Annotated in this window: 45 protein-coding genes, 1 tRNA gene and 1 pseudogene (1 of these 47 cut by a window edge); 22 read left to right on the top strand and 25 right to left on the bottom strand. The window is 71.5% G+C overall.

Translation table 11 applies throughout. The features are described 5' to 3' along the window. From ACQ5SO_RS03560 to ACQ5SO_RS03535, 6 genes are all read left to right on the top strand, one after another. A tRNA-Met gene (locus ACQ5SO_RS03560) sits at positions 1-77 on the top strand. A gap of 220 nt (positions 78-297) precedes the next feature. After that, positions 298-873, top strand: a complete 576-nt coding sequence (locus ACQ5SO_RS03555) for a hypothetical protein (protein ID WP_430940193.1) — start codon at positions 298-300, stop codon at positions 871-873. Then, a complete protein-coding gene (locus ACQ5SO_RS03550; protein WP_430940192.1) occupies positions 873-1,397 on the top strand; it encodes a hypothetical protein in 525 nt (174 codons plus the stop codon). The genes ACQ5SO_RS03555 and ACQ5SO_RS03550 overlap by 1 nt, the downstream gene beginning before the upstream one ends. An 8-nt stretch (positions 1,398-1,405) precedes the next feature. Next, positions 1,406-1,813, top strand: a complete 408-nt coding sequence (locus ACQ5SO_RS03545; protein ID WP_430940191.1) for a hypothetical protein — start codon at positions 1,406-1,408, stop codon at positions 1,811-1,813. Continuing rightward, positions 1,813-2,274, top strand: a complete 462-nt coding sequence (locus ACQ5SO_RS03540) for a hypothetical protein (protein ID WP_430940190.1) — start codon at positions 1,813-1,815, stop codon at positions 2,272-2,274. Before ACQ5SO_RS03545 ends, ACQ5SO_RS03540 begins: the two co-directional genes overlap by 1 nt. Positions 2,275-2,301: 27 nt before the next feature. Next, positions 2,302-2,715: a hypothetical protein gene (locus tag ACQ5SO_RS03535; RefSeq protein WP_430940189.1), complete on the top strand. Its 414-nt coding sequence runs from the start codon at positions 2,302-2,304 to the stop codon at positions 2,713-2,715. A gap of 199 nt (positions 2,716-2,914) precedes the next feature. Here ACQ5SO_RS03535 and ACQ5SO_RS03530 read toward each other — a convergent pair whose 3' ends face one another. From ACQ5SO_RS03530 to ACQ5SO_RS03505, 6 genes are all read right to left on the bottom strand, one after another. Then, complete coding sequence (locus tag ACQ5SO_RS03530) at positions 2,915-5,704, bottom strand: bifunctional aconitate hydratase 2/2-methylisocitrate dehydratase (RefSeq protein ID WP_430940188.1); 2,790 nt, start codon at positions 5,702-5,704, stop codon at positions 2,915-2,917. A gap of 297 nt (positions 5,705-6,001) precedes the next feature. After that, positions 6,002-6,124 carry a cytochrome bd-I oxidase subunit CydX gene (cydX, locus tag ACQ5SO_RS03525; protein WP_430940187.1) on the bottom strand — a complete coding sequence of 41 codons (123 nt, stop codon included), beginning with the start codon at positions 6,122-6,124 and terminating at the stop codon, positions 6,002-6,004. 29 nt (positions 6,125-6,153) lie between these two features. After that, the gene (cydB, locus tag ACQ5SO_RS03520; RefSeq protein WP_430940186.1) at positions 6,154-7,314 is read right to left on the bottom strand and encodes a cytochrome d ubiquinol oxidase subunit II; all 1,161 of its coding nucleotides are present in this window, start codon (positions 7,312-7,314) and stop codon (positions 6,154-6,156) included. A gap of 5 nt (positions 7,315-7,319) precedes the next feature. Beyond that, positions 7,320-8,915 (bottom strand): cytochrome ubiquinol oxidase subunit I, encoded by a 1,596-nt coding sequence (locus tag ACQ5SO_RS03515; RefSeq protein ID WP_430940185.1) that lies wholly within the window; start codon positions 8,913-8,915, stop codon positions 7,320-7,322. 99 nt (positions 8,916-9,014) lie between these two features. Then, positions 9,015-12,401 carry an ATP-binding cassette domain-containing protein gene (locus tag ACQ5SO_RS03510; RefSeq protein ID WP_430940184.1) on the bottom strand — a complete coding sequence of 1,129 codons (3,387 nt, stop codon included), beginning with the start codon at positions 12,399-12,401 and terminating at the stop codon, positions 9,015-9,017. Between the two features lie 175 nt (positions 12,402-12,576). Next, complete coding sequence (locus ACQ5SO_RS03505) at positions 12,577-13,455, bottom strand: LysR substrate-binding domain-containing protein (protein ID WP_430940183.1); 879 nt, start codon at positions 13,453-13,455, stop codon at positions 12,577-12,579. 202 nt (positions 13,456-13,657) lie between these two features. Between ACQ5SO_RS03505 and ACQ5SO_RS03500 the strand changes: the two genes are divergently transcribed. Next, on the top strand, positions 13,658-14,905 hold the full coding sequence (locus tag ACQ5SO_RS03500) for an aromatic ring-hydroxylating oxygenase subunit alpha (RefSeq protein WP_430940182.1): 1,248 nt from the start codon (positions 13,658-13,660) through the stop codon (positions 14,903-14,905). After that, positions 14,902-15,990: a 2Fe-2S iron-sulfur cluster-binding protein gene (locus ACQ5SO_RS03495; protein ID WP_430940181.1), complete on the top strand. Its 1,089-nt coding sequence runs from the start codon at positions 14,902-14,904 to the stop codon at positions 15,988-15,990. Before ACQ5SO_RS03500 ends, ACQ5SO_RS03495 begins: the two co-directional genes overlap by 4 nt. 219 nt (positions 15,991-16,209) lie before the next feature. Here the strand turns inward: ACQ5SO_RS03495 and ACQ5SO_RS03490 are convergent, their stop codons facing one another. Continuing rightward, positions 16,210-16,983, bottom strand: a complete 774-nt coding sequence (locus ACQ5SO_RS03490; protein WP_430940180.1) for an SDR family oxidoreductase — start codon at positions 16,981-16,983, stop codon at positions 16,210-16,212. Positions 16,984-17,238: 255 nt separating this feature from the next. Here ACQ5SO_RS03490 and ACQ5SO_RS03485 point away from each other — a divergent pair, with 255 nt between their 5' ends. Further along, positions 17,239-18,870, top strand: a complete 1,632-nt coding sequence (locus ACQ5SO_RS03485; protein ID WP_430940179.1) for an acyl-CoA dehydrogenase family protein — start codon at positions 17,239-17,241, stop codon at positions 18,868-18,870. A gap of 227 nt (positions 18,871-19,097) precedes the next feature. On the opposite strand, the gene ACQ5SO_RS03480 is transcribed toward ACQ5SO_RS03485, so the two are convergent. After that, on the bottom strand, positions 19,098-20,048 hold the full coding sequence (locus ACQ5SO_RS03480) for an aldehyde dehydrogenase family protein (RefSeq protein ID WP_430940178.1): 951 nt from the start codon (positions 20,046-20,048) through the stop codon (positions 19,098-19,100). 96 nt (positions 20,049-20,144) lie between these two features. Between ACQ5SO_RS03480 and ACQ5SO_RS03475 the strand changes: the two genes are divergently transcribed. Next, entirely contained in the window at positions 20,145-20,909 is a 765-nt protein-coding gene (locus tag ACQ5SO_RS03475) for an SDR family NAD(P)-dependent oxidoreductase (RefSeq protein ID WP_430940177.1), read from the top strand. 55 nt (positions 20,910-20,964) lie between these two features. Here the strand turns inward: ACQ5SO_RS03475 and ACQ5SO_RS03470 are convergent, their stop codons facing one another. From ACQ5SO_RS03470 to ACQ5SO_RS03430, 9 genes are all read right to left on the bottom strand, one after another. Next, positions 20,965-21,699 carry an ABC transporter ATP-binding protein gene (locus ACQ5SO_RS03470; protein ID WP_430940176.1) on the bottom strand — a complete coding sequence of 245 codons (735 nt, stop codon included), beginning with the start codon at positions 21,697-21,699 and terminating at the stop codon, positions 20,965-20,967. 2 nt (positions 21,700-21,701) lie between these two features. Further along, a complete protein-coding gene (locus tag ACQ5SO_RS03465; RefSeq protein ID WP_430940175.1) occupies positions 21,702-22,409 on the bottom strand; it encodes an ABC transporter ATP-binding protein in 708 nt (235 codons plus the stop codon). Continuing rightward, complete coding sequence (locus tag ACQ5SO_RS03460) at positions 22,406-23,407, bottom strand: branched-chain amino acid ABC transporter permease (RefSeq protein WP_430940174.1); 1,002 nt, start codon at positions 23,405-23,407, stop codon at positions 22,406-22,408. Before ACQ5SO_RS03460 ends, ACQ5SO_RS03465 begins: the two co-directional genes overlap by 4 nt. A 2-nt stretch (positions 23,408-23,409) precedes the next feature. Continuing rightward, entirely contained in the window at positions 23,410-24,216 is an 807-nt protein-coding gene (locus tag ACQ5SO_RS03455; RefSeq protein WP_430940201.1) for a branched-chain amino acid ABC transporter permease, read from the bottom strand. Between the two features lie 12 nt (positions 24,217-24,228). Next, positions 24,229-24,366: a hypothetical protein gene (locus ACQ5SO_RS03450; RefSeq protein ID WP_430940173.1), complete on the bottom strand. Its 138-nt coding sequence runs from the start codon at positions 24,364-24,366 to the stop codon at positions 24,229-24,231. A 73-nt stretch (positions 24,367-24,439) separates the two neighbouring features. Beyond that, the gene (locus ACQ5SO_RS03445) at positions 24,440-25,066 is read right to left on the bottom strand and encodes an ABC transporter substrate-binding protein (protein WP_430940200.1); all 627 of its coding nucleotides are present in this window, start codon (positions 25,064-25,066) and stop codon (positions 24,440-24,442) included. Next, complete coding sequence (locus ACQ5SO_RS03440; RefSeq protein WP_430940172.1) at positions 25,063-25,695, bottom strand: ABC transporter substrate-binding protein; 633 nt, start codon at positions 25,693-25,695, stop codon at positions 25,063-25,065. Before ACQ5SO_RS03440 ends, ACQ5SO_RS03445 begins: the two co-directional genes overlap by 4 nt. Before the next feature lie 136 nt (positions 25,696-25,831). After that, positions 25,832-27,451, bottom strand: coding sequence for a GMC family oxidoreductase (locus ACQ5SO_RS03435; RefSeq protein ID WP_430940171.1), 1,620 nt, complete (start codon positions 27,449-27,451; stop codon positions 25,832-25,834). A gap of 137 nt (positions 27,452-27,588) precedes the next feature. Next, positions 27,589-28,416: a hypothetical protein gene (locus tag ACQ5SO_RS03430; protein ID WP_430940170.1), complete on the bottom strand. Its 828-nt coding sequence runs from the start codon at positions 28,414-28,416 to the stop codon at positions 27,589-27,591. Here ACQ5SO_RS03430 and ACQ5SO_RS03425 point away from each other — a divergent pair. The 9 genes and pseudogenes from ACQ5SO_RS03425 to ACQ5SO_RS03385 all read left to right on the top strand — a co-directional run bounded on the left by ACQ5SO_RS03425 (position 28,415) and on the right by ACQ5SO_RS03385 (position 37,488). Then, a complete protein-coding gene (locus ACQ5SO_RS03425) occupies positions 28,415-29,236 on the top strand; it encodes an AfsR/SARP family transcriptional regulator (protein WP_430940169.1) in 822 nt (273 codons plus the stop codon). The two genes, ACQ5SO_RS03430 and ACQ5SO_RS03425, sit on opposite strands and share 2 nt — an antisense overlap. A gap of 73 nt (positions 29,237-29,309) precedes the next feature. Continuing rightward, positions 29,310-30,560, top strand: a complete 1,251-nt coding sequence (locus ACQ5SO_RS03420; protein ID WP_430940168.1) for a cytochrome P450 — start codon at positions 29,310-29,312, stop codon at positions 30,558-30,560. Continuing rightward, the gene (locus ACQ5SO_RS03415; protein ID WP_430940167.1) at positions 30,557-31,642 is read left to right on the top strand and encodes a PEP/pyruvate-binding domain-containing protein; all 1,086 of its coding nucleotides are present in this window, start codon (positions 30,557-30,559) and stop codon (positions 31,640-31,642) included. The genes ACQ5SO_RS03420 and ACQ5SO_RS03415 overlap by 4 nt, the downstream gene beginning before the upstream one ends. Before the next feature lie 96 nt (positions 31,643-31,738). Beyond that, entirely contained in the window at positions 31,739-33,553 is a 1,815-nt protein-coding gene (locus ACQ5SO_RS03410) for a PEP-utilizing enzyme (protein WP_430940166.1), read from the top strand. Positions 33,554-33,733: 180 nt separating this feature from the next. Then, entirely contained in the window at positions 33,734-34,339 is a 606-nt protein-coding gene (locus ACQ5SO_RS03405) for an HD domain-containing protein (RefSeq protein ID WP_430940165.1), read from the top strand. A gap of 9 nt (positions 34,340-34,348) precedes the next feature. Then, a pseudogene (locus ACQ5SO_RS03400) lies at positions 34,349-35,784 on the top strand (aldehyde dehydrogenase family protein). Further along, on the top strand, positions 35,781-36,401 hold the full coding sequence (locus ACQ5SO_RS03395; RefSeq protein WP_430940164.1) for an HD domain-containing protein: 621 nt from the start codon (positions 35,781-35,783) through the stop codon (positions 36,399-36,401). The pseudogene ACQ5SO_RS03400 and the gene ACQ5SO_RS03395 overlap by 4 nt, the downstream one beginning before the upstream one ends. Then, complete coding sequence (locus ACQ5SO_RS03390; RefSeq protein ID WP_430940163.1) at positions 36,394-37,155, top strand: SDR family NAD(P)-dependent oxidoreductase; 762 nt, start codon at positions 36,394-36,396, stop codon at positions 37,153-37,155. Before ACQ5SO_RS03395 ends, ACQ5SO_RS03390 begins: the two co-directional genes overlap by 8 nt. A gap of 15 nt (positions 37,156-37,170) precedes the next feature. Next, complete coding sequence (locus tag ACQ5SO_RS03385) at positions 37,171-37,488, top strand: 2Fe-2S iron-sulfur cluster-binding protein (protein ID WP_430940162.1); 318 nt, start codon at positions 37,171-37,173, stop codon at positions 37,486-37,488. 319 nt (positions 37,489-37,807) lie between these two features. On the opposite strand, the gene ACQ5SO_RS03380 is transcribed toward ACQ5SO_RS03385, so the two are convergent. The 7 genes from ACQ5SO_RS03380 to ACQ5SO_RS03350 all read right to left on the bottom strand — a co-directional run bounded on the left by ACQ5SO_RS03380 (position 37,808) and on the right by ACQ5SO_RS03350 (position 45,695). Beyond that, on the bottom strand, positions 37,808-38,608 hold the full coding sequence (locus ACQ5SO_RS03380; RefSeq protein WP_430940161.1) for an SDR family NAD(P)-dependent oxidoreductase: 801 nt from the start codon (positions 38,606-38,608) through the stop codon (positions 37,808-37,810). Beyond that, complete coding sequence (locus tag ACQ5SO_RS03375; RefSeq protein WP_430940199.1) at positions 38,605-40,599, bottom strand: acetoacetate--CoA ligase; 1,995 nt, start codon at positions 40,597-40,599, stop codon at positions 38,605-38,607. The genes ACQ5SO_RS03380 and ACQ5SO_RS03375 overlap by 4 nt, the downstream gene beginning before the upstream one ends. Next, positions 40,596-41,417, bottom strand: a complete 822-nt coding sequence (locus ACQ5SO_RS03370) for an HAD-IIA family hydrolase (protein ID WP_430940160.1) — start codon at positions 41,415-41,417, stop codon at positions 40,596-40,598. Before ACQ5SO_RS03370 ends, ACQ5SO_RS03375 begins: the two co-directional genes overlap by 4 nt. Beyond that, positions 41,414-42,880, bottom strand: a complete 1,467-nt coding sequence (locus ACQ5SO_RS03365; protein ID WP_430940159.1) for a hypothetical protein — start codon at positions 42,878-42,880, stop codon at positions 41,414-41,416. The genes ACQ5SO_RS03370 and ACQ5SO_RS03365 overlap by 4 nt, the downstream gene beginning before the upstream one ends. Further along, positions 42,877-44,244 (bottom strand): acetyl-CoA carboxylase biotin carboxylase subunit, encoded by a 1,368-nt coding sequence (locus tag ACQ5SO_RS03360; RefSeq protein ID WP_430940158.1) that lies wholly within the window; start codon positions 44,242-44,244, stop codon positions 42,877-42,879. Before ACQ5SO_RS03360 ends, ACQ5SO_RS03365 begins: the two co-directional genes overlap by 4 nt. A 6-nt stretch (positions 44,245-44,250) precedes the next feature. Beyond that, on the bottom strand, positions 44,251-44,727 hold the full coding sequence (accB, locus tag ACQ5SO_RS03355) for an acetyl-CoA carboxylase biotin carboxyl carrier protein (protein WP_430940157.1): 477 nt from the start codon (positions 44,725-44,727) through the stop codon (positions 44,251-44,253). Between the two features lie 155 nt (positions 44,728-44,882). Next, positions 44,883-45,695, bottom strand: a complete 813-nt coding sequence (locus tag ACQ5SO_RS03350; protein WP_430940156.1) for a helix-turn-helix domain-containing protein — start codon at positions 45,693-45,695, stop codon at positions 44,883-44,885. Positions 45,696-45,824: 129 nt separating this feature from the next. On the opposite strand from ACQ5SO_RS03350, the gene ACQ5SO_RS03345 reads away from it, so the two are divergent. Both ACQ5SO_RS03345 and ACQ5SO_RS03340 read left to right on the top strand, forming a co-directional pair. Beyond that, complete coding sequence (locus tag ACQ5SO_RS03345) at positions 45,825-46,304, top strand: GFA family protein (RefSeq protein WP_430940155.1); 480 nt, start codon at positions 45,825-45,827, stop codon at positions 46,302-46,304. 106 nt (positions 46,305-46,410) lie between these two features. Further along, positions 46,411-47,676, top strand: coding sequence for an Hsp70 family protein (locus ACQ5SO_RS03340; RefSeq protein WP_430940154.1), 1,266 nt, complete (start codon positions 46,411-46,413; stop codon positions 47,674-47,676). Between the two features lie 282 nt (positions 47,677-47,958). Here ACQ5SO_RS03340 and ACQ5SO_RS03335 read toward each other — a convergent pair whose 3' ends face one another. Then, positions 47,959-49,344, bottom strand: a complete 1,386-nt coding sequence (locus ACQ5SO_RS03335) for a M20 family metallopeptidase (RefSeq protein WP_430940153.1) — start codon at positions 49,342-49,344, stop codon at positions 47,959-47,961. A gap of 231 nt (positions 49,345-49,575) precedes the next feature. Here ACQ5SO_RS03335 and dctP point away from each other — a divergent pair, with 231 nt between their 5' ends. Then, positions 49,576-50,072 carry the 5' portion of a TRAP transporter substrate-binding protein DctP gene (dctP, locus tag ACQ5SO_RS03330; RefSeq protein ID WP_430940152.1) on the top strand. It continues 496 nt past the right edge of the window, so only the first 497 of its 993 coding nucleotides appear in the window; it begins with the start codon at positions 49,576-49,578; its stop codon lies off the right edge, out of view.

Below are 50,072 nucleotides of genomic sequence, written 5' to 3'. Positions count from 1 at the left end.
CGCGGGGTGGAGCAGCCCGGTAGCTCGTCAGGCTCATAACCTGAAGGTCGCAGGTTCAAATCCTGCCCCCGCAACCAGTTCTATCGAACGCCCCAGCGCAGCCGCGCTGGGGCGTTCGTCGTTTGCGCATCTTGGACCGCAGCGCGCCCCCGCCCAGGCAAGGCGGCCCGCCATCGCGACAAGCGTCAACGGCGCGGTATTTCCAAACCGGCCGATCCCGCCGGTGTTGACTTGCCCCCGTCCGCTCACGATACAACGTCCTGAACGCCGTATTAAAAGTTGGACCGCGCCCTCTCCATGCTGCAGACCTCACCGCTTCGCGCGCGCCGGGCCGCCTCGGCCCTGCTGTGCGCCACGCTCCTCGCCGCCCCCCTCGCGGGCTGCAAGGACCCCGAATGGGCCAACAAGGCCGCGATGCAGATCGGCGCCCCCCGCGCCAACGCCGTCGAGATGCGCGAGCTGCAGACCGCGACCTTCCACGGCGTCGACGAACGCGCGCTGCTGATCGAAACCACCCAGGCGCTGCAGGATCTCGGCTTCACCATCGAGGAAAGCACCGCGAAATACGGCGTCCTCGCCGGGTCCAAGGATCGCGACGCGGTCGAGACCGGCGAAGTCGCGGGCCAGATCGCGCTGACCGTCGGCCTCGCGCTGCTCGGCGTCCGCTACAACCCCACCTGGGATACCGACCAGGTGATCCGCGCCACCGTGACGACCGCCCCCTATGAAGGCGACTCGACCCGGATGCGCGTGTCCTTCGAGCGGATCGTGACGCGCAACGACGGAAACTCGCGCGCCGAGGAGCTCAACGCGCCCGAATTCACCAGCGGCTTTTTCGACAAGGTCCGCAGCGGCCTGCACCGGAGCGAGTGATGACCCGGATCCATTTCCCCGTTCCCGCGCTCGCCGTCATCGCCCTGGCCGCCGCGGTCAGCGCCTGCGCCCCGGCGCCGGGCAGCTACGTGCCCAGCCAGAAGAGCGCGGTCGAGCTGCGCACCATCCAGACCCGCGTCCTGCCGGTGAACGCCGACGCCGCCATGCGCGGCGTCATCGCCACCATGCACGACCTCGGCTACCGCATCACGAAGGTCTCGCCCGACGCGATGTCGGTCAGCGGCACGCGCCAGTCCGCGCTGCGCCTCGCCGCCGTGGTGCAGCCGCGCGGCGAGAACAGCAGCGCCGTGCGCGCCAACGCCTCGATCGTCTCGCCCCGGCTCGAGGCGCAGGTCGACAGCGCCGAATTCTACGCGCAGAATTTCTTCCGCCCGCTCGAGGCCATGATCGGCCGCCAGGTCGCCGAGGAAAGCCTCGAGGCCGCACCGGTCGAAGCCATGCGCCCGGTCGCGGAACTGAACACCGAGAAGGCGCGCAAGGCCGCCGCCGAGAAGACGGAGTGATCCCCGCCATGACCCGCAGCATCCTGACCCTCGGCCTTCTGTCGGCGCTGGCGCTCGGCGCCTGCGCGCCCGCCGGCCAGCACGCCGCCGAGGTGACCCCGCAGGAAGAAAAGCTCACCGTCGGCACCGTGCAGCGCGAGATCCGCGAGGGCATGACCGGCGGCGAGGTGGCCGCCGTGCTCGGCGCGCCCAACGTCGTCTCCTCGATCCCCGGCGGGGGCGAGACCTGGATCTATGACCGGATCTCCACCCAGCGCGCCTATTCGCAGTCCGCGGGCGGGGTGAACGTGCTGTTCCTCGGCGCGGGCCAGGCCGCCGGCGCCGCCTCGGTCAGCCAGCGCACCCTCACGGTCATCATCAAGTACGACGCGCAGGGCCGGGTCAGCGACTTCAGCTACCGCCAGTCGTCGTTCTGATGCGCGGCCGCCGGATGTTCCTGCTGGGCGCGGCCGCGGCCGCGCTCGGCGCCTGCCGGGCGGCGACGCCCGAACAGCAGGTCGCGGCGCTCAGCCCCTCGGCCGGGGCCGTCGACATGCGCCGCCTCCAGACCCGGCGCTTCGACACCGCCGACCAGGCCCTGATGATGCAGTCGGCCGTCGGCGCGCTGCAGGATCTCGGCTTCACGATCCAGGAAACCGACATGGCGACCGGCGTGCTGGTCGCGAACAAGGCGCGGGGCGGCGAGCTGCGCGCGCAGGTCACCGTGCGCCGCCTGCCCGACGACATGGGCACGGCGATGCGCGCGACCTTCCAGAAGGTGCTGCACCGGCCCGGCGCGATGCTGCCGGTGGGGCGGACGCTGGACGACCCGGCGCTGTACCAGGGTTTTTTCGAGCGGGTCTCGCAATCCGCCTACCTGACCGCCAACGACATCTGATCCATCGACCGAAGGGGAGGAACCCGCGTGATCCGCACGTCCGCTCTCGTCATCCTCGCGGCGCTGGCCGCCGGCTGCCAGGCCGACAGCACCCGGCAGGTGCTGCAGACCGCCAACACCCAGGCGGCGCAGCGCGCCATCTCCACCCGGTATTTCGAGACGGAGGACCGCGCGGCCGTGTTCTCGGCCGTGCTCGCCGCGCTGCAGGACCTGGAATTCGTGATCGACAGCGCCGATTCCGACCTCGGCTCGGTCTCGGCCACCCGGTTCGGCGGGGGCGTGACGCGCTTCACCGTGACCGTGCGGCGGGGCAAGTCGGGGACCACCATCGTGCGCGCCTCGGGGCAGGCCAACCAGTCGGAAATCTCGACCCCCGAGGCGTTCCAGAGGTTCTTCGACGCGCTCGGCCAGTCGCTGTTCCTGCAGCCCCACCAGGTCTGAACCGTCCCGCACGCGGGGGGCATGCCAAAAGGGCGGCGCCGGGGAACCGGCGCCGCCCTTTTCATGTCCGCCCCCCCGGGATGTCCGCCCCCTCCCCCCCCGGGGAACGCGGAGAACGCAAGGAACGGCAAGGGCCGCGCCGGTGTCCCGGCGCGGCCCCTTCCGTCGTCCTGGCGTCGCCGCCTGCGCGGCGGGCCGATCAGTAATGCGCCGAGCGCGCCGTGCCCGGGATCTCCTTCGGCGGGGCGAACTTGGTCAGGTCGATCCCCTCGACCGCCTTCTTGTACTCCTCCGCCGACGGGGTGCGCCCGAGGATGGCCGACAGCACGACCACCGGGGTCGAGGCGAGCAGCGACTCGCCCTTCTTCTCGGCGCTGTCTTCCACCACGCGGCCCTGGAACAGGCGGGTCGAGGTGGCGAGCACGGTGTCGCCCTTCTCCGCCTTCTCCTGGTTGCCCATGCACAGGTTGCAGCCCGGACGCTCGAGATAGAGGATGTTCTCGTACTCGGTCCGCGCCTTCGCCTTCGGGAACATGTCGTCGAACTCGAAGCCCGAGTACTTCTGGAGGATCTCCCAGTCGCCCTCGGCCTTCAGCTCATCGATGATGTTGTAGGTCGGCGCCGCGACCACGAGCGGGGCCTTGAACTTCACCTCGCCCTCGGACTTCTCGATGTTCTTGAGCATCTGGGCGACGATCTTCATGTCGCCCTTGTGCACCATGCACGAGCCGACGAAGCCGAGGTCCACCTTCTTCTCGCCGCCGTAATAGGACACGGGGCGGATGGTGTCGTGGGTGTAGCGGCGCGACGGGTCGGCGTTGTTGACGTCCGGGTCGGCGATCATCGGCTCGACGATCTCGTCGAGATCCACCACCACCTCGGCGAAGTACTTGGCGTTGGCGTCCGGGGTCAGGGCGGGCTTGTCGCCCGACTTGATCTCGGCGATGCGCTTGTCGGCCTTGGCGATCAGGCCCGCCAGGGTCCCGGCCGCGTTGTCCATGCCCTTGTCGATCATCACCTGGATGCGCGACTTCGCCAGCTCCAGCGACCCGATCAGGGTTTCATCGTTGGAGATGCAGATGGAGGCCTTGGCCTTCATCTCGGCGGTCCAGTCGGTGAAGGTGAAGGCCTGGTCGGCGAGCAGGGTGCCGATATGCACCTCGATCACGCGGCCCTGGAAGACGTTGTCGCCATGCTGGCGGAGCATCTGCGCCTGGGTGGCGTGCACCACGTCGCGGAAGTCCATCCAGTCGGCCATCTTGCCCTTGAAGGTGACCTTCACGGACTCGGGGATCGGCATGGTCGCCTCGCCCGTCGCCAGCGCCAGCGCCACGGTGCCCGAGTCGGCGCCGAAGGCGACGCCCTTGGACATGCGGGTGTGGCTGTCGCCGCCGATGATGATGTCCCAGTCGTCCACGGTCAGGTCGTTGAGGACCTTGTGGATGACGTCGGTCATCGCGTGGTACTCGCCCTTCGGATCACGCGCGGTGATCAGGCCGAAATCGTTCATGAACTTCATCAGGCGCGGGATGTTCGCCTGCGCCTTCAGGTCCCACACCGAGGCGGTGTGGCAGCCCGACTGGTAAGCGCCGTCCACGGTCGGGGAGATGACGGTGGCCGCCATCGCCTCGAGCTCCTGCGCGGTCATCAGGCCGGTGGTGTCCTGCGACCCGACGATGTTGACCTTCACGCGCACGTCCGACCCGGCATGGAGGGTCTTGCCGGGGGTGGAGCCCACGGCGTTGCGGTTGAAGATCTTCTCCACCGCCGTCAGGCCCTGGCCTTCATGGCTGACCTCTTTCGAGGGCGCGTAGACCTGCGCCGGCTCGACGCCCAGCGTCTCGGCCGCGAACGTCTGCAGCTTCTTGCCGAACACGACGGCGTAGGAGCCGCCGGCCTTCATGAACTCGACCTTCGGCGCGGTGAAGGCCGAGGAGACGTCGGCGAGCACTTCGCCGCTCTCGTCCTTCAGCACCTTCGCCTTGGTGTCGATCACCAGCACCTTGCCGGTCTCGACCGAGTATTTCTGCTCCAGCACCGGGTTGCCGTCGGCGTCCATCACCGGCTTGCCGTCGGCGTCCAGCTTCTTGACCCAGTTCTTCAGGTCGAGGCCGATGCCGCCGGTCACCCCGACGGTGGTCAGGAAGATCGGCGAGATGCCGTTGGTGCCCGCGACGACCGGGGCGATATTGACGAAGGGCACGTAGGGCGACGCCTTCTTGCCGGTCCACAGCGCCACGTTGTTCACGCCGGACATGCGGGACGACCCGACGCCCATCGTGCCCTTCTCGGCGATCAGCATGACGCGCGCGTCGGGGTGCCTGGCCTTCAGCGCCTCGATCTCCTGCTGCGCTTCGGGGGAGATCATGCACTTGCCGTGCAGCTCGCGGTCCGAGCGCGAATGCGCCTGGTTGCCCGGGGACAGCAGGTCGGTGGAGATGTCGCCCTCGGCCGCGATGTAGGTCACGACCTTCACCTCGTCTTCCACGTCGGGAAGCTTGGTGAAGAACTCGGCCTTCGCGTAGCTCTCGAGGATGCCGGTCGCGACGGCGTTCCCGGCCTCGTGCGCCGCCTTCAGGCGGGCCATGTCGGCGTCATAGAGGAAGACCTGGGTCTTCAGCACCTCGCCCGCCTGCGCGGCGATCGCGGCGTCATCGCCGAGCGCCAGGTCCAGCAGGACCTCGACCGAGGGGCCGCCCTTCATGTGGGACAGCAGCTCGAACGCGAAGTCCGCCGAGATCTCGGGGACGGTGGCTTCGCCCAGGATGATCTTCTTCAGGAACGCCGCCTTCACGCCCGCGGCCGGGGTGGTGCCGGGCAGGGTGTTGTAGATGAAGAAGTCGAGGCTGTCCTTGCGGTGCGCGTTGTCCGCATCCTCGATCTGCGCGATCAGCTCGGCGACCAGCGCGCCGTCGTCGATCGGCTTGGGGTGCAGGCCTTCGCCTTTGCGCGTTTCGATTTCGGCCAGGTAATCGGTGTAGAGGCTCATGGCGTTTCCTGCGGTTTAGTGTTGGACCAAGCGTAGGATCAGGCTGGGCTGCGGCGCGTGAAGCGGCCTGCGGTCTCACGAAGTGTATGCGGATGTATACGAGGCCCCGATCCGAGGCAAGGGCCGCGCGGACGCCATAATGCCTCAGTTCCGCCCGAAAGCGGAGAGGGCGCGCGCGCACGCGGCGCCGAAGCGCAGGGGGGCGCGCAGAAGGGTGCGCGGGGGGGGAACGCAGGGGGGAACGCGAAACGGGGGGCGCAATGGCCCCCCGTTCCAGTCTTCGGCATGGCGGCGGGATCAGTCCGTCCGCTCCGCCTCCCGCTCCAGCGCGCGGTCGCGCTGCATCTCCAGCCACATCGCGTTGACCACGGCGAACATGGCGGCGAGGGGAAGGCCCAGGGCCCAGGCGAAATACCACATCTGTCTTTCCTTTCAGGCTCTGGTCCGGGTCAGTAGGCGTGGCCGCCGCCGGTCACGTCATCCTCGGTCACCTTGCCCCACAGCACCCGGTAGACCCAGGCGGTGTAAAGCAGGATGAGCGGCATGAAGATCACGGTCGCGCCCAGCATCACGAACAGCGTCAGGTGAGAGGAGGAGGCGTCCCACACCGTCAGCGACGCGTCGGGGTTCAGGGTCGAGGGCAGGATGAAGGGGAACATCGTCAGCCCGACCGAGGACACCGCCCCGGCGATGGCGAGCTTCGAGGCGAGCAGCGTCGACACCTCGCGCCCCGCCCGCAGGCCCAGCACCGCCAGCGCCTCGCCCGCGAAGGCGGCGGCGGGGGCGACGGCGATCCAGGGCCGCTCGGCATAGGCCGAGAGCCAGGATCCGCCGCGCACCACCTCGGACAGCAGCGGGTTGGACGGCCCGTCGGTGACCGGGGCCTCGGCGAAGGCGAAGCCCTCGATCCCCACCGCCAGCCACAGGCCCGCCAGCGCATAGCCCGCCATCATCGCGAGGCCCGCCGCGGTCCCGATCTTCCGGGCGCGGTCCTTCACCGGCCCCTCGGTCTTCACCGACAGCCAGGCCGCGCCATGCGCTGTCAGCATCGCCAGCGACACCGCCCCGCAGAGCAGCGAGAACGGGTCGAGCAGCATCACAAGCTTCTCCAGCGCCCCGCCGGGATAGCGCGCCATCAGCTCGGGCGTCAGGGTGAAGGGCGCGCCCTGCAGCACGTTGCCCACCGCCACGCCGAAGATCAGCGCCGGCACCGCGCCCCCGGCGAAGAGCGCCCAGTCCCAGGCCGTGCGCCACCGCGCGCCCTCGCGCTTGGAGCGGTACTTGAACGCGACGGGGCGCACGATCAGCGCCGCCAGGACGATGAACATCGCGAGGTAGAAGCCCGAGAAGCTCACCGCGTAGAGCGGCGGCCAGGCCGCGAAGATCGCCCCGCCGCCGAGGATGAACCAGACCTGGTTCCCCTCCCAGACCGGGCCGACCGTGTTGATGACGACGCGCCGTTCCACGTCCGTGCGGGCCACGAAGGGCAGCAGCGCGCCGACCCCCATGTCGAACCCGTCGGTCAGCGCGAAGCCGGCCAGCAGCACCCCCAGCAGAAGCCACCAGGCGATGCGCAGGGTCTCGTAGTCGATGAATTCATGCAGGATCATGGCTCTCACTCCGCCGGAACGTCGCGCGCGCCCGACAGGCGCCGCTCATGCGCCGCGGTCCAGGCGGCGGTCTCCTCCACGTCCAGGGTCGGGCCGCGGCGGATGTATTTCAGCATCAGGCTCATCTCGATCACGAACAGGACCGAGTAGAAGGCGGCGAAGGCGGCGATGGTCAGCAGCAGGTCGGTCGCCGAGAGGTGCGAGACGGACATCGCCGTCGGCAGCACCCCGTCCACCGTCCAGGGCTGGCGGCCGAATTCCGCGACGAACCAGCCGAGCTCGGCCGCGATCCAGGGCGCGGGGATGATGAGGACGGCGGCGCGCAGGGCCCATCGCGGGTAGGTCCCGCGCCGGAAGCTGGAGCGCCAGAAGAAATACGCCATCACCCCGATGAACATGAACCCGAGCGCGACCATCAGCCGGAACGCCCAGAACAGCGGCGCGACGCCCGGCACGGTGTCTTCCGCCGCCTGTGCGATGTCGGCTTCCGTCGCGTCGCGCGGATCCTCCATGTAGCGTTTCAGAAGGTAGGCGTAGCCGAGATCGCGGCCGTGGTTCTCGAAGCTCAGCCGCGCCTCTTCCGGGGCGTCCCCGCGCAATTCGCGGATGGTCATCAGCGCGTCATAGGCGATGATGCCCGAGCGGATGCGGGTCTCGGCCTGCGCCACCAGCTCCTTGATCCCCTGGATCTCGGTGTCGAGCGACCGGGTGCCGATCAGGCCCATCACGTAGGGCACGTGGACGGCGTAATGCGTCTCCCGCGCCTCCTGGTCGGGCAGGCCGAACAGGGTGAAATCGGCGGGGGCGGGGTGGGTCTCCCACATCCCCTCCATGGCGGCGAGCTTCATCTTCTGGGAATGGGTGGCGGCGTAGCCGCTCTCATCCCCCAGCACCACGACCGAGAGGGCGGAGGCGAGGCCGAAACTGGCCGCCACGGTGATGGACCGGCGCGCCAGCGCGATGTGCCGCCCCTTGAGCATGTACCAGGCCGAGACGCCGAGCACGAAGACGGACGCGGTGACGTATCCCGCCGAGACGGTGTGCACGAATTTCGCCTGCGCGACCTCGTTGAACATCACCTCGAAGAACGAGGTCATCTCCATCCGCATGGTCATCGGGTTGAATTCGGCCCCGACCGGGTTCTGCATCCAGCCGTTGGCGATCAGGATCCACAGGGCCGAGAAGTTCGACCCGATGGCGACCAGCCAGGCGACGGCCAGGTGGGCGACCTTCGACAGCTTGTCCCAGCCGAAGAAGAACAGCCCGACGAAGGTGGCCTCGAGGAAGAAGGCCATCAGCCCCTCGATCGCCAGCGGCGCGCCGAACACGTCGCCCACGTAGTGGCTGTAATAGCTCCAGTTCATGCCGAACTGGAATTCCATGGTGATGCCCGTGGCGACGCCCAGCACGAAGTTGATGCCGAACAGGCTGCCCCAGAATTTCGTCATCTGCCGCCAGATGGGGCGGTCGGTCATGACGTAGACGGTCTCCATGATCGCGACCAGGATCGACAGGCCCAGGGTCAGCGGCACGAAGAGGAAGTGGTACATGGCGGTCAGCGCGAATTGCAGGCGCGACAGCTCGACGACGTCGAGTTCCATGGTGGATCTCCTTGCGCGGGAAGCGGCGCATTGAAAAGGCGACTATGATGCTCGCCTTCCGCTTCTGGGCCGTTCAGGTAGGCCCGGCCTTGATCCATGTCACTGAATAAAAACGTTTCTTCCGGAAAAGATCGGGTTTTGGGAACCGCGGTGAAGGGCGGCGAGGATGGCCGACTCGGGCAGCATCGCGCGGATCCCCGACAGGACCTGGGCGGCTGTGTCGCGGTCGAGCCCCTCGGTCGGCTCATCAAGCAGAAGCACCTGCGTGCGGCGCAGCAGGGCGCGCGCAAGGCAAACCCTGCGCGCCTGTCCGCCCGACAGCCCGGCGCCCCCCTCGCCCAGCCGCAGGTCGAGCCCGCCGCGCGGCGCGACCTCCTCCCAAAGCGCGGCGGCTTCAAGGGCTTGGCGCATCTCGGAGTCGTCTTTTTCCCCGGCCAGGGCGAGGTTCTCGCGCAGCGTTCCGGCGACCAGCGCGCTGCGCTGGGGGACCATGCAAAGGCGCATTCGAAGCGCGTCTTCCGGCCAGGCGGAGAGGGGATGGCCGAGGATCTCGATCCGCGCGTCGCCCGCGTCCAGCGCGGCGATCTGCTGCAGAAGGGTCGTCTTGCCTGCCCCGCTCGGCCCGACCAGCGCCGCGGCGACGCCGGGCGGCAGGTCGAAGGACAGCCGCGGCGACACGACGCGCAGGGCCGGGGCGCCCGGAATCGGGGTCGGCGCCGGCGCCTCGGCGTCCGCCGCATGGCCGGTCTGCGCGCCGCGCCCGGGCGCCGCTGCGGCAAGCGACTCGTCCACCCGCGCGGCGGCGTCCTGCATCCGGGACAACTCCGCCGCGCCCCGGCGCAGCGGGTGCAGCGTCTCGGCCAGCGCCAGCGCCACGAACACGCCGATCGCGGCCTCGGCGGCGCTCGCCTCCCCCGCCGCCACCATCCAGCCCCCCGCCGCCAGCGCCAGCCCGGCGGCGAGCGACGCGGCCAGCGCCATCAGCGCCCCCGCGTCCCGGTCCTCGGCGTCCAGCCGGTCCGCGGCGCGGCGCGCGGCGGCGTCGCAGGCGGCCAGCGCCCCCTCGCGGTCCGCCAGCCGCCCGGCGGCGATCAGCGCGGCGCGGTCGCGGATCATGTCGATCACGCCACGGCGCAGGGCCTGGAGCCCGCCTTCCTCCGCCCGCGCCGCCGCCCGGCTGCGGGCCGTCAGGCGCAGCAGCGCCGCCAGCGCCAGCGGCGCATAGCCCGCCAGCACCGCCGCCGCGACGGGCCATCCCACCAGGACAATCAGCGCCAGCGCCGCCGCGGCATGGGCGACCAGCGCGGCCAGCGAGGGCAGAACCAGCCGCAGCGCCAGCCCGTCCAGCGCCTCCACGTCCGCGACGATCCGGTTGATCGCCTCGGCCCCGCGCAGCTTCGCCAGCGTGCGCGCCCCGCGCCCGGCATAGGCCCGCAGCAAGGCCCCGCGCAGGTCCGCCAGCGCCCGCAGCGTGGCGTCATGGGTCAGCAGCCGCTCGGCATAGCGCGCGCCCGCCCGCCCCAGCGCCAGCCCGCGCACCCCGGCCGAGGGGCGGAACACGTCGAAGCCGATGCCGATCCCGGCGATCCCCGCCGCCGCCGCCGCGGTGATGAACCAGCCCGAGAGGCCGAGCAGCGCGACCCCCATCAGCAGCACCAGCGCCGACAGCGCCGCGCCGCGCGCCATCGCCCCGGGCCGCGCCCCGAGGACCCGGCGCAGCATCCGCCAGAGCGGGCGCAGCGAGGCGTCGGGAACCGGGGGCAGGGGGATCGGCGTCTCCGTCGCCGCGGGGGCGGCGGCGGGGGCTTCGTACCGCACCGGGGCGGGTTCGGGCGCGGCCCCGGAGGACGGCGCGATCTCCACCGCCCGGTCCAGCGCCGCGATCAGCGCCGGGTCGTGGGTGGCCACCAGCAGCGCCGCGCCCCGGTCGCGCAGCGCCAGCAGCGCCGCGATCACCTGCGCCGCGGTCTGCGCATCCAGATCCGCGGTGGGTTCATCGGCCAGCAGCAGGTCGCCCCCTGACAGCGCCGCGCGGGCCAGCATCAGCCGCCGCGCCTCGCCGCCCGAGACGCCGCCGCCGGTCTCCCCGAGCCGCGCGGACAGCCCGCCCGCCAGCCGCTCCACCACGCCATCCGCCCGCGCCAGCCGCAGCGCCGCCCACGGGTCCGCCCCCGTGCGGCGCATGTCCAGCCAGTCGCCAAGCGCCGCCTCGCCGAAATGCGGGGCCTGCGGCGCGACCGAGAGGCGCGCGCGCCAGGCGTCGGCGGTCTCGTGGTCCAGCGCGCGGCCGCACACCTCCGCCCGCCCCTCGGCCAGCGGGATCAGCCCGGCGACGGCGTGGAGCGTGGTGCTTTTCCCCGCGCCGCTGGGGCCCACAAGGGCCACCGCCTCGCCCGCCGTGATCGCAAGATCGGGCAGCGCCACGCGCCGCCCGCCCAGGTGCGCGGCGGCGCCCGACAGGCGCAGGGACAGCGGGCCGGGCAGCGGCGCCTCCGCCCGCCCGGTCCCAAGCATCCCGAGGCGCGGGGCCTCCTCCAGCGCCTCCAGCTCCGCCGCCACCGCGCGGGCCGCGGCCCGGTCATGCCAGGCGGCGGCGAGGTCGCGCAGCGGCTGGAAGAATTCGGGCGCCAGCAGCAGCACGAACACCCCCGCGGCGGGCGAGAGCGGCGCGCCCCAGGCGCCCCAGGACAGCTCGCCCAGCAGCGAAAACCCCACCCAGACCGCCGTCATCGCGACCCCGAGCGCGGCGAACAGCTCCAGCACCGTCGAGGACAGGAACGCCACCCGCAGCACCTTCATGGTCCGGTCCCGCAGCCGGTCCGCCGCACCGTCGAACTGCGCCGCCGCCCGCTCCCGCGCCCCCAGCAGCCGCACGTCCAGCAGCGCGCCGAGCCGGTCCATCAGCATGGCGTTCATGTCGCCGATCTCGACCATCTGGCGGCGCGAGGCGTCCTCGGCGGCCATCCCCACCAGCGCCATGAAGACCGGGATCAGCGGCCCCGCCACCAGCAGCACCAGCGCCGCGGCCCAGGAGAACGGCGCCACCAGCGCGATCATCAGCAAGGGCAGGGCGCGCGAGCGGGCCTCGGCCACGCGGTAGCGGGTGATGAAGGGGCGCAGCAGCGGCAGCTTCTGCGCCGCCAGCGCGGCGATGGCGGCCGAGCCCTCGGGGCCGGGCGCCCGCGCCTCGCGCGCGATCAGCCGGGCGCGGGCCCCGGCGATCACCTCGTCCGCCGCGCCGTGCAGGATCGCCCCCGCCCGCCGGTCGAGCAGGGCGCGCAGGAGGCCGATCAGCACGAACCCGGCGGCGATTGCGGCCTGGGCGGCCGGCGACAGCCCGCCCGACAGCCAGGCCGACACGCTCCACGCCACGCAGAGCGCCTGCAGCGGCCAGAGCGCGCCGGCGAGGGTCGAGAGCCGCGCCGCCCGGGTCAGCCGGGGCGCGACCCCGGCCAGAAGCCGCGTGGTGGGGTCGGGTTTGCGCATGGCCCCGCCTTACACCGCGCGGCGGGGCGGCGGGCGGCGGCGCGTTGTCGCCTGATCCCGACGCCCGATCCCCGCGGCCCGGGAGCGGACGCCCGCGCCGGGCCGCGGCGGCGCCCGCCGCCGGGCGGGCGCGAATGGGGGGCGCGTCCCCCCGGGCGGACGCCCCCCGCCGCCCTCAGCCGCCCTGGCCCAGCAGGAAGTCCCTGAACAGCAGCGCCTCGTCCGAGGCCCGCGGGTGAACCGCGAGGTGAAAGCCCACCGGCGAGTCCACCGCGTCCGGGACCAGCGGCACGAGGTCCCCGGAAGCGATCAGCCCGTCCACCAGCCCCGACCAGCCCAGCACCGCGCCGATCCCGTCCTGCGCCGCGCGCAGCGCGATCATGTAGTTGTTCACCGCGTAGCGCCGCCCCCGCGGCGCCCCGAGCCCCTGCGCCGCGAACCAGTCGGACCAGCGGGTCCAGCCCGTCTCCTCCGATTCCAGGTGCACCAGCGGCGCGCGCAGAAGGTCCGCGGCGGACGCGATCCCGTGCTCGGCCGCATAGCCCGGCGCCCCCAGCGCCAGGATCCGGTCGCGGAACAGAAGATGCGTCTCGCCGCCCCCCGGCAGCACCCCGTAATGCACGCTCAGATCCGCGCGCCCCGACACGCCCCCCTGGTCGCTGACCAGCTGCGAGACGGCGACATGCGGGTGGCGCTTCCAGAACGCCGCGATCTGGGGGGTGAGCCAGAGCGAGCTGACCGCCGTGGTCGCCTGGATCGCCACCTGCGCGTCGCCGCCATGGAAGCGCACCTGGCCGACCGCGTCCGATATCCCCTCGAACCCCCGCTGCAGCGCCAGGAACAGCCAGGCCCCCGGCTCGGTCAGCTCCACCCCCCGGTGATGGCGCAGGAACAGGGGCCGGGCCAGCTCCTGCTCCAGCGCCTTGACCTGGTGCGAGACGGCGGCGGGGGTGACGTTCAGCTCCGCCGCCGCGGCCTTGAAGGATTCGTGCCGCGCCGCCGCCTCGAAGCACAAGAGCGCGGTCATCGACGGAAGATCATAGGGCCGGGACATGGGCGGGAACCTTTTTCGCGGGAATTTTTCGCGCCCCGCCCATGCCCGCGTCGCAGGCGCGACATGGGGCGCCGCAAATTGGCGATGTTCGCCTTCGGATTAGCTGGGCTAACCCTGCATGAAATTTTCACCCGTTGTCAAAGGGAGGGGTGAGAGTATTGGCTTCAAATCCAGTAATGTTGCTATGCGGAAAGATCAGCCGATGACAGCCCCTGTCCCCACCGTGCCCGAGCTCCTCTCCCGCCACCGTGCCGGCTGGTCGCTGGAGCGCCCCTTCTACACCTCGCCCGAGGTCTACGAGGCCGACCTCCAGAACATCTGGTACCGCGAATGGCTGTTCGCGATCCCGGCCGCGCAGCTGCGCAAGACCGGCGCCTTCGCGCGGCTGAAGGTCGGCGCCTATGACATCATCCTGGTGCGCGACGCCAAGGGCGACATCAACGGCTTCCACAACACCTGCCGCCACCGCGGCTCGGTGCTGTGCAAGGTGTCCTCGGGGCAGGTCGCCAACCTGGTGTGCCCGTACCACCAGTGGACCTACGGCCTCGACGGCCGCCTCCTCTGGGCCCGCGACATGGGCGAGGATTTCGACCCCTCGGGCCTTGGCCTGCACAAGGTCCACACCCGCAACCTGTGCGGGCTGATCTATATCTGCCTCGCCGACGAGGCCCCCGATTTCGAACCCTTCGCCGAGATGGCGCGCCCCTACCTGGAGGTCCACGACCTGCACAAGGCCAAGGTCGCGACCTCCTCTTCCATCGTCGAGAACGGCAACTGGAAGCTGGTCTGGGAAAACAACCGCGAGTGCTATCACTGCTCGGGCAACCACCCGGCGCTGTGCAACTCCTTCCCCCTCGACCCCGAGGTCGCGGGCGTGCGCGCCGACGGCACCGTCTCGCCGCGCCTGCAGGCCCATTACGACCGCTGCGAGGCGGCGGGCGCCCCGGCGCAGTTCCGCATCGGCGGCTATGGCGGCCAGTTCCGCTTCGCCCGCCAGCCGCTGCAGGACGGCGCGGTCAGCTACACCATGGACGCGCAGGAGGCGGTCAAACGCCCCCTCGGCCGGGTCAAGCTGCGCGACGCGGGCACGCTGCTCAAGTTCCACTACCCGACCACCTGGAACCACTTCCTGCCCGACCACTCGCTGACCTTCCGCGTGCTGCCGATCTCTCCGACCGAGACCGAGGTCACCACCTTCTGGCTGGTGAACGAGGACGCGCAGGAGGGCGTGGATTACGACATGAAGCGCCTGACCGAGGTCTGGATCGCCACCAATGACGAGGATCGCGAGATCGTCGAGGGCAACCAGCAGGGCATCAACTCGCCCGTCTACACCCCGGGGCCCTATTCCCCCGAGGAAGAGAGCGGCGTGATCCAGTTCGTCGACTGGTACGTGAAGACCCTGTCGCGGGCCGTCGGCGACGCCCCGGCCGCGGAGGCGGCGGAATGAACGCCCCCGCGACCCTGCCGGGCGGCCCCCGCCCCTCGCCCGCGTCCTGGTGGACCGATGCCGAGCCGCTGGAATGCGTGGCCAGCCTGCCCGAGGCGCCGGACGTGGTCACGTTCAGCTTCCAGTCCCCCTCGGGCGCGCTGTTCCACTTCCTGCCCGGCCAGTTCCTGACGCTGGAGCTGCCGGTGCCGGGCGGGCCGCTGCTGCGCACCTTCACCATCTCCTCCTCGCCGTCGCGGCCGACCTCGCTGACCATCACCGTGAAGGCGCAGGACGGGTCCATCGGCGCGCGCTGGATGATCGACAACCTGGTCAAGGGGATGACGCTGAAGGCGCATGGCCCGGCGGGGAACTTCACCTGCGCCGGGCGCCCGTCGCGCAAGCTGCTCTTCATCTCGGCCGGGTCGGGGATCACCCCGATGAACTCGATGATGACCTGGCTCTACGATTCCGGGCGCGAGATGGACATCGTGGCGGTGAACTGCGCCCGGCGCCCGTCCGAGATCATCTTCCGCCAGCGGATGGAGACGATGGCTTCGCGGATGGAGGGGATCGACCTGAAATGGGTCGTCTCCGGCCCCGATCCGTACAAGCCCTGGACCGGCTACCAGGGCCGCTTCAACCAGCTGATGCTGGGCCTGATGGCGCCCGACTACCTCGAGCGCGACGTCTATTGCTGCGGGCCGGACGCCTTCATGCAGGCGGTGCGCGAGGCGCTGACCGGCCTCGGCTTCGACATGGAGCGGTATTTCCAGGAGAGCTTCCACCCCCCCGCGCCGGAGGAGCCCGCCCCGGCCGAGGACGTGGTGCCCGACGAGGAGAGCCGCGCCGAGGTGGTGTTCGCCAGCTCCGGCCTCTCGGCCCGCTGCAACGAGACGGACACGCTGCTCAACGTCGCGCGCGCGGCCGGGGCGCCGATCCCCTCGGGCTGCACCTTCGGCGTCTGCGGCGCGTGCAAGACCAAGAAGGTGGAGGGCCAGGTCCACATGGTCCACAACGGCGGCATCACCGAGGACGACATCGAGGCGGGCTATGTCCTCGCCTGCTGCTCGCATCCCATCGGCAAGGTGGTGCTCGAGGCCTGATCCCGGGCGCCCCGGCGGCGGAACGCCGCCTGCGCGCGTGAGCGGGGGGCCTGTCCCCCCCGAGCGGGCGCACGCTCCCTCGCCGGGCTTCGGCGCATTGGGGGCCGTTTCGCGGGGGCGGCCGGGCTCGGGGGGCGTGAAGCCCCCGCTCGCCCGCCCGCGCCGCATCCCTGCGGGCGCGGCGGCGCCCCGCCCCCGCCCCCGCCCGCGGACCCGCCGTCAGGCCATCATCCCGCCGTCGACGGCGATGCATTCGCCCGTGATATGCCGCCCCGCATCCGAGGCGAGCAGCAGCGCCGGGCCCTTCAGGTCCTCTTCCCCGCCGAAGCGGCGCAGCGGGATCCCGGGCATCATCTTCTCTTCCAGCCGGTCCATCAGCACCTGCGCCAGCTTCGACGGGAAGAACCCCGGCGCCAGCGCGTTGACGTTGATCCCGCGCGGCCCCCATTCCGTCGCCAGCGCCCGGGTGAAGGTGATCATCGCCCCCTTCGAGGTGTTGTAGGCGATGGTGTACATCTCGAGATCCGCGCGGTTGCCGCCCAGCCCCGCGACCGAGGCGATGTTGACGATCCGCCCCGACCCGGCGGGCAGCATGAAGCGTTTGCCCACCTCCTGCGTCAGCACGTAGGGCGCGGTGACGTTCAGCGTCATCACCTTGTTCCAGCCGTCGAGCGGGTGCGCCTCCATCGGCGCGCCCCAGCTGGTCCCGGCGTTGTTCACCAGGATGTCGATCCCCCCGAAGGCCGCCCCCGCCTGCGCCGCCACGTCGGGGATCGTGTCGATCTCGGTCAGGTCGCACGCGACCGTGGCCACCTCGGCCCCCATCGCGCCCAGGTGCGCGGCGGCCTCGTCCAGCTCGTGCCGCTTGCGGGCGGTCAGCACCAGCTTCGCCCCCGCCGCGCCGTACGCCTCGGCGATCTGCAGGCCCAGCCCGCGGGATCCCCCGGTGATCAGCGCGGTGCGCCCGCTCAGGTCGAACAGCTTCAGGCTCATGGCGCGGTTTCCTCCCGTTTCGCAGCGCGGGCGCGGGGCCGTCCCGGCCGCGCGCGTCGCGGGGGATCATCGCAGCCCCGCGCCCCGCGTCTTGCGCCGAGCCGCCGCCCCGCGCCCGGCCTGACGCCACGTCGGTTAAAACCATTGCCTGCCCGCGGGGGCATTGATATGCACGTCAATTGTTATGCGACTTACCTAAATCGCGCCGCTCCCGAGTCGCGCGTTCCCGGAGTCGCCGCAACCGGAGCCGCCGCCATGAACGCCGAACAGCTGATCCCCGCCCTGCTGGCCCAGACCCCCGGCTGGGACGCCCAGGCCGCGCGCGCCGGACTCGACGCCGACGACGTCGCCGGGATCCTGTCCGAGGCGGCGCGGGTGACGCGCGAGGTCCTCGCCCCCGCCGCCGCCACCGCCGACGCGGTCCACGCGCAGCTCGTGGACGGGCGGGTGAAGATGCCCGAGGGCTCGGGCGAGGCGTATCGCTTCATGGGCGAGAACGGCTGGCTGACCACCGACCTGCCCGAGGAGTTCGGCGGCCAGGGCCTGCCCACGGCGCTGCACATCGCCGCCTCGCTGTTCTTCGAGGGCGAGGCGACGCCGCTGATGATGGCCGGCGCCTCGGCCCGCGCGGGGATGCACCTTCTCGCCGCCGTCGCCCCCGACATGGCGGCCGAGTGGGGCCCGAAGATCGCCGCCGCCGAATGGGCGATGACCATCTGCATCTCGGAACCCGACGCCGGGTCCGACGTGGGCCGCATCCGCACGCGGGCCGAGGCGGATGGCGATGCGTGGCGCCTCTACGGCAAGAAATGCTGGATCAGCTCGGGCGATCACGACATGACCGCGCGCATCGGCCATCTCTGCCTCGCGCGCACCGGCGCGCCCGAGGAAGGCACCCGCGGCCTCTCCCTGTTCCTCGTCGCCAACACCACGGATGACGGCGCCGACAACCATATCGTCCTCGAGCGGATCGAGGAGAAGCTGGGCCTCCACGGCTCCCCCACCTGCGTGCTGAACTTCGAAGGCGCGCAGGCGCGGATGATCGGCAAGCCGGGCCGCGGCCTCGCCGTCATGTTCCACATGATCGAGGTGATGCGGCTTCAGTCCGGCGCCCATGGCGTCGCCATGGCGCTGGCCTCGGCCGAGCTCGCCACGCGCTACGCCGCCGAGCGGACCCAGGGCGGGCGCCCCGACCAGCCCGCGGTCGCCATCGACACCCACCCGGACGTGAAGCGGATGCTGGCGCAGCTCGACGCCGACGCGGCGCTGGCGACGGCGATGCTATTCGAATGCGCCGTGGCGCTGGACGAATCCCGCGCAGGCGACGCCTCCGCCGCCGCCCGCGCCGCCTTCCTTCTGCCGCTCGCCAAGACCTTCGGCGGCGAGGCGGGCTTCGACTGCGCCTCGCAGGCGCTGCAGGTCTTCGGCGGCGCCGGCTACACCCGCGAATGGCCGGTGGAACGCCACCTGCGCGACAGCCGCATCATCACCATCTTCGAAGGCGCCACCGGGATGCAGGGCCAGGACTTCCTGATGCGCCGCCTGCTGAAGGACGAGGGCGCGGGCCTCAAGGCCGTGGTCGCCCGCTTCGCCGAGGAACGCGCCGCCCATCCCGACCCGCTGAACGCCGAGGCCGAGCGGATCCTGCGCCGCTTCCTCGGCCTCGCCGAGGGGCTGACGGCCGAGGGCGTCTCGACCCCCGCGCGCCTGCTGGCCGCCGACGGCTGCCTGCGCGCGGGCTGGGCGATGATGCGCGCGCAGCTGGCCCTGCGGCTGGCGCGGGTGGGGGATCGGGAGCGGCGCCTGGCGCGCTTCGCCCTCCATTTCGCCGATGCCGAGATGGCCCGGGCCGAGGCGGCCTGCGCCCTCGATCCCGACATGCTCTGAGCGGGCATGACCTGACGCGGATCGCCCTGGCCCCGAGGGGGGGCCGGGGCGTCGCGGCCCCCACGTCGCCCACCGGGAGGGTCGGCGGCGCGGGGGCTGCTGCGCGCGGACCCGGGGGGGCCGCGCGCGGGCGAGGGGTGGGGAAGCCCTTCGCCACGGATCCGGGCGCGTCCGCGTGTGGCGGACGCGCCCGGGTCGACCGGGGCGCCGCCGCCCGGATCAGCGGCTCAGAGCTTGATCCACGCGGTCTTCGGGTCGAGGTGCTTGTCGAAGGCGTGCAGCGACTTGTCGTGCCCGTTGCCCGACTGTTTCACGCCCCCCAGCGGCGCCGTCCCGTCCGCTCCGCCATAGGTGTTGACGTGCACGACCCCCGCCCGCACCGCCTTCACCATCCGGTGCGCGCGCGACAGGTTCCCGGTCCACACCGCGGCGGCGAGGCCGAATTCCGTGCCGTTGGCGATGCGCACCGCCTCCTCCTCCGTGTCGAAGGGAATGACGGCCAGCACCGGGCCGAACACCTCGCGCTGGGCCACGGCGTCGCCCGGCGCCACCCCCGCCTCCATGGCCAGTTCCGCCAGCCGCAGGAGGCTCAGCGAAGCGGTCTCCGCGGGTTTCAGCACCACCGAACAGCCCGCCGCCAGCGCCGGGCCCAGCTTCCACGCGCCGATCATCAGCGGGAAGTTCCACGGCACGATGGCCGCGACCACCCCCGCCGGTTCGCGATGCACCAGCCCCAGCGTGCCCGGCGCGGTCGGCGCGATCTCGCCATACAGCTTGTCCAGCGCCTCGGCGTAATACCGGATCGTGCCCGCCGCCGACATCGGCTCGGCCTTCAGCGCCATGCCGATCTCGGTGCCGTTGTCGCGCACCCCGAGGACCGCCAGCTCCAGCGCCTCCGCCTCGATCAGGTCGGCCCATTTCAGCATCACCGCCTTGCGCGCCGCGGGGGCGAGGCCGGACCAGCGCCCATCCTCGAACGCCGCGCGGGCCGAGGCGACGGCGGCCTCGGCGTCCTCCTGCGTCGCGTCGGCGATGGTGGTCAGCACCGACCCGTCGATGGGCGAATGCACGTCCAGCGCACCGCGATCGGCGGCGTCCCGCCAGGCGCCCTCGATCAGCAGGCGCCCCTTGGCGACGGGGGCGGCGCGAAGCTCGGAAATGCGGCTCAGGTCAAGCATGGCTGGGTCCTTTCAAAGGGGCGTGGACATCGGGTCCACCTTGCGCGGACACTTCCCCCAACGCCGCGCAAGGACGGCGAGCGGGAGGGACGCGGGATGTTCGGATTGGACGGCAAGACCGCCCTGGTGACGGGCGGGGCGGGCAGCATCGGGCTGGAGAGCGCCCGGCTGTTGCGGGCGCATGGCGCGCGGATCGCGCTGGTGGACCGCGACGCCGCGGGGCTGGCGCGGGCCGAAGCCGCGCTGGGCGGCCCGGCCGGGGACATCCTGACCGTCGAGGCCGACGTGGCGACCCCGGAGGGCGCCGCGCATTACGTCGCCGCCACGGTCGCGCGCTTCGGCGGCATCGACATCCTGTTCTCCAACGCCGGGAATTTCGGCGTCGCGGCCCCGATCGAGGAGTACCCGCTCGAGGCGTTCGACGCCGTCCTCGCCGTGCATGTCCGCGGCGCGTTCCTGGCGGCGCAGCACGCGGTCCCGCACATGAAACGGGGCGGCAGCATCGTGATCACAAGCTCGGTCGCCGGGCTGCGCGGCGATCCCGGGGTCTATGGCTACATCACCGCCAAGCACGCCCAGACCGGCCTGATGCGGGTGCTGGCCAAGGAGCTGGCCCCCCGCGGCATCCGCGTGAACACCGTGAACCCCGGCCCCGTCGACAACGGGTTCCAGAAGGCGGTCGAGGACGACCTTGGGCAGGTCATCGGCCGCGACGGGACGGAATTCTTCAACGACATCATCCCCATGGGCCGCCACGCCCGCCCCGAGGAGGTGGCGCGCTCGGTGCTCTACCTCGCCTCGGACCAGTCCAGCTTCACCACCGGCGCCATCCTCTCGGTCGACGGCGGCATGAGCGTCTGACCCCGCCCTGCCCCCCCCGGGCAGGGGGCAGGCCACAGGCGCGTGCGGGGGGCGCTCAGGCAATATGCCGGGCCTCCCGCGCCGCCTCGAGGCCGAAATACGCCTCGTCCAACAGGGCCTTGTCCTCGATCAGCGCGCTTGCGGGGCCGGAAAACCGCGGCCGCCCGCTGCGCAGCACCATCGCGTTCTCCGAGGCGCCGAGGGCGAGGTCGGTGAACTGCTCGATCAACAGGATGCCGACGCCCGAGGCCTTCAGATCCGCCACGAACCCCATCAGCCGCTTGACGATCAAGGGCGCGAGGCCGAGCGACATCTCGTCGATCAGCAGGTATTTCGGGCGGCACATCATGGCATGCCCGAGGGCCACCATCTGCTGCTGCCCGCCCGACAGGCCCCCGGCCTTCTGCCCCTTGCGCTCGGCCAGCTCGGGGAACACCGCGTAGGTGTCCGCCAGCCGCCCCGAGAGGTCATCGGCCAGCAGGCTTCCGGCGGCGCGCAGGTTGTCGTCCACCGACAGCTCGGTCAGCACCCGGTGCCCCTCGGGCACCGCCGCGACGCCCGCGGCGCGGATGGCGTCGGGGCGGGCGCCGGTCAGGTCCACCCCGTCCACCACGATCCGCCCCGCGCCGGTCGGCAGCATCCCCGCCGGCGCCAGCACCAGCTCGGATTTCCCCGCGCCATTGGCCCCCAGCACCGCCGTCACCTCGCCGGGGTTCAGGACCAGCGAGACGTCCTGCACCACCCTGCGCCCGTCCTTCTCGACCGCCAGGCCCTCGATCTCCAGCGCCATGCTCAGACCTCCTCCGTCCCGAGATACGCGGCCTTCACCTTCGGATCGGCCAGCACGGCGTCCGTCGGCCCGAAGGCGATGCGCTTGCCGAAATCGAGGACCAGGACCTCTTCGCAGACCTCGGCGATCAGCTCCACGTCATGGTCGATCAGCAGCGTCTGCGCCCCGGTCTGCGCATGAATGTCCCGCAAAAGCGCCCCGAGACGCTTGGTTTCCTCCATCGACAGGCCCCCGGCGGGCTCGTCGAACATCACCAGCCGCGGGTTCCCGGCCATGCAGCGGGCCACGTCCACCAGCCGCCGCTCGAACCCCGTCAGCTCGCGCCCCAGCACGTGGGCGCGGTCCGCGAGGCCGACCAGCTCCAGCAGGCGGCCCGCTTCCTCGCCGCGCCCGGCGCCGCGGGCGTGGTCGGTCTGCACCAGCACGTTCTCATGCGCCGTGAGGTCGTCCGCGACCTCCTCCTTCTGGAAGGACCGGCGCAGGCCCCAGCGGGCGCGGCGGTGCGGCGAGAGGCGCAACAGGTCCGTCCCGTCATGCACGATCCGCCCCTCGGCCGCCTGCACGAAGCCCGAGACGACGTTCATCAGCGTCGTCTTGCCCGCCCCGTTCGGCCCGATGATCCCCGCCACGGGGGCGGTGAACTCGGCCGAGACGCCGGACAGCGCCACGACCCCGCCGAAACGGACGGTGATGTTGTCCACGGTGATCATCGCGCGGCCTCCTGCCTGCGGCCGGACACCAGGGCCCGCGCCAGCCCGCCGACCTGCCCGGCGATGCCGTCGGGCGCGGTGATGACGGCATGCAGCAGGCCTGCGCCGAAGATCACGAAGCTCAGGTCCGCGTCCACGCCCCAGTTGTTCAGCAGCGCGGGCAGGATGCGGTAGAGCGTGGCGGCGATGATGACGCCGAGCCAGCTGCGCGCCCCCCCGACCACCGCCAGGGCGAAGAGCAGCACCGATTCCGGCGCCCGGAAGGTCGCGTCATCCAGCAGCCCCAGCGAGCCCGCCAGCAGCCCCCCCGCGCCGCCCGCCAGAAGTCCCGAGATCCCGAAGGCCCAGAGCTTGTAGAGCGTCACGTTCACCCCCGCGGCCATCGCCGCGGCCTTGGACCGGCGGATCATCGCCCAGGCGCGGCCCGGCGACAGCCGCCGATGCGCCTCGATGAACAGGAAGCCCAGCGTCGCGCAGACGGCGACGTAACGCAGGTAATCCTCGGGGCTCTGCGCCGGCGCCGGGCGGCGGAAGGCGGCGGCGGAGCCGGTTTTCACCCCCCAGAACCCCTCGCCCCCGTTGGGGAACTGGAAGGTCGAGAACATGATCTCCAGCCCCCCCGCCGCCATCAGCGTCACCAGGGCGAGGTACAGCCCGCGCATCCGCATCGCCGGAAGCGCCATGATCCAGCCGAACACCATGGTCACCAGCGCGGCTGCCGCGAGGTTCACCTCGAAGGGCCAGTCGAAGGCGTGGTTGAGCCGCAGCATCACCCAGCCCCCCAGTCCCATCAGGCCGACCTGCGCCAGCGACACCATCCCGAGGCGCGCATACATGAAGGCCACCCCCGCGGCGGCCAGCACGAAGCAGCCGGTCGAGGTGAAGACCGAGAGCCACCGGTTCCCCGCGAGCGACGGCAGGGCGATCACCGCGAAGGCGGCGAAACCCAGACCCGCGGCGCCCGAGGGCGTGACATGGAACAGACGAGCGTCGGGCATCCTCAGTCCCTCCCGCGATAGGTCAGGCGCGCGCCCCGCTGCTGCCAGAGCAGCACGGCGGCGGCGATGACGAAGGGCGCGATGGGCCGGGCGCCCTTCAGGGTCGGCGACAGGGTCAGCATCGACTCGATCACCCCCATCGTCAGGCCGCCGATCAGCACCGCGAACAGGCTCTCGAGCCGCCCGCAGATCGCCGCGGCGATGGACGGGATGACCATGAAGGTGATCACCGTCGGCTCCAGCCGGATGAGATCGGCGAACATCAGCCCGGTGAAGCCCGCGATCACCCCCGCAAGGCCCCATGCGATGGTCTCGACCTTCAGGATCGGGATGCCGATCAGGGCCGAGAGGTCGCGGTCATTGGCGAGGCTGCGCATCTGAAGGCCGACGCGGGTGCGCGACAGGAACAGGTGGATGCCGATGACGATGCCGATGGCCGCGCCCAGCACGATCAGCCGGGTGACGGTGACCCGCAGGCCCAGCACCTTCACCCCCATCTTGTCGGTCGGCAGGGTCAGGCTGCGCGGATCGTCGACCCAGAGGAAGCTGACCAGCCCGAGGATGATCAGCGCGAAGCCCAGCGTCGCCACCGCCTTCACCACCGTGTCCCGCCACGCGAGCTTCGGCGCGATGAAGCGCCCGTAGCCCAGGGTGAAGCCCAGCGCCACCAGGATGCAGGCGAGCCACGCGACGGGCGGCCAGGCGCCCCATTGCTGCAGCTGCCAGGCGCTCATCGCCCCCGCGGCGCCGGCGGCGCCCGCGGACAGGTTCAGGACCCCCGTGGCGCGGTACAGCACCACCATCCCGATCCCGCCGAGCGCTTAGAGCGACCCGACCGCGAGGCCGGAGACGAGGAACAGCCCGACGATGCGGAAGGGCTTCTCCCCCCCGAGCCAGTACAGGAACGCCGCGGTCAGCACGACCGCCAGCGCCCAGTTCAGAATGCTTGCGCGATGCATGGATCCCCCCCCGGGAAGCAGGCGCCGCCCGCCCCCGGGAAGGGGGCGGACGGCGCAGGTCAGATCGCCGGGATCACTTGATGCCGAGCTTGGCTTCGAGCGCGTGGTGCGGCTCGAAATAGGGCGCCTCGTACTCGTAGCAGTCGCGCACGATCTCGTAGCCGCCCTCGACGATCTTCACCATGTACCCGGCGTGGTTGGGCATGTGGAAATCGGCGTCGCCCACGTAGTACGGGCCGCACATCAGGTCCGAGGTCTTGTTCTTGATCCCCCGGATCGCGTCCGCGACCTTGGCGCGGTCATCGACATCGGCCGGGTCCATCTCCAGCAGCGTCTCGGTGAAGACCTTGGCCGACAGGTAGCCCGCCTGGGCGAAGGTGTCGCGCGGGTCTTCCTCGCGCGCATAGCCGTCCATCACCCTGATCCAGTTCTGCGCGTGCGGGCCGTTGACCTGGAAGGGCGCCAGCTCGGCGTTCACGTAGATATGGCCGTGCCAGTATTCGCCCACCGCGTCCGGCGCCGACAGGTCATAGAGCGGGGTCGGCGCGATCCAGTTGAACGCGTCGCGCAGGTCCTGCTCCTCCGCCGCCTTGAGGATGGCGAGCGCCAGCCCCGCGGGCTGGTTGATCAGGATGGTGTCGGCGCCAGAGGACACGGCCTCGAGCAGGGCCGAGTTCACGTCCGGCGCGCCCGGGTTCAGCAGGCCATGGACCCGTCGCCGCCATGGGCGCGCATGTAGTCGATCGAGGCCTGGCAGGACCAGATGCCGTTATTGGGGATTTTCAGGCCGATGCAGGCGATGTTGGTCGCGCCGAGTTCTTCACGCGCATACATCACCGCGCCGAGGTTCGAGGGCAGCGGCCCCTGGTTGGTCGACACGATGTTCGAGGACTCGAAGCACTCGGAAATGGCGCAGCCCGAAGCCATGACCATGATGTCCGCGTCCTTGTAGGCGCCTGCGTTCACGGCCATCTCGATGAAGCTGCCATTGCCGACGAGGGCGACGGACCTGGTGTTGTTCACCAGCTTCGCCGCGGCCTGGGCGGCCAGCTCGGGGTTCCACTGGTCGTTCTCGACGCGGTAGTCGATGGGCCGGCCATGGATGCCGCCATTGGCGTTCACGCAGGCGAAATAGGCCGCCGCGGCGTCGGTGGCGGCGGAAAAGTCGCCCGGCGCCGCGTTGCCGTGGATGCCGCCGACGATGATCGGCTCTCCGCTCGCCGCCTGGCCGGTATTGGCGCCGCACATGGCGTCCGAGGCCGCGGCCTGCCCGGCCGCCGCGATGCCGCCGAGCGCGATCAGCGCGGCGAGCCCCTTGTTGATGGTCATGGTCTTCCTCCCGGTTTTTGGATGGCGACGCGCAGCGCCGCCGGTCGTCCGTCCCGCGCGCCGCATTCCTCCCCGCGGCGCCCGGGACGTGTGCTGGGGGCGCCCTCTCCCAAGGGCGCCCGATCTCATCGCGCGGTCACTGCGCGGCCTCGCGCAGCCCCGCGCGCGCGTCCTCGCGGATCAGGTCGGCGGCCTTCTCGCCGATCATGATCGCGGGGGCGTTGGTGTTGCCGGACACGATCAGCGGCATGACCGAGGCGTCGGCGACGCGCAGCCCCGCGACCCCGCGCACCCGCAGCCGCGGGTCCACCACGGCCCCCGGCCCGACGCCCATCGCGCAGGTTCCGACGGGGTGGTAGACGGTGCGCGCATGGGTGCGCACATGCGCCCGCAGCGCCGCGTCATCCGTGGCGGCCTCGCCCGGAACCACCTCGGACAGGCCCAGATCGGCCATCGGCGATTCCGCCAGGATGCGGCGGCCAAGCCGGATGCCGCGCAACAGCCGCTCCATGTCCCGGTCGTCGTTCAAAAGCCCGAGGTCGATCCGCGGCGGCCCCTCCGGCCCGTCCCGCGTCACCGATCCGCGGCTGTCGGGCCGCAGCACGCAGGTGTGCAGCGACACCCCGTGCCCGTACTCGATCATCCGCCCGCGATGGCTTTTGAGCCCCGGGATGATGTGGAACTGGATGTCCGGCCGCTCCTCGGCGGCCGAGGAGCGCACGAAGCCGCCCGCCTCGACCATGTTCGAGCTCAGCATCCCCCGCCGCCCCAGCGCCCAGCGGATGCCGTCCAGCGCCAGTTTCGGCGCGGCGCGGACCGAGATGCCGTAGGGCCTGGTCGAGGCCGAGCGGCAGATGATCATGCAGTCCACGTGGTCCTGCAGGTTGCGCCCGACGCCGGGCAGGTCCGCCACGACCTCGCCGAAGCGCGCGACCTCCGCCCCCGGCCCGATGCCGGATCGCAGCAGCAGGTCCGGCGACCCGATGGCCCCGGCGCAGAGGATCACCTCGCCCCGCGCGTGGATCGTCACCTCTCCGCCCGCGCCGCGGAACCGGGCGCCCACGGCGCGGCCACCCTCGATCAGCACCTCCAGCGCCTCGAGGCCGGTGCGGATCTCCAGGTTCTTCCGGCCCTTCGCAGCACCCAGGTACGCCGCGGCGGAAGAGTGCCGCCGCCCGTCCTTCTGGGTCACCTGGTAGATGCCCACGCCCTCGGGCTCGGGCGCATTGAAATCGGCGCAGGGGCGGATCTGCAGCTTGCCCGCCGCCTCGATGAAGTCGCGATCCACCGGGCTGGGGCTGCGCTGGTCCTGCACCGACAAGGGGCCGGAGCGCCCGTGATGCGCGTCGGACAGGCCCGCATTGCCGTTGGCCTCGGCGCGCTTGAAAAAGGGCGGCACGTCGTCATAGCCCCAGCCGGTGCCGCCGAGCTCCGCCCAGGCGTCGTAATCGGCCCGGCGCCCGCGGATATAGATCATCCCGTTGATCGAGGAGGACCCGCCAAGCACCTTGCCGCGGGGCGCCGAGACCTCTCGCCCGTCCAGCGCCGCCTGGGGCGCCGACTTGAACAGCCAGTTCGCGCCCGCATCCTTCGACAGCCAGATCAGCCCCAGCGGCACGTGGATGAAGGGGGAGCGGTCGCGCGGCCCGGCCTCGACCAGGCAGACGCGGGTCGCCGGGTCCTCGGACAGCCGCGCGGCCAGCGCCGCGCCGGCCGAGCCCGCGCCGATCACCAGGTAGTCGAAGTCAGACCTCATGCCGCGCCGCCCGAACAGGCGCGCGTCGCCCGCCGCGCCGCGGCCATGGCCGCGCGGCGCGAAGACGCCCGAAGCGCCTGGTGCATCGCTTATCCTCCCAAGGCGTCTCTCCCGGACGCTCGAATCACTTTAACAAGTTATCCTTTGGTTTCGCTTTGGCGTTCGCGGCGCGGGGCGCGGGCTCGGTGTCGAAATCCGCCCTGAACGGGCGGCGCGTTCAGCAGGGAAGGGAGGCCCGGATGGACGACGACAGGTGAGTCGGCGACGGCGCGCGCATCGCGGACGTCAACGCCGCGCTGTTCTGCAATTTCGAGCACGCGGGCTTCATCGCCGACGCGCTGGGCCCGTTCCTGGCCGGATCGCAGCCCTGCGTGATCTCGGACGATCACACGTTCCTGCCCTCGGTCGCGCTCGACCGGCGCATCGGTTTCGCCGATCTCGGCCTCGACGCCGCCCCGCTGGACGGGGAGGAGATCCTCTCCCGCCTGCGCGAGCGGCTGTCGGACAAGGGCGGGCTGTCCTGCGTGGTGGTGGACATGAACTGGGGCCTCGCCGCCGTGCACGGGGCGGCGAGCTACGAGACCTGGGGCGACGTCGCCGACGTGATGGCGGCGGAAACGGGCGCGCCGGTCCTGTCGCTCTATGACAAGGAAATGATGATCGAGGACCAGATGCAGGCGGCCTTCCGCGCGCATCGCCAGTTCCTCGCGCCCTCGGGCCTCTACGAGAACCCGTTCTGGCTGCCCCGCGCCATGCTGCGCGACGCGACGCTGGACGAACGGCTGGCCTTCATGCTCGGCCGCGTCGCCCCCGATTATGCGGGCGAGAGCTTCTTCCGCGACCCGCTGCGCCAGGCGGCGCGCGGCGCGGCGCCGGACTGGGCCGCCCGCGGGCGGGACTTCGCGCGCCCCGAGGGCCGGGCCACCCGCTGGCACATCCAGTGCTTCGGGCGCCTCACCGTCCATGTCGGCGGCGACCGGCCCGTGGACTGGCGCATCGCCGGGGGGGGCGCCGAAAAAGACCCGCACCCTCTTCGCGTACCTTCTGCAGAAGGGCGAGGGCGGCGCCCATGCCGAACAGATCGGCGAGCTTCTCTGGCCCGAGGAAGGCGCCTCCGAGAAAACCAAGCGCTCCCGCCTCCACCACACCGTCGCCATGCTGCGCAAGGCGCTGGGCGGGCGCGAGGCGGTGGTCCGCGACGGCGATTTCTACCGCCTCGCCCTGCCGCCCGGCAGCTGGATCGACATCGCCTCCTTCGAACAGCTCTGCCGCCGGGGGCTGTCGCTCAACCGCCATGGCCAGCACGCCGCCGCGCTGCGGGTCTATTTCGCCGCCGAGCGGGTCTGTGGCGGCGATCTCTTCGCCGACCTGCCGCTCGACCACGTGCAAAGCGACACCGACGACTGGCGCCTGCCGAAACGCATCTGGCTGCGCGAGATGGCGCTCAAGCTCCAGCACGACATGGCGGGCCTGCTGCTGCGCGAGGGGCGCACGGGCGAGGCGCTGGAGCACGCCCTGAAAGCCCTCGCGATCGAGCCCGCCAGCGTCGCCGCCAACATCGTCGCCATGCGCATCTTCCATGCCCAGAACCGGGTCGAGGCCGTCCACCGCCAGTACCGCCAGTACCGCGCCGCCGCCGCCGCGATGGGCGACGGCGACTCGGAACCCGGCGAGATCGAGGCCGTCTACGCCCAGCTCTGCACCCCCCGCCCGGCGCGGAAATCCCAGCCCGGAACGCCGCTTCCGGCCCCCCAAAGAAAAACCATAGCGGGCCGAATACGGTGATTCGCAAGCTTGGGGGCCGCCATTCCGGGGAGGGAACGCGGCCCGCCGACCAGGCGCCAGGGAGGATTTCGATATGAACGCGCATGACGGCGTCATGCGGGCGGACGGCTTTGACCCGTTCGACCTGAACAAGCCGCAGCCCCAGTGGGAGCGGTTCCGCCACGAGAGCCCCATCTTCTTCCACGAGCCCTCGGGCTACTGGGTGGTGAGCCGCTACGACGACATCAAGGCGATCTTCGACGACTGGAAGACGTTCTCCTCCGAGAACGCCCAGAAGCCGATGCGCCCGATGTCCGAGGAAGGCCGCAGGATCCTGAAAGAGGGCGGCTTCACCGCCTATTCGGGCCTGACCGCCCGGGTGCCCCCGGACCACACCCGAATCCGCAAGGTGGCGCAGTCCTGCTTCGGCCCGCGCCGCTTCAAATCCATCGCGCCGCAGATCGAGGAGATCGTCTCCCGCCATCTCGACCTGCTCGAGGCTGCGCTGGACAAGGGCGGCCCGGTGGATTTCTGGGAAATCGTCGCCTTCCCCGTCCCGGCCCACGTGCTCTTCACCCTGATGGGCATCCCCGAGGCGGACGTCCCGAAGATCAAGCAATACGGCGCCAGCCGGGGCAAGATGACCTGGTCCGACCTGTCGGACGAGGAGATGATCCCCGTCGCCCACGACATGGTCGCCTACTGGCAATACATCCACGACCTTCTCGACATGCGCCGCGAACCCCCCGGCGACGACTTCCCCAGCGACCTGCTGCGCCTCCAGGCCGAGGGCGCCGAGATCACCAATGACGAGATCGCCGGCTGCCTCTACTCCACCCTCTTCGCCGGGCACGAGACCACGTCCACCTTCATGGGCAACTACGTCATCGAGGCCCTCGGGAACCGCGCCGCGTGGGAGGCGATCAAGGACGACCCGTCCCTGATCCCCAACGCGGTCGAGGAGATGCTGCGCTTCACCCCCTCGGTCGTCGGCTGGCGCCGCAAGGCCCGCCACGCCAAGGTCATCGGCGGCGTCGAGCTGCCCGCGGGCGCGGAAATCCTGATGCTCACCGGATCGGCCAACCGCGACGACGCGCAGTTCCCGGACGGCGAGACCCTCGACATCACCCGAAAGAACGCCCGCACCCACCTGAGCTTCGGCTACGGCATCCATTACTGCCTCGGCTTCCAGCTCGCGAAGATGGAGGCGCAGGTCCTGGTCCGCCAGCTGGCCGAACGCTTCCCCGACCTCGAACTGGCCGACGGGTTCGAGGCGCAATACCACCGGAACATCACCTTCCGCGTGCCCAGCTCGGTCATGGTTCAGAAAGGCGGCGCGGCATGAAGGGCGGTCTCTACACCCTCGATTTCAGCGAGATCGGCAAGGACGACCACGCCCGCGTCGGCGGCAAGTGCTCGAGCCTCGGCGAGATGACCCAGGCCGGCGTCGCCGTGCCCCCGGGCTTCGCGGTGACCACCGACGCCTTCGCCGCGATGCTCGACCATCACGGGCTGCGCGAGGAGATCGCCCGGCACCTGAAGAATGTCGACCCGGACGATCTCGACGCCATCGACCGCGCCGCGCAGTCGATCCGCATCCGCATCCGCATCCGCTCCCACCACCTGCCCGCGGCGGTGGAGCAGGCGATCCGCGCCGCCTATGCCGAGATGTCCGCGGACATGGACGGCGCCATGCCCGTCGCCGTGCGCTCCTCGGCCACCGCCGAGGACCTTCCCGACGCCTCCTTCGCCGGTCAGCAGGACACCTACCTGTGGGTGATCGGCGCCGACGAGGTGGTCGAGAAGGTGCGCGACTGCTGGGCCTCCTTGTTCACCACCCGCGCGGTGGCGTATCGCGAGAAGAACGCCATCGACCACATGGACGTGCTGATGTCGGTGGGCGTGCAGAAGATGGTCAAGGCCCGCTGCGCCGGCGTCGCGATGACGCTGGACCCGGGCACCGGGGACCGCACGCGCATCGTCATCGACGCGTCCTGGGGCCTGGGAGAGATGGTGGTGTCGGGCGTGGTCACGCCCGACAACTTCACCGTCGAAAAGGTGCTCGAAGAGATCCTCGACCGGAAGATCTCGGACAAGCATGTCGAGATGGTCGGCGACCCCGCCCTGGGAGAGGCGGTGGAGCGCGAGGTGGACGAGGCGCGGCGCAGGATCGCCTGCCTCTCGGACGCCGAGGTGCTGGCCGTCGCCCGTCTCGCCAAGCGCCTGGAGAAGCAGAACAAGTGCCCCCAGGACGTGGAATGGGCGATCGATGCGGACCTGCCGGAGGGCGAGAACCTGCTGGCGCTGCAGAGCCGCCCGGAAACCATCTGGTCGCAGAAGAAGTCGGTCAAGCCGAAGACCCCGTACGCGACCGGGATGATGGGCATCGTCGGCGCCCTCGCGAACCCCATGGGGTCTCGCGGGTAAGGGGGGCGCCCGCCCGGGGACGGGGCCCGCCGGCGTCCCGTCCGACACCATGCAAAGCCGGCACGTGAACATGGCCGTTCAGGGAGGACGCCGCAGATGGACGCCAAGACCTCGATGTTCCCCAGCCCGTATGATGTGCCCGCGCCCGCAGGCGCCGAGGAGTGGCGGAGCCTCTATCCCTATTACGTGCAGTTCCAGCCGGAGCGCCGCGCGGAAGAGGATCAGAAATTCTGGTTCTGCAACAGCCAGCACTGGCCGACGCCGTTCCGGCCCTTCGACTGCATCATGGTCGACTTCGCCATCAAGGGCCTGGGGCAGTACAACACCCGCCACCTGAAGGCGCCCCCGGCGAACGGGATCGATTACCGCATCCTCAACGGCTACGTCTATTTCTCGCCCATCGCGGCGCCGCCCGAGCAGATCGAGGCCCGCGTCCCCGACTTCATGGACCGCGCCGGCCACTACTACATGAACTGGGCCGAGCTGCTGGAGGCCTGGAAGATGAAGGTCGAGGGCGCCGTCGCGGATCTCGAGGCGATCTCCTTCGACGACCTGCCCGACATCATCCCGGTGGAGTGGGTCAAGGAGGGCCGCGGCCTCGACAACACCACCGAGCTGCTCGAGGGTTACGACAAGGCCATCAACACCTGCTACCGCATCTGGCAGTACCATTTCGAGTTCCTGAACCTCGGCTACGCCGCCTATCTCGACTTCTTCGGCTTCCTGAAGGGCGTGTTCCCGTCGATCCCCGACCAGGCCATCGCCAAGATGGTCCAGGGCGTGGACTCGGTGCTGTTCGAACCCGATCAGCAGCTCAAGAAACTCGCCAAGCTGGCCGTGAAGCTCGGCTGCGCCGACGCGCTGAAGCAGGGCGACGCCGACGCCGCGCTGGCCGCCGTCGCGGGCGCGCCGGGCGGGGCCGAATGGCTGGCGGCGTGGGAGGCCGCCCAGGACCCCTGGTTCAACTTCACCTCGGGCAACGGGTTCTATTCCACCGACAAGTACTGGATCGACCATCTCGACATCCCGATGGGCTTCCTGCGCGACTATGTCGAGCGCGTGGAGGCGGGCGAGGACATCGACCGCCCGACCGAGAAGCTGCAGGCCGAGCGCGACCGCATCACCGCCGAATACGCGGAGATGATGGACGACGAGGACCGCGCGGTGTTCGAGCAGAAGCTCGGCCTCTCCCGCGCCGTGTTCCCCTACGTGGAGGATCACAACTTCTACATCGAGCATTGGTCGCTCGGCGTGTTCTGGCGCAAGATGCGGGAACTCAGCCGCCTGTTCGTGCGCGCCGGGTTCTGGGCGGACGAGGACGACATGTTCTTCCTGTCGCGCAACGAGGTGCGCGACGCGCTCTGGGATCTCTCGGCCGCCTGGGGCATCGGCGCCGCCGCCTCCGGCCCGACCCACTGGCCCGAGGAGATCAAGCGCCGCCGCGGCATCATGGAGGCGCTGGCCTCGCAGTCGCCGCTCCCCGCGCTCAACAACCCGCCCGAGGCGATCACCGAGCCCTTCACCATCATGCTGTTCGGCATCACCACCGAGACCGTGCAGCGCTGGATCGGCGCCGAGAGCGGCGAGGCGGCGGGGATCGAGGGCATGGCCGGCTCGCCGGGCGTGGTCGAGGGGGTGGCCCGCGTGCTGCGCTCGCCCGACCAGCTGTCGGAGCTGCAGAAGGGCGACATCCTGGTCACCCCCGTCACCGCCCCGTCCTGGGCGCCGGTGTTCGGCAAGATCAGCGCCGCGGTCACCGATATCGGCGGGATGATGTCCCACGCCGCCATCGTCTGCCGCGAATACGGGCTGCCGGCGGTGACCGGGACGGGCAACGCGTCCTCCAAGATCACCACCGGGATGCGCATCCGCGTGGACGGCAATGCAGGGACGGTGACGATCCTCGAGTGACGGGCCTCGATTGACCGTCCGGGCCCGGCGGGCGGCGGCGGGGCGATCCCCCGGCGTCCCGCCCCCCGGGTCCCCGATGCGGCCCGTCCGCGGGCCGGGGCCCTCCCCCGGCGCCGGGGCGCGCCGCCGCGCGCCCCGCTCTTCCCCCCGTCCAGCCGCTCCACCCAAGCAGGAGGCCCCATGCCCCCGATCCCGGCCGACCTGTCGCGCTACGATCCCGTCTGGCGCGCGGCCGAACCGCTCATGCGCGCGCGCAAGAACGACGTGCACGTGCCGCTGTCCTTCCACTGGTGCGCGCGGCTGCTGGACGCCATCCCCGAAGCGGACCGCGACGTCTGCCTGCTGGCGATCCTGCTCCATGACATCGGCTGGTCCACCATCGACATGGACCGCATCATCGCCGAGGGCTTCCGCGGCGAGAACATCCTGCAATCGGACGTGCGCTATTTGCACGAGGCCGAGGGCGTGCGCCTCGCCCGCCCGATCCTGGCCGAGACCGGCTGGCCGGACGCCATTGCCGACCAGGTGTGCGAGATCATCGACGGCCACGACACCCGCCCCGACCCGCGCCACCTCAACGACCGGGTGGTCCGCGACGCCGACAAGCTCTGGCGCTTCTCCGAGGCCGGGATCGCGGTCGCCGCCGACTGGTTCGGAACCACGCCGCGCGGATATGCCGACCGGCTGGAAGACCAGGTGGGCGCCCTCGAGACCGCGCCGGGGCGCGAGATGGCGCGGCGCGAGCTGGACGCCACCCGCATCGCCCTGATGCTCCACGTGCTCTGAGGCCCCGCCATGGACATGTTCATCGACGGCGCCTTCGCCCAAGCCGCCTCGGGCGCCACGATGCCGGTCACGAACCCGCGCACCGGCGCCGAGATCGACCGCGTGCCCGAGGCCGGGCCCGAGGACGCAGACCGCGCCATCGCCGCCGCCGCGACGGCGTTCGAGACCTGGCGCCTCACCCCCATGCTTGAGCGGGTCCGCATCCAGAAAGCCTGCGCCGCCGCCATGCGCGAAGCGGCGCCCGGGATCGGCGCCGCGCTCCACGCCGAACTCGGCCGTCCGCTGGCGGGCTGCATCGGCGAGATCGCCCGCTCCGCCGACCTGCTCGACGTCTATGCCGAGGAAGGGCTGCGCCTCACCGCCTCGGTCGCGCTGGGCGCGGCGCCGGGCGAGAAGACCATGGTCACCCGCGACCCGGTCGGCGTGGTCGTCGCCATCACGCCGTTCAACTACCCGGTGACGCTGCTGATGTTCAAACTCGGCGCCGCGCTGATCGCCGGGTGCACGCTGGTCGCCAAACCCTCCGAGGAAACCCCGCGCAGCACGCTGATGCTGGCCGAGCTGTTCCACGAGGCGGGCCTGCCCGCGGGCTGCTTCAACGTGGTCACCGGGGGCGGGGCGCTCGGCGAAGCGCTGGTCGCCCACCCGACGCCGCGCAAGATCGCCTTCACCGGCTCCGTCCCCGCCGGAAAGGCCATCGCCGCCGCCGCCGCGGGTACGATGAAGCGCGTGACGCTGGAGCTCGGCGGCCATTCCGCCGCCATCGTCTGCGCCGATGCCGACCTCGACAAGGCGGCCGAGGCCATCGCCCGCCACGGCTTCGCCAACACCGGCCAGTTCTGCTACCGCGTGAACCGCGTCTATGCCGACGCCGCGATCTACGAGGCGCTGCTCGAGCGCCTCAAGACCCGCGCCGAGGCCCTCACCCTCGCCCCGCCGGCGGCGAAGGGGACCTCGGGCCGCTGGTGAACCGCTCCATCTTCGCCACCTCGGAATCCCAGTCGGACGACGCCCGCGCCAAGGGCGCCCGGATCCTCACCGGCGGCGCCCGCGCGACCGGCGCGGGCTTCGACGGCGGCTGGTACTTCCCCCCGACCCTCATCGCCGACGCGACCCCGGACATGGCCGTCATGCAGGCCGAGACCTTCGGCCCCCTCATCGGCATCGCCCCGACGGCCTCGCCGCAAGAGGCCCTCCGCCTCGCCAACGCCTCGCCCTTCGGCCTCGCGGGCTTCGTCTTCACCCGCGACCTCGCCCGCGGCCTGGCCCTGTGCGAGGGGCTCGAGGCCGGGTCCGTCTGGCTCAACGACATCCAGCGCTCCTCCCACCTCGTGCCCTTCGGCGGCATGAAGCAAAGCGGGCTGGGCCGCGAAAAGGGCCGCTGGGGCGTCGAGGCCTATCTCGAATGGAAGACCATCTACCTGAGCTACGAGGCCCCCCTATGATGGAAGACGGCGTGTTCCTGCCCCGCGACCTGCCCATGTGGGCGGACGCGCGGCCGTACCTTGATGTGCGCACCAATGACGAGCACACGGTGATCGCCTATGGCATCGCCCGGATGCTCCTCGACCAGATCCCCGAGGCGGATGAAAGCGTCGTCCTGCCCGCGATCCTGCTGCACGACGTCGGCTGGAAGATGATCCCGCAGGAGCTCCTGCTCGACGCCATCGGCCGCAACCCGACGCGACTCGACCTGGTGCGGGAGCACGAGCTGCACTCGGTGAAGATCGCCCGCGAGATCCTCGAGAAACACAAGCCCGAGGGCGTGGACATCGACGCGGTGCTAGAGATCATCGACGGCCATGACACCACGCGCGAGGCGAAGTCGATCAACGACGCCGTGGTCAAGGACGCCGACAAGGGCTGGCGCTCGACCCCCCACGGGATGCGCACCATCGAGGGTTGGTACGATTGCGGCCTGCCCTGGGTGATCTCGATGCTGGAAGAGAGGTCGAACGACCGGATGCTGACCGCCCCCGGCAAGGCGCTGGCCGAGGGCCAGACCGCCGCGGTGAAGGCGGAACTGATGCTGGGTCGCTATTTGGGAGGGGCGGATGCGTGATCTTGGACTGACGGACAAGCGGGTGGTGGTGACCGGCGCCGCGGGCGGGCTGGGCCGCGCCTTCGCGCTGGCCTTCGCCGATGCGGGCGCGCGGGTGACGTCCGCCGATCTGGACCTTGCGGGCGCCGAGGAGACGACGCGCCTGATCGAGGGCGCGGGCGGAACCGGCTGGGCCGCGCAGGCCGACGTGTCCAGCACCGAAAGCTGCCGGGCGCTGGCGGCCGAGGCGTCGGCGCGGATGGGCGGGCTCGACGTGCTGGTGAACAACGCCGCCGTCTATGCGGGGCTGGAGCGCCGCCCGTTCGAGGAGATCGACGAGGCGGTCTGGGACAAGGTCATGGCCGTCAACGTCAAGGGCGTCTGGCAGTCGACCCGCGCCATGGCCCCGCTGCTGAAGGACGCGGGCGGCGGCGCGGTGGTCAACGTCGCCTCGGCCACCGTGTTCTCCGGCTCGCCGCAATGGATGCATTACGTCGCCTCCAAGGGCGCGGTGATCGCCATGACGCGCTCCATGGCGCGGGAGCTTGGGGACCACGAGATCCGGGTCAACGTGCTCGCCCCCGGCTTCACGCTGACCGAGGCGAGCCTTGACCTGATCGAGGATGCGCGCAGCTACGGCGTCGCGCGCGGGGCGCTGAAACGGGCGGCCGAGGTCGAGGACATCGTGGGCGGGGCGCTCTACCTCGCCTCGCCGCTGGCCTTGTATGTGAGCGGCCAGACGCTGGTCGTCGATGGCGGCCGGCAGTTCATCTGAGAGGGGGGCAAGACCATGGTGAAGGTGATTTTCCTGGAGGCGGACGGGACCCGGCGCGAGGTCGACGCGCCCGCGGGCGAGCCCTTGATGTTCGCGGCGCGGGATGCGGGGGTCGAGGGGATCATCGCGGAATGCGGCGGCTCGGCCATGTGCGCGACCTGCCATTGCTACCTGCTCGAGGGGGGCGCGGGCGCGGCCCCGCCCCAGGCCGCCGAGGCCGACACGATCGAGTTCATGGCGCATGAGCCGCAGGAGAACAGCCGCCTGACCTGCCAGCTGGAGGTGACGGAGGCGCTGGAAGGCGCGGTGTTCCAGGTGGCGACGGGCCGCTGAGGGCGCGGGCGCGCGGGGCCGCTGAAGGCGCTTGCGCGCCGGGCCGCCGAGGGCGCCTGCGCCGAACGAAATTCCCGGGGGCGGGCGTCCTGCCCCCGCGTCTCCCGGGCGCGGCGGGGCTGGGACCCCGGCGCGCCGTGTCGGACTGGGCGGACGCGGCGGCGTCCGCCTTTTTTCTTGGGTCGGGAGCCGGGCGCAAGGGGTGGCGCGGCCCTCGGGGGGGGGCGGTGCCCCCCGCTCGGCCCGCGCCGCGCGCCCCGGAGACCGCCGCGGCGGCGAAACCGCCGCGCCAGGCGCGCACGGGGCCGTTGCGGCGGCGTCAGCGGGCCAGGACCCCGCCGTCGATCACCAGCGACGTGCCGGTGACGAAATCCGAGGCCGGGGAGGCGAGGAACAGCGCCGCGCCCTTGATCTCCGCCGCCTCGGCGATGCGGCCCGCGGGGGTGTAGGCGGCGAACTGCGCCTCCTGCTCGGGGCTGCGCGGGCGCGTTTCCGTGCGGAAGAACCCGGGGCAGAGGGCGTTCACCTGCACGCCGTGGGGGGCGTATTGCACCCCCAGCTCGCGCGCCAGCCCAACCGCGGCGGCCTTGGTGGCGGCATAGGCCGGGCGCGGCGACAGGCCCGCCGGGGCGGCATGGCCCCACATCGAGGCGACCAGGATCACCTTCCCCGACCCTTGCGCCGCCATCCCCCCCAGCACCGCGCGGCAGGTATGGACCATCCCGTCGAGGTTCACCGCCTGCACCCGGGCGAACTCCGCCGGGTCGGCCTCGTGGAACAGCGCGCCGGTGCGGTCCGAGACCCCGGCATTGGCGACGCAGATGTCGATCCGCCCCCAGCGGGCGCGGGCCGAGGCGGCGGCGGCCGGGACCGCCCCGGGGTCCGTCACGTCGCCGGGAAGGGCCAGCGCCTCGGCCCCCGCGTCGCGCAGGGCGGCGCAGGCGGCGGCGAGCGCGGCTTCATCCCGGTCGATCAGCGCCAGCCGCGCGCCGCCGCTCGCCAGCGCCTCGGCGATGGCGCGCCCAAGGCCGAAACCGGCGCCGGTGACCAGCGCGACCTTGCCGCGGACGTCGAACAGCGCCGCGGCGTCCGGCCCTGGCCCTGGCCCCGCCCCGCTCATCCCTGCTTCTGCCGGCGGGCGGCGAAATCGGCGAACCAGTCCAGCGCCGCGGGGTTCTTCGTCGCGTCCCGGCTCGCCACCGTCTCCGGCGCCGCGCCCAGCAGCAGCTTGCGCACCGGCACCTCCATCTTCTTGCCGGTCAGCGTCACCGGGATCTCCGGCACGGCCAGCACCGCGTCGGGCACATGGCGCGGGCTGCGCTCGGACCGCAGGCGGCTGAAGATCTCGGAGCGCAGATCGAGGCTCAGCTTCTCCCCCTCGGCCATCTGCACGAAAAGCGGCATGTAATACCCGCCCCCCGGCTCCTCGATGCAGACGATCAGCGAATCCGCGATCTCGGGGAAGGTCTCGATCGTCCGGTAGATCTCGGCCGAGCTGATGCGCACCCCGAACCGGTTCAGCGTGGCGTCCGAGCGGCCCAGCACGAAGGCCCCGCCCCCCGGCGTGAAGCGCGCCCGGTCGCCATGCCGCCAGGTCCCGGGGAACTCCTCGAAATAGCTCGCGGTATAGCGCGCGAACCCCTCGTCGCCCCAGAAGAACAGCGGCATCGAGGGCATGGGCGCGCGGATCACCAGCTCGCCCACCTGGTCCACCACCGGGGTCCCGGCGTCGTCGAACGCCGCCGCGTCGACCCCCAGCGCCGGGGCCTGGATCTCTCCCGCCCTTGTCGGCAGCAGGGGCGATCCGGCGAGGATGCCGGAGCAGAACTCCGTCCCCCCCGATTGCGAACTCACCCAGATGCCCGGCTTCACCGCCTCCAGCGCCCAGGCGAAGGTCTCGGGCGTCGAGGGCGAGCCGACCAGCATCACCGATTGCAGCGCCGAGAGGTCATGGTCCCGCCCCGGCGCGATCCCCTGGCCGCGCACCATCTGGATATAGGTGGGCGAGACGCCGAGCACGGTGGCCCGGGATTCGGCGGCGATCTTCCACAGGAGCCCCGCATCCGGGTGCGCCGGGTGCCCGTCATAGAGCACCGCGCGCCCGTTCATCAGCGGGCCCCACATCAGCGTGTTCCACACCATCCACCCGGTGGTGGAGTAGAAGAACAGCGCCCCGCCCGGCTCGATCTCGAAATGGAAGGCGGCGGACTTGTAGTGCTCCAGCACCACGCCGTGATGCCCGTGCACGATGGGTTTCGGCAGCCCCGTGGTGCCGGAGGAGAACAGGACCCAGAGCGGGTGGCTTGAGTCGACGCGGGCATAGTCGAACGCCGCGGGCGCCTCCCCCGCAAGCATCTCGTCCCACGCCGCCACCTCGCCCCCGAAGGCAGGCATCGCCGCGCCGGGCAGGTAGTCCAGCGTCACCAGCGTCTCCGCCGTCGGCAGCGCGGGCAGGATCCGCTCCAGGTCCGCCGTGCGCGCGTAATCCTTGCCGCCATAGCGGTAGCCGTTGACGGCGAAGACCAGCTTCGGCTCGATCTGGGAGAACCGGTCGATCACCGTCTGGGCGCCGAATTCGGGCGCCGCGGACGACCACACCGCGCCGATGGCGGTGGTGGCGAGCATGGCGATCACCGCCTCGGGGATGTTGGGCATGTAGGCGACGACGCGGTCCCCGGGGCCGAGGCCCATGGCCCGCATCCTCGTCGCCAGCTTGCGGACCGAGGCCCCCACCTCGGCCCAGCTCATCTCCGCCATCGGGCGCAGTTCCGAGGAATGGTGCAGCATGGCGCGGGCCGGGTCGCCCTTGCGCTCGTTCCTCAGCACGTGCTCGGCGTAATTCAGCCGCGCGCCGGTGAACCAGCGGGTGCGGGGCATGGGATCGGCGGTCATCACCGCCTCGATCTCCCCGTCCGAGATGATGTCGAAATAATCCCAGACCGCCGACCAGAACGCCGCCGGATCGGCGATGGACCAGGCGTGGAGGTCGGAATAGCCCTCGAAGCTCCGCCCCCGGCGCGACAGGAAGCGCAGGAAACGGGTCAGGTTGGCGCGGGCGCGGCGGTCCTCATCCGCCTCCCACAGCAGGTCCCCCTCGGCGACGGTCATCATTCCATCCACGGCTGCGCTCCGAAATTCTCGAGGGTGGGGATGACGACATTGGCGCGGTCGCCCTCGGGCGCCGCGTTGAACGCCGCCTCGTCGCGGATGCCGGTGGTCACGCCGATGGCGAAGGCCCCGGCGCGGCGGGCCATGACGATCTCCAGCTTCGGGTCGTCGCCGATCACGATCATGTCTGCGAAGGCCGCGCCGGTCATCTCCGCCGCCATCTCCAGCCCCGCGGCCTCGGGTTTGCCGAACACCGTCACCGGGACCTCGGTCGCGTTCTCAAGCGCCGCGGCGATGGCGCCCGAGATCCCCAGCAGCCGCCCGCCCGCGCCGGCGAAATAGGGCGCGACGGACCCGGCGAAGGGCTTCGCCCCCGCCCAGACCGCCTGCACCACCGCCTCCAGCTCCGCCGCGCCGAAATCGCTTGTGTAGCCGAGCATCACGGCTTCCACGTCCTTGGCGTTCTCCGCCGTCGGGGCCACCACCTCGATCCCCGCATCCTGCATCGGCACGGCGGTGCCGTCGCCGCCGAGCACCATGGCCCGCTTGATCCCCATCGCCGCCATCCGCGCGGCGCCGACCACGGCGGGGGTCAGCAGCTTGCCCGCCTCGACCATGATCCCGGCGTCGGCCAGGCGGGGGTCGTAATGCGCGGGCGGGAAGAAGGTGCCGTTGGTATAGGCGATCACCTCCATCCCCCTGGCGCGGCAGGCCTCCATCGCCTCGATGGCGCCGGGCAGGGCCTCGTAGGTCCCCGTGGCCTTGTCCATCATCGCCAGGGTGCCGTCGATGTCGAAAATGGCTGCGGTATAGCGGGTCATGCGGCGCCCCCTTTCAGTTCGAGCGTGAAGCCCGGTTTCTCGATCTTCACATGGCCGAGGCCTTTCTTGGCGGTCAGGCCCTTCACCAGGTCCACGACGGGGCGCGATTTCGGATCGTATATCCGCCGCGCAGGCCCCGCCGCCTTCATCGCGTCCACCTGGTCGGCGGGCATGACGGCGCGCAGCAGGAACTCCTCGTCCGAATACTGCTTGCCGATCCTGGCCCGCAGCTCATCGAGGCTGGCCATCTTCGGCTCGGCCTCCAATTCCTTGGCGCGTTTCGAGGACTTGATCCGGTCCTCCACCTGCGGGTCCAGCGGCATCGCCGGGGCGCCGAAACGGCCGAGCACATAGCGCGTGACCTCGTCCGGCACGGTGGCGTAGCGCTCCCCCGACAGCACGTTCAGCAGCGCCTGCGTGCCCACGACCTGGCTGAACGGCGTGACCATGATCGGATAGCCGAGATCGGCGCGGACCTTCTCCACCTCCGCCAGCACCTGCGGCAGAAGATGGAGGCGCTTGGTCTCGGCCAGCTGGCGCTTCATCGTGCCCATCATCCCGCCGGGCATCTGGTGGCGGAAATAGGCGCGGTCGAACTCGCCCGGAACCCCGTGCTGCAGCCCCTCGGCCTGCGCCAGCGCGGTGAAATAGGCGCCCATCTCGGCCGCCGCCTCGTCGTCGACATCCACCGAGTGCCCGAGGTCCCGCAGGTTGGCGATGATGTTGAGCATCGAGGGCTGGGACGTCCCGTTCGCCGCCGGTCCCGCCGCGGTGTGCAGGCAGGGCGCGTCCTCGGCGGCTTCCAGGTAGCTGAACGGGCCGAGGCCGATGGTGCAGTGGGAATGGAACTCCAGCGGCGCCGCCCCGCAGGCCGCCTTCAGCGCGGGCATCAGCGTCCGCGCGCGTTCCGGCGTCACCAGCCCGCCGGGGTCTTTCAGATACAGCTTGTCGAAATGCCCCGAGGCGGTCAGCCGCCGCGCGGCGTCGGCGAAATGGGCGTCGTCATGCAGCGGCGACAGGGTGAAGGTCAGCGCCGCCACGATCTGCCCGCCCCCCGCCTTGCGGGTGATCTGCGCCATGTTCAGCATCGCCGGCACGTTGTTCATCGGGTCCATCACGGCGAAGCGGTCGATGCCGTTGTTCACGAGCAGGCGGAAGGCGAACTCCATCAGCTCTTCGCTTGCCGTCTCCCACGAAATGAAGCGCATCCCGGTGGTCAGGAAGCTCAGCTTCGTCGTGGGGCACGCCGCGCGGAACAGGCGCAGGCGCTCCCACGGGTCCTCCTGCTTGAAGCGCACGGCGACGGCCATGTGGGTCGAGGTGGTGAAGTCGATCGCCTCGAAGCCCACCCGCTCCATCACCGGGGCGATCTGCAGCATCATGCCGGTGTCGAGGCCGGTGGCGCCCCAGTTGGACTGGTTGCCGTCGCGGACGGTGGTGTCGATCAGGGTGACGTCAGTCATTTCGGCGCCTCCGCCATGCGGGCGAGCAGCCCGGGAAGGTAAGTGGTGTCCACGCCGCCCGCGCGGAACGTCTCCTCCGCGGTGATGGCGGCATGGAGGGCGGCGTTGGTCTTCACCCCCTCCAGCACGCAGGTCCGCAAGGCCGCCTGCATCACGTCCAGCGCCGCCTCGCGCGTCTCGCCCCAGGCGATCAGCTTGGCGACCATGCTGTCGTAATGGGGCGGGATCATCGCGCCGGGCTGCATGTGGGTGTCGACGCGCAGGCCGGGCATGTGCGGGAACCACGCCTCGGTCACCCGGCCGGGGCTGGGCATGAAGCCATTGTCCGGGTCCTCGGCGTTCAACCGGCATTCCACGGCGTGACCGCCCAGGCGGATGTCGTCCTGGCCGATCGTCAGGGGCCGCCCCTCGGCGATGGAGATCTGCAGCGCGATCAGGTCCAGCCCCGTGATCGCCTCGGTCACCGGGTGCTCCACCTGCACGCGGGCGTTCATCTCGAGGAAATAGAACGCCTCCCGCTCCACGTCGACGAGGAACTCGACGGTGCCGAGCGAGCGGTAGCCGATATGCCGCGCATAGCCCACCGCCGCGTCCAGCAGCCCCTGCCGCAGCGCCGGGGGCAGGCCCGGCGCGGGCGCCTCCTCGACCAGTTTCTGATAGCGGCGCTGGACCGAGCAGTCGCGTTCGCCTGCATGGATCACCGTCTCGCCGTCCGAGATGATCTGCACCTCGACATGCCGCCCCACGGTGACGAAGCGTTCCAGGTACACCCGCCCGTCCCCGAAGGCCGCCGCGGCCTCGGAGATGGCGAGGTCAAGCTGCGGCCCGAGGTCTTCCTTGCGGTCCACCCGCTTCATCCCGCGCCCGCCGCCGCCGGAGACGGCCTTGATGAGCATCGGGAAGCCGACCTTTTCGGCCAGCGCCTCGGCCTCTTCGACCGTGTCCACCGACCCGCCGGGGGTCAGGGGGGCGCCCGCGGCCTCGGCATGGCTGCGCGCCGTCAGCTTGTCGCCCACGGCGGCGAGGTTCTCGGGCGAGGGGCCGATGAAGATCAGCCCGTGCTCGGCGCAAGCCTCTGCCAGCGCACGGTTTTCCGACAGGAAGCCATAGCCCGGGTGGATGGCGTCGCAGCCCGTGCCCTTGGCGGCCTCGACCACGGTTTCGACCCGCAGGTAGCTCTGCGTCGCGGGCGCGGGGCCGAGGACCACCGCCCGGGTCGCAAGCCGCGCCCCGAGGCTTTCGCGATCCGCCTGGCTCACGCCCAGCACGGTCTCGATGCCGAGCGCCCGGCAGGTGCGGATGATGCGCACCGCGATCTCGCCCCGGTTGGCGATGAAGATGCGGCGGATGGGGGTGATGGTCATGGCGGATCACGCCGCGGGGGCGATGCGCAGCAGCGGCGCGCCGTGCTCCACCAGCTCGCCGTCGGGGGCGATGATCTCGGTGATCGTGCCCGCGATCCCGGCGGTGACCGAGTTCATCAGCTTCATCACCTCGATGATGCCGACCACGGTGTCCTCGGTGACGCTGTCGCCCACCTTCACGAAGGGCTCGGCCCCCGGTTTCGGCGCGCGGTAGAAGGCGCCCAGCAGCGGCGCGGGCACCTCCGAGCCGCCGCCCGAGGCGGTGACCGGCGCGGGCACGGCGGCGGCGGCAGGGGCGGGCGCGGGGGCCTCGGCGGCAGGCGCCGGGGCGGGGGCCGCCGGGGCGGCGGGCGCGGCGGCCATCGCCCCCTTGCGCCGCAGCTCCAGCTTCAGGTCGCCCATCTCCAGCTTCAGCTCGTCGAAATCCGATTTCTCGACCAGCGACAGGATCTCGTCGATATCGGCGCGCGTCAGTCCGCTCATCCCGCTTCCCTTTCCTCCCGGGCGCGGGGGCGGCCCCCGCGCAGTCGAGGCCGGACGCTAGGGACGCGGACCCGGCCGCTCAATCGGGCGCAGCCCAGGGTTTCACCCCGTGAAACCTTGGCGAATACCGGAACGGCGGAGGGAGCGGCGGCGGATCAGGCCCGGCGCGCCAGCCGGTCCGCGATCTCCCGCGCCGCCCGCGCCGCGGGCTCGGCGAAGCGCGCGGCCCCGGCGGCGCGGCCCAGCACCCGGCGGGTCCAGGTGATGTTGATCGACCCCGGGACATGCGCCCCCAGCCGCACCGCGACCCCGAGCGATTCCCGCCCGTCATCGCGCACCGCCCGCCCCTCGTCGAAATCGCCGCCGAAATCGGGGTCGCGCAGCGCGTAGCCCGCGCTGCGGACCTCGGCCAGCACCTGCTCCACGTAAGCCGCGCTGCGGGCCAGCCGGTCGCCCTTGCGCGCGGACCGCCGCAGGCTCTCCAGCACCGCCTCCCGCTCCGCCGCCGGACAGGCCGCCAGGTAGGCGCGCCCCGAGGCCGAGCGCAGCATGTTCACCCGGAACCCCGCCGGTCCCAGCGCGATGTCGTCGAAATAGGCGCGCGAGACATTGGTCTCGATCACCTCCATATGCGTCAGCCGCGGCACGGCGACGACGGATGGCCAGCGGATCTCCTCGGTCAGCGCTTTCAGGACGGGCGAGGCGACCTCCATCAGCGCGTGGTCCCGGTCCATCCGCCCCGCCATCTCGGCAAGCGAATAGGAGGGGACATAGGCGTCGTCCACCATCCGCCGCCAGGCGACGCCCTGTTCCTGCAGGGTCTTGAGGATCCGCAGCAAGGAGGCCTTGGGGATGCCGGACATCCGGTGCAGGTCATGCAGCGTGCAGGCGCCCGAGGTCTGCAAGAGGTGCAGCACCTCGAGGCCCCGCGCCAGGGACTGGATCGACTTCACCTGGCTTTCGCGCATCCCCGGGCCTCTCCTTGCGACGCGCGCAAGGAGAGGCCCGGGGGGCGGCGGCGTCCAGCGGCGGTTCGGGCTTGCCCGCGCGGGGGCGGGGCGGACAGGATGCGCGGGAACCGGCCGGGGGAGGGCGCGATGGTGGAAGACGCGGGCAAGGCGGGGCAAGAGACGCACGAGGGCGGCTGCCTCTGCGGCGCCGTGCGGTTCCGCACCACGGGCGCGCCCGCCAAGGCGGTGGCCTGCCATTGCCGCGGCTGCCAGCTGCGCACCGGCTCGGCGCTGGGCGTGTCGGCCTATTTCCCCGAAAGTCAGGTCGAAATCCTGTCCGGCGAGCTCCGCCCCTATACCTTCACCACCGAGTCCGGGCGCGATTTCACCAACCATTTCTGCGCGATCTGCGGCGGGCAGGTGATGTGGCGCCTCGAGGCGCTTCCGGGCCTGCTCGGCCTCGCCGCCGGGATGTTCGACCCGCCGAGCTTCTGGTTCGCGGTGGAGCGCGAGGTCTTCGCCCGCTCCCGCGCGTCGTTCCTGTCCCTCTCGGTCGCGGACAGCCACGACACCTCCCCCGGCTACGCCCCCTGCCGGGCCGAGGACCCGGCGCGCATGGGCGGCTGAGGGCGCCGCCTGCCGCCAGGGGACGCCGCAAGGGCGTTGAGCCGCGCGGCCGCCTCGGCTATCACGCGCCTCCCCTCCGCCCCCTCCCCCTGCGCGAGCGAATCCCATGCAATCCGATCTCCCCCTCACCGACGCGCTGGGCGTCGATTTCGGCTCGTCCAACACCGCCGCCGGCGCGCTTTTCGCCGACGGGCCGCGGCTGGTGCCGCTGGAGAAGGGGGCCGAGACCATCCCCACGGCGGTGTTCTTCGAGGATGACGGCGGCGACATGCTGATCGGCGCCGCCGCCGACGCCGCGATGCTCGAGGGCGAGGAGGGCCGCTACATGCGCGCCCTGAAACTCGTCCTCGGGGCGCCGTTGATGCGCGAGACGCGGCGCATCGGGCGGCGGCAGGTGACGCTGATCGACGTGGTGGCGCAGTTCCTGTCGGTGGTGAAGGCGCGGGCCGAGGCCGGGGCCGGGCGGCGCTTCACCCGCGTGGTCTCGGGCCGCCCGGTGCGCTTCCACGCCGACCCCGCCCGCGATGCGCAGGCCGAGGCGGACCTGCGCGAGGCGTATCTGGCCGCCGGGTTCGCGGAGGTGACCTTCCTCCCCGAACCCGAGGCCGCCGCCATCGGTTATGGCGCCGCGGCGCTGGATGGGGCCGCGGGGCTGGGCCTGATCGTCGATATCGGCGGCGGCACCTCGGATTTCACCCTGTTCCGCGCCGACCCGGACGCGCCGCGCGGGCTGGCGCTGCTCGGATCGGGCGGCCTGCGCGTGGGCGGCGCGGATTTCGACCGGCAGCTGGGCTTCGACCATGTCGCGCCGCTGCTGGGCAAGGGCTCGCCCATCCGGGTCGAGATCGGGTCGGGCGCCCACCCGGCCCCGCAGGGGATCTACCGGGACCTCGCGAGCTGGGAGAAGATCCCCTTCCTCTACACCGCGCAGACCCGGCGCGAGGTGGAGAAGATGCGCCGCCTGGCCGAGGCGCCGGAGAAGCTCAAGCGCCTCGAGCGGTGCCTCGAGCTGGAGCTGGGCCACGAGCTGGCCTTCGCCGTCGAGGCGGCGAAGATCGCGGCGAATGGCGGCGGCGAGGACGGCGTGCGCCTCGGGATGCTTGAAGCGGGCCTGCGGGCGCCGCTGGACGGCGCCGACCTGCGCGGCTCGACCGACCCCTGGGCCGAGAAGATCGCCGCGGCGGCGGCCGAGACGCTGGCAACGGCGGGCGTCGGGCCGGAGGCGGTGGGGACGGTGTTCCTCGTCGGCGGCTCGAGCCTCATGCACCCGGTGCGGGACGCCATGGCCGCGCTGTGCCCGGGGGCGGAACAGCGCTCGGCGCGGGCCTTCACGGCGGTGGGCGAGGGGTTGGCGCTGGCCGCCGGGGGGTGAGGCGGGGGCTTCCGCCCCCGGTCCCCCGACCAAGGGGGCCACGCCCCCTTGGGAACCCCCGAGATTCGTCTGGTGCGCCTGGAATGGGGGGCGTTGGCGCGGTGTGGGGCGTGGCTGGACCCTGCTGAGAAGCGCCTGAGGGAGGGGACCTCCCTCAGGTCGCAATCCCGAGGGTTGGTCGGGCGCAGGCCGCGTCAAGGACAAGCGGGCTTCGCCCGTCGCCTGCGGCGATCCTTGACCCGGCCTGCGCCCTCCCGCTTGCGGCGTGCGTTGGCGCGGCGCTCAGGCGGGGGTTTCGCCTTCGCCCAGATCCCACCACAGCCCGGCCATGCAGCGCGCGGCGTCGACGGCGCCCGACAGCAGCATGTGCTCATCCGGCGCGTGCTGCGAGCAGGCGCGGTAGGAATGCGGGACCCACACCGTCGGCAGCCCGAGGATGTCCTGGAACAGGTCGTTCGGCAGCGACCCGGCGAGGTTCGGCAGGATATGCGGCGCCGCCCCCGCCGTGCGCTCCAACGAGCCCGCCACGAACCGCACCCAGGGGTGGTCCGGCGACAACCGCGTCGCCTTGAACGCCACGTCGCCGGGGACCAGCCTCACCGCCCCGAACCCCTCGCGGTCGAGATGGCGGCGCAGGGCGGGCAGGATGTCATCCGCATCCGTCCCCACCACGAAGCGCAGCTGGCAGGTGGCGCGGGCGCTGGGCGAGATCGCGTTGACCGGCGCCTCGGGGCGGCCGGAACTCATCGCCAACACCGCGAAGCTGTTCCAGCCATAGGCGCGCTCGGCCGGGCTCAGCCCCGGCTCGCCCCAACTGGGGTCGATCGCGGGGCCGGACGCTTCCTCGATCGGCAGCCCCGCCAGCGCGGCGCGGATGTCGTCCGTCAGGCTGGTCGGCCGCCACTCGGGGATCTTCAGCGCCCCGTCCGGCGTGGCGATGGAGGCGATGGCATGGGCCAGCACCTGCGCCGGGTCGCGCAGCAGCCCGCCCCAGTTGCCCGAATGATGCGCCCCGTCGCGCAGATCCACCTCCAGGTCGAAATTCACCGCCCCGCGCGAGCCCATGAACAGCGTCGGCCGGTCCGGCTGCAGCCGCGGCCCGTCCGAGGCGATCAGCACGTCGGCCGAAAGGCGGTCCCGATGCGCCTCGAACAGGGCGCCGAGGCCGGGGGACCCCGCCTCCTCGCCCGTCTCGATCACCAGCTTGAGCGAGAACCCAAGCCGCCCGCGCGCCGCCAGCACCGCCTTCAGCGCCCCGAGATTGATCAGCAGCTGGCCCTTGTTGTCCGCCGTCCCGCGGCCGTACAGCCGGTCGCCCACGCGCGTCACCGCGAACGGGTCCATCCCGTCCGACCACGCCCCCGCCTGGCCATGCACCGTGTCGCCATGGCCATAGCACAGCACCGTCGGCCCCCCGTCCTCCAGCCGCTCGGCCAGCAGGAACGGGCCGTGCGCCGGGTCGGGGTTGGGCATGATCTCCCACGCGAAGCCGAGATCCTCCAGCAGCGGAACCGCCCCCTCGCGCAGCACCCGCTCCAGCGCGGCGTGGTTGCCCGGGACCTGGCTTTCCGACGGCAGGGCGACCAGGGCGTGAAGCGCGGCTTCGAAAGCGCCCCCGGCGGCCCAGCTTTCGGCGGCGGTGACGGCGGCGTCGCGAGAGGCGGTCATGGCAGGTCCTTCTCGTGGCATTCCCCCAACCGATAGCGCCTGCGGCGGCGCGGGGTAAGCGGGACGTGGCGCAAGCCGCCCCGCTGCGCGCCCCGCTCGCCCCATGCGCGAAACCGCCCCGGCGCGCCGTTCCACTCCGCGGAAGCCGCACCGCAAGCGGCCTTGCGTTCCGCAACCCGGGGGCGGCATTGTCGGACGATAACAATTCAGAATCCTTGGGAGGATCCATCCATGAAACCGCTCTTCGCGGGGCTCGCCGCAGCCGCCGCCCTCTCGCTGTCCGCCTTCGCCGCCCAGGCCGCGGACACCACCATGCGCATCTCGCTCCAGCTGCCGCTCAAAAGCCATCTCGGGCAGAACCTGGCGATGTTCAAGGAGGAGGTCGAGAAGACCTCGGGCGGCGCCGTCGAGGTGCAGATCTATGACAGCGCCCAGCTCTACAAGGACAAGGAAGTCCCGCAGGCCGTCGGCTCCGGCGCCATCGAGGCCGGCGTCGCCTCGCTGACCCGCTACGTGGGCGACATCCCGGCGGTGGACATCTTCTACCAGCCCTTCCTGTTCGACACCGAGGAGAAGGTCCGCAAGGCCGTCGCCAAGGACGGCCCGATCCGCGGCCCGATCGACGCCGCCATCGCCGAGACCGGCTCCACCGTCCTGTGGTGGCAGGCCTATGGCGGCGCCGTGATGCTGTCCAATGGCGGCCCGATCAAGACCCCCGCCGACATGGA

It is taken from the genome of Rhodovulum sp. DZ06 (genome assembly GCF_050586345.1).
Lineage (GTDB): Bacteria > Pseudomonadota > Alphaproteobacteria > Rhodobacterales > Rhodobacteraceae > JBOCEF01.
This window is presented reverse-complemented; position numbering and strand designations above follow the sequence as displayed.

Excerpts from the sequence above, each read along its gene's own strand:
- ACQ5SO_RS03555 (WP_430940193.1), top strand. The coding sequence starts at position 298 with ATGCTGCAGACCTCACCGCTTCGCGCGCGCCGGGCCGCCTCGGCCCTG.
- ACQ5SO_RS03550 (WP_430940192.1), top strand. The coding sequence starts at position 873 with ATGACCCGGATCCATTTCCCCGTTCCCGCGCTCGCCGTCATCGCCCTG.
- ACQ5SO_RS03545 (WP_430940191.1), top strand. The coding sequence starts at position 1,406 with ATGACCCGCAGCATCCTGACCCTCGGCCTTCTGTCGGCGCTGGCGCTC.
- ACQ5SO_RS03540 (WP_430940190.1), top strand. The coding sequence starts at position 1,813 with ATGCGCGGCCGCCGGATGTTCCTGCTGGGCGCGGCCGCGGCCGCGCTC.
- ACQ5SO_RS03530 (WP_430940188.1), bottom strand. The coding sequence starts at position 5,704 with ATGAGCCTCTACACCGATTACCTGGCCGAAATCGAAACGCGCAAAGGC.
- cydX (WP_430940187.1), bottom strand. The coding sequence starts at position 6,124 with ATGTGGTATTTCGCCTGGGCCCTGGGCCTTCCCCTCGCCGCCATGTTC.
- cydB (WP_430940186.1), bottom strand. The coding sequence starts at position 7,314 with ATGATCCTGCATGAATTCATCGACTACGAGACCCTGCGCATCGCCTGG.
- ACQ5SO_RS03515 (WP_430940185.1), bottom strand. The coding sequence starts at position 8,915 with ATGGAACTCGACGTCGTCGAGCTGTCGCGCCTGCAATTCGCGCTGACC.
- ACQ5SO_RS03510 (WP_430940184.1), bottom strand. The coding sequence starts at position 12,401 with ATGCGCAAACCCGACCCCACCACGCGGCTTCTGGCCGGGGTCGCGCCC.
- ACQ5SO_RS03505 (WP_430940183.1), bottom strand. The coding sequence starts at position 13,455 with ATGTCCCGGCCCTATGATCTTCCGTCGATGACCGCGCTCTTGTGCTTC.
- ACQ5SO_RS03500 (WP_430940182.1), top strand. The coding sequence starts at position 13,658 with ATGACAGCCCCTGTCCCCACCGTGCCCGAGCTCCTCTCCCGCCACCGT.
- ACQ5SO_RS03495 (WP_430940181.1), top strand. The coding sequence starts at position 14,902 with ATGAACGCCCCCGCGACCCTGCCGGGCGGCCCCCGCCCCTCGCCCGCG.
- ACQ5SO_RS03490 (WP_430940180.1), bottom strand. The coding sequence starts at position 16,983 with ATGAGCCTGAAGCTGTTCGACCTGAGCGGGCGCACCGCGCTGATCACC.
- ACQ5SO_RS03485 (WP_430940179.1), top strand. The coding sequence starts at position 17,239 with ATGAACGCCGAACAGCTGATCCCCGCCCTGCTGGCCCAGACCCCCGGC.
- ACQ5SO_RS03480 (WP_430940178.1), bottom strand. The coding sequence starts at position 20,048 with ATGCTTGACCTGAGCCGCATTTCCGAGCTTCGCGCCGCCCCCGTCGCC.
- ACQ5SO_RS03475 (WP_430940177.1), top strand. The coding sequence starts at position 20,145 with ATGTTCGGATTGGACGGCAAGACCGCCCTGGTGACGGGCGGGGCGGGC.
- ACQ5SO_RS03470 (WP_430940176.1), bottom strand. The coding sequence starts at position 21,699 with ATGGCGCTGGAGATCGAGGGCCTGGCGGTCGAGAAGGACGGGCGCAGG.
- ACQ5SO_RS03465 (WP_430940175.1), bottom strand. The coding sequence starts at position 22,409 with ATGATCACCGTGGACAACATCACCGTCCGTTTCGGCGGGGTCGTGGCG.
- ACQ5SO_RS03460 (WP_430940174.1), bottom strand. The coding sequence starts at position 23,407 with ATGCCCGACGCTCGTCTGTTCCATGTCACGCCCTCGGGCGCCGCGGGT.
- ACQ5SO_RS03450 (WP_430940173.1), bottom strand. The coding sequence starts at position 24,366 with ATGCATCGCGCAAGCATTCTGAACTGGGCGCTGGCGGTCGTGCTGACC.
- ACQ5SO_RS03440 (WP_430940172.1), bottom strand. The coding sequence starts at position 25,695 with ATGACCATCAACAAGGGGCTCGCCGCGCTGATCGCGCTCGGCGGCATC.
- ACQ5SO_RS03435 (WP_430940171.1), bottom strand. The coding sequence starts at position 27,451 with ATGAGGTCTGACTTCGACTACCTGGTGATCGGCGCGGGCTCGGCCGGC.
- ACQ5SO_RS03425 (WP_430940169.1), top strand. The coding sequence starts at position 28,415 with ATGTCGGCGGCGACCGGCCCGTGGACTGGCGCATCGCCGGGGGGGGCG.
- ACQ5SO_RS03430 (WP_430940170.1), bottom strand. The coding sequence starts at position 28,416 with ATGGACGGTGAGGCGCCCGAAGCACTGGATGTGCCAGCGGGTGGCCCG.
- ACQ5SO_RS03420 (WP_430940168.1), top strand. The coding sequence starts at position 29,310 with ATGAACGCGCATGACGGCGTCATGCGGGCGGACGGCTTTGACCCGTTC.
- ACQ5SO_RS03415 (WP_430940167.1), top strand. The coding sequence starts at position 30,557 with ATGAAGGGCGGTCTCTACACCCTCGATTTCAGCGAGATCGGCAAGGAC.
- ACQ5SO_RS03410 (WP_430940166.1), top strand. The coding sequence starts at position 31,739 with ATGGACGCCAAGACCTCGATGTTCCCCAGCCCGTATGATGTGCCCGCG.
- ACQ5SO_RS03405 (WP_430940165.1), top strand. The coding sequence starts at position 33,734 with ATGCCCCCGATCCCGGCCGACCTGTCGCGCTACGATCCCGTCTGGCGC.
- ACQ5SO_RS03395 (WP_430940164.1), top strand. The coding sequence starts at position 35,781 with ATGATGGAAGACGGCGTGTTCCTGCCCCGCGACCTGCCCATGTGGGCG.
- ACQ5SO_RS03390 (WP_430940163.1), top strand. The coding sequence starts at position 36,394 with ATGCGTGATCTTGGACTGACGGACAAGCGGGTGGTGGTGACCGGCGCC.
- ACQ5SO_RS03385 (WP_430940162.1), top strand. The coding sequence starts at position 37,171 with ATGGTGAAGGTGATTTTCCTGGAGGCGGACGGGACCCGGCGCGAGGTC.
- ACQ5SO_RS03380 (WP_430940161.1), bottom strand. The coding sequence starts at position 38,608 with ATGAGCGGGGCGGGGCCAGGGCCAGGGCCGGACGCCGCGGCGCTGTTC.
- ACQ5SO_RS03375 (WP_430940199.1), bottom strand. The coding sequence starts at position 40,599 with ATGATGACCGTCGCCGAGGGGGACCTGCTGTGGGAGGCGGATGAGGAC.
- ACQ5SO_RS03370 (WP_430940160.1), bottom strand. The coding sequence starts at position 41,417 with ATGACCCGCTATACCGCAGCCATTTTCGACATCGACGGCACCCTGGCG.
- ACQ5SO_RS03365 (WP_430940159.1), bottom strand. The coding sequence starts at position 42,880 with ATGACTGACGTCACCCTGATCGACACCACCGTCCGCGACGGCAACCAG.
- ACQ5SO_RS03360 (WP_430940158.1), bottom strand. The coding sequence starts at position 44,244 with ATGACCATCACCCCCATCCGCCGCATCTTCATCGCCAACCGGGGCGAG.
- accB (WP_430940157.1), bottom strand. The coding sequence starts at position 44,727 with ATGAGCGGACTGACGCGCGCCGATATCGACGAGATCCTGTCGCTGGTC.
- ACQ5SO_RS03350 (WP_430940156.1), bottom strand. The coding sequence starts at position 45,695 with ATGCGCGAAAGCCAGGTGAAGTCGATCCAGTCCCTGGCGCGGGGCCTC.
- ACQ5SO_RS03345 (WP_430940155.1), top strand. The coding sequence starts at position 45,825 with ATGGTGGAAGACGCGGGCAAGGCGGGGCAAGAGACGCACGAGGGCGGC.
- ACQ5SO_RS03340 (WP_430940154.1), top strand. The coding sequence starts at position 46,411 with ATGCAATCCGATCTCCCCCTCACCGACGCGCTGGGCGTCGATTTCGGC.
- ACQ5SO_RS03335 (WP_430940153.1), bottom strand. The coding sequence starts at position 49,344 with ATGACCGCCTCTCGCGACGCCGCCGTCACCGCCGCCGAAAGCTGGGCC.